The 54,617-nt window shown below is 71.6% G+C and carries 50 protein-coding genes (1 of these 50 running past the window's edge); 24 read left to right on the forward strand and 26 right to left on the reverse strand.

Annotation, left to right across the window (positions count from 1 at the left end; genetic code table 11):
* Window positions 1–45 precede the first annotated feature (45 nt).
* The 3 genes from E5N76_RS26470 to E5N76_RS26480 form a co-directional block, all read right to left on the reverse strand.
* On the reverse strand, window positions 46–1,020 hold the full coding sequence (locus tag E5N76_RS26470) for a Bug family tripartite tricarboxylate transporter substrate binding protein (protein WP_149540874.1): 975 nt from the start codon (window positions 1,018–1,020) through the stop codon (window positions 46–48).
* A 154-nt stretch (window positions 1,021–1,174) separates the two neighbouring features.
* Window positions 1,175–1,786 carry a thiamine pyrophosphate-dependent enzyme gene (locus E5N76_RS26475; RefSeq protein WP_149540889.1) on the reverse strand — a complete coding sequence of 204 codons (612 nt, stop codon included), beginning with the start codon at window positions 1,784–1,786 and terminating at the stop codon, window positions 1,175–1,177.
* Window positions 1,787–1,790: 4 nt separating this feature from the next.
* On the reverse strand, window positions 1,791–2,327 hold the full coding sequence (locus E5N76_RS26480; protein ID WP_149540891.1) for a phosphonopyruvate decarboxylase: 537 nt from the start codon (window positions 2,325–2,327) through the stop codon (window positions 1,791–1,793).
* Window positions 2,328–2,515: 188 nt separating this feature from the next.
* On the opposite strand from E5N76_RS26480, the gene E5N76_RS26485 reads away from it, so the two are divergent.
* The 3 genes from E5N76_RS26485 to arfB all read left to right on the forward strand — a co-directional run bounded on the left by E5N76_RS26485 (window position 2,516) and on the right by arfB (window position 5,191).
* Window positions 2,516–3,889, forward strand: coding sequence for an ethanolamine ammonia-lyase subunit EutB (locus tag E5N76_RS26485; RefSeq protein WP_149540893.1), 1,374 nt, complete (start codon window positions 2,516–2,518; stop codon window positions 3,887–3,889).
* Between the two features lie 130 nt (window positions 3,890–4,019).
* The gene (eutC, locus tag E5N76_RS26490; RefSeq protein WP_149541035.1) at window positions 4,020–4,772 is read left to right on the forward strand and encodes an ethanolamine ammonia-lyase subunit EutC; all 753 of its coding nucleotides are present in this window, start codon (window positions 4,020–4,022) and stop codon (window positions 4,770–4,772) included.
* Window positions 4,769–5,191, forward strand: a complete 423-nt coding sequence (gene arfB, locus E5N76_RS26495; protein WP_149540895.1) for an alternative ribosome rescue aminoacyl-tRNA hydrolase ArfB — start codon at window positions 4,769–4,771, stop codon at window positions 5,189–5,191. Before eutC ends, arfB begins: the two co-directional genes overlap by 4 nt.
* Before the next feature lie 365 nt (window positions 5,192–5,556).
* Here the strand turns inward: arfB and yghU are convergent, their stop codons facing one another.
* Window positions 5,557–6,429 (reverse strand): glutathione-dependent disulfide-bond oxidoreductase, encoded by an 873-nt coding sequence (gene yghU, locus E5N76_RS26500; RefSeq protein ID WP_149540897.1) that lies wholly within the window; start codon window positions 6,427–6,429, stop codon window positions 5,557–5,559.
* A 280-nt stretch (window positions 6,430–6,709) separates the two neighbouring features.
* On the reverse strand, window positions 6,710–7,453 hold the full coding sequence (locus E5N76_RS26505) for an SDR family NAD(P)-dependent oxidoreductase (RefSeq protein WP_149540899.1): 744 nt from the start codon (window positions 7,451–7,453) through the stop codon (window positions 6,710–6,712).
* Window positions 7,454–7,655: 202 nt separating this feature from the next.
* Here E5N76_RS26505 and E5N76_RS26510 point away from each other — a divergent pair, with 202 nt between their 5' ends.
* On the forward strand, window positions 7,656–8,462 hold the full coding sequence (locus E5N76_RS26510; protein ID WP_149540901.1) for a S49 family peptidase: 807 nt from the start codon (window positions 7,656–7,658) through the stop codon (window positions 8,460–8,462).
* Window positions 8,463–8,650: 188 nt separating this feature from the next.
* Here E5N76_RS26510 and E5N76_RS26515 read toward each other — a convergent pair whose 3' ends face one another.
* A complete protein-coding gene (locus E5N76_RS26515) occupies window positions 8,651–9,055 on the reverse strand; it encodes a ketosteroid isomerase-related protein (RefSeq protein WP_149540903.1) in 405 nt (134 codons plus the stop codon).
* 65 nt (window positions 9,056–9,120) lie between these two features.
* On the opposite strand from E5N76_RS26515, the gene E5N76_RS26520 reads away from it, so the two are divergent.
* The 5 genes from E5N76_RS26520 to ppdK all read left to right on the forward strand — a co-directional run bounded on the left by E5N76_RS26520 (window position 9,121) and on the right by ppdK (window position 15,598).
* The gene (locus tag E5N76_RS26520) at window positions 9,121–10,014 is read left to right on the forward strand and encodes a glycine--tRNA ligase subunit alpha (RefSeq protein WP_149540905.1); all 894 of its coding nucleotides are present in this window, start codon (window positions 9,121–9,123) and stop codon (window positions 10,012–10,014) included.
* A 39-nt stretch (window positions 10,015–10,053) separates the two neighbouring features.
* Window positions 10,054–10,314, forward strand: coding sequence for a type II toxin-antitoxin system VapB family antitoxin (locus tag E5N76_RS26525; protein WP_149540907.1), 261 nt, complete (start codon window positions 10,054–10,056; stop codon window positions 10,312–10,314).
* Window positions 10,311–10,712: a type II toxin-antitoxin system VapC family toxin gene (locus tag E5N76_RS26530; protein ID WP_149540909.1), complete on the forward strand. Its 402-nt coding sequence runs from the start codon at window positions 10,311–10,313 to the stop codon at window positions 10,710–10,712. Before E5N76_RS26525 ends, E5N76_RS26530 begins: the two co-directional genes overlap by 4 nt.
* On the forward strand, window positions 10,705–12,861 hold the full coding sequence (gene glyS, locus E5N76_RS26535) for a glycine--tRNA ligase subunit beta (protein WP_149540911.1): 2,157 nt from the start codon (window positions 10,705–10,707) through the stop codon (window positions 12,859–12,861). The genes E5N76_RS26530 and glyS overlap by 8 nt, the downstream gene beginning before the upstream one ends.
* Before the next feature lie 67 nt (window positions 12,862–12,928).
* Window positions 12,929–15,598, forward strand: coding sequence for a pyruvate, phosphate dikinase (gene ppdK / locus E5N76_RS26540; RefSeq protein WP_149540913.1), 2,670 nt, complete (start codon window positions 12,929–12,931; stop codon window positions 15,596–15,598).
* A gap of 185 nt (window positions 15,599–15,783) precedes the next feature.
* On the opposite strand, the gene E5N76_RS26545 is transcribed toward ppdK, so the two are convergent.
* Window positions 15,784–16,650: an alpha/beta fold hydrolase gene (locus E5N76_RS26545; protein WP_149540915.1), complete on the reverse strand. Its 867-nt coding sequence runs from the start codon at window positions 16,648–16,650 to the stop codon at window positions 15,784–15,786.
* Between the two features lie 159 nt (window positions 16,651–16,809).
* Between E5N76_RS26545 and E5N76_RS26550 the strand changes: the two genes are divergently transcribed.
* The 3 genes from E5N76_RS26550 (at window position 16,810) to E5N76_RS26560 (ending at window position 18,795) form a co-directional block, all read left to right on the forward strand.
* A complete protein-coding gene (locus E5N76_RS26550; RefSeq protein ID WP_149540917.1) occupies window positions 16,810–17,262 on the forward strand; it encodes a MarR family winged helix-turn-helix transcriptional regulator in 453 nt (150 codons plus the stop codon).
* 272 nt (window positions 17,263–17,534) lie between these two features.
* Entirely contained in the window at window positions 17,535–18,050 is a 516-nt protein-coding gene (locus tag E5N76_RS26555; RefSeq protein ID WP_187830426.1) for an SPOR domain-containing protein, read from the forward strand.
* Window positions 18,051–18,105: 55 nt separating this feature from the next.
* Window positions 18,106–18,795, forward strand: coding sequence for an isochorismatase family protein (locus E5N76_RS26560; protein WP_149540921.1), 690 nt, complete (start codon window positions 18,106–18,108; stop codon window positions 18,793–18,795).
* A gap of 387 nt (window positions 18,796–19,182) precedes the next feature.
* Here E5N76_RS26560 and E5N76_RS26565 read toward each other — a convergent pair whose 3' ends face one another.
* The 4 genes from E5N76_RS26565 to E5N76_RS26580 all read right to left on the reverse strand — a co-directional run bounded on the left by E5N76_RS26565 (window position 19,183) and on the right by E5N76_RS26580 (window position 22,740).
* On the reverse strand, window positions 19,183–19,563 hold the full coding sequence (locus E5N76_RS26565) for a Crp/Fnr family transcriptional regulator (protein WP_187830427.1): 381 nt from the start codon (window positions 19,561–19,563) through the stop codon (window positions 19,183–19,185).
* Between the two features lie 202 nt (window positions 19,564–19,765).
* Entirely contained in the window at window positions 19,766–21,169 is a 1,404-nt protein-coding gene (locus E5N76_RS26570) for an NAD(P)(+) transhydrogenase (Re/Si-specific) subunit beta (RefSeq protein ID WP_149540925.1), read from the reverse strand.
* Between the two features lie 4 nt (window positions 21,170–21,173).
* On the reverse strand, window positions 21,174–21,572 hold the full coding sequence (locus tag E5N76_RS26575) for an NAD(P) transhydrogenase subunit alpha part 2 (RefSeq protein WP_149540927.1): 399 nt from the start codon (window positions 21,570–21,572) through the stop codon (window positions 21,174–21,176).
* A 10-nt stretch (window positions 21,573–21,582) separates the two neighbouring features.
* Entirely contained in the window at window positions 21,583–22,740 is a 1,158-nt protein-coding gene (locus E5N76_RS26580; RefSeq protein ID WP_149540929.1) for a Re/Si-specific NAD(P)(+) transhydrogenase subunit alpha, read from the reverse strand.
* 176 nt (window positions 22,741–22,916) lie between these two features.
* Between E5N76_RS26580 and E5N76_RS26585 the strand changes: the two genes are divergently transcribed.
* Window positions 22,917–23,765, forward strand: a complete 849-nt coding sequence (locus E5N76_RS26585) for an endonuclease/exonuclease/phosphatase family protein (protein WP_149540931.1) — start codon at window positions 22,917–22,919, stop codon at window positions 23,763–23,765.
* A gap of 210 nt (window positions 23,766–23,975) precedes the next feature.
* Window positions 23,976–24,965 (forward strand): lytic transglycosylase domain-containing protein, encoded by a 990-nt coding sequence (locus E5N76_RS30810; protein ID WP_328593073.1) that lies wholly within the window; start codon window positions 23,976–23,978, stop codon window positions 24,963–24,965.
* A gap of 270 nt (window positions 24,966–25,235) precedes the next feature.
* Here E5N76_RS30810 and E5N76_RS26595 read toward each other — a convergent pair whose 3' ends face one another.
* Complete coding sequence (locus E5N76_RS26595) at window positions 25,236–25,766, reverse strand: YciE/YciF ferroxidase family protein (protein WP_149540935.1); 531 nt, start codon at window positions 25,764–25,766, stop codon at window positions 25,236–25,238.
* A 258-nt stretch (window positions 25,767–26,024) separates the two neighbouring features.
* Here E5N76_RS26595 and alaS point away from each other — a divergent pair, with 258 nt between their 5' ends.
* The gene (gene alaS / locus E5N76_RS26600) at window positions 26,025–28,679 is read left to right on the forward strand and encodes an alanine--tRNA ligase (protein ID WP_149540937.1); all 2,655 of its coding nucleotides are present in this window, start codon (window positions 26,025–26,027) and stop codon (window positions 28,677–28,679) included.
* A gap of 434 nt (window positions 28,680–29,113) precedes the next feature.
* On the opposite strand, the gene E5N76_RS26605 is transcribed toward alaS, so the two are convergent.
* From E5N76_RS26605 to E5N76_RS26615, 3 genes are read right to left on the reverse strand one after another with little or no spacing between them, the layout of a single operon-like run.
* Window positions 29,114–31,045, reverse strand: a complete 1,932-nt coding sequence (locus E5N76_RS26605) for an ABC transporter substrate-binding protein (RefSeq protein ID WP_149540939.1) — start codon at window positions 31,043–31,045, stop codon at window positions 29,114–29,116.
* A 10-nt stretch (window positions 31,046–31,055) separates the two neighbouring features.
* A complete protein-coding gene (locus E5N76_RS26610) occupies window positions 31,056–31,316 on the reverse strand; it encodes a hypothetical protein (RefSeq protein ID WP_149540941.1) in 261 nt (86 codons plus the stop codon).
* A 10-nt stretch (window positions 31,317–31,326) separates the two neighbouring features.
* Window positions 31,327–32,037, reverse strand: coding sequence for an orotate phosphoribosyltransferase (locus tag E5N76_RS26615; protein ID WP_149540943.1), 711 nt, complete (start codon window positions 32,035–32,037; stop codon window positions 31,327–31,329).
* A gap of 90 nt (window positions 32,038–32,127) precedes the next feature.
* On the opposite strand from E5N76_RS26615, the gene E5N76_RS26620 reads away from it, so the two are divergent.
* Window positions 32,128–33,060, forward strand: coding sequence for a mitochondrial fission ELM1 family protein (locus tag E5N76_RS26620; RefSeq protein WP_149540945.1), 933 nt, complete (start codon window positions 32,128–32,130; stop codon window positions 33,058–33,060).
* A 44-nt stretch (window positions 33,061–33,104) separates the two neighbouring features.
* Window positions 33,105–33,983 carry a protein-methionine-sulfoxide reductase heme-binding subunit MsrQ gene (locus E5N76_RS26625; RefSeq protein WP_235907897.1) on the forward strand — a complete coding sequence of 293 codons (879 nt, stop codon included), beginning with the start codon at window positions 33,105–33,107 and terminating at the stop codon, window positions 33,981–33,983.
* Window positions 33,984–34,217: 234 nt separating this feature from the next.
* Here E5N76_RS26625 and E5N76_RS26630 read toward each other — a convergent pair whose 3' ends face one another.
* Entirely contained in the window at window positions 34,218–35,432 is a 1,215-nt protein-coding gene (locus tag E5N76_RS26630; RefSeq protein WP_149540947.1) for a Bcr/CflA family efflux MFS transporter, read from the reverse strand.
* Window positions 35,433–35,844: 412 nt separating this feature from the next.
* On the opposite strand from E5N76_RS26630, the gene E5N76_RS26635 reads away from it, so the two are divergent.
* Window positions 35,845–36,648 (forward strand): FkbM family methyltransferase, encoded by an 804-nt coding sequence (locus E5N76_RS26635; protein ID WP_187830428.1) that lies wholly within the window; start codon window positions 35,845–35,847, stop codon window positions 36,646–36,648.
* Between the two features lie 432 nt (window positions 36,649–37,080).
* Here E5N76_RS26635 and E5N76_RS26640 read toward each other — a convergent pair whose 3' ends face one another.
* Entirely contained in the window at window positions 37,081–38,055 is a 975-nt protein-coding gene (locus E5N76_RS26640; RefSeq protein ID WP_149540951.1) for a phosphoribosylaminoimidazolesuccinocarboxamide synthase, read from the reverse strand.
* A 173-nt stretch (window positions 38,056–38,228) separates the two neighbouring features.
* On the opposite strand from E5N76_RS26640, the gene E5N76_RS26645 reads away from it, so the two are divergent.
* Window positions 38,229–39,302, forward strand: a complete 1,074-nt coding sequence (locus E5N76_RS26645; RefSeq protein ID WP_149540953.1) for a tartrate dehydrogenase — start codon at window positions 38,229–38,231, stop codon at window positions 39,300–39,302.
* 421 nt (window positions 39,303–39,723) lie between these two features.
* Here E5N76_RS26645 and E5N76_RS26650 read toward each other — a convergent pair whose 3' ends face one another.
* A complete protein-coding gene (locus E5N76_RS26650) occupies window positions 39,724–41,868 on the reverse strand; it encodes an HWE histidine kinase domain-containing protein (RefSeq protein ID WP_149540955.1) in 2,145 nt (714 codons plus the stop codon).
* A 178-nt stretch (window positions 41,869–42,046) separates the two neighbouring features.
* Here E5N76_RS26650 and E5N76_RS26655 point away from each other — a divergent pair, with 178 nt between their 5' ends.
* The 3 genes from E5N76_RS26655 to sigJ all read left to right on the forward strand — a co-directional run bounded on the left by E5N76_RS26655 (window position 42,047) and on the right by sigJ (window position 44,749).
* A complete protein-coding gene (locus E5N76_RS26655) occupies window positions 42,047–43,027 on the forward strand; it encodes a Bug family tripartite tricarboxylate transporter substrate binding protein (protein ID WP_149540959.1) in 981 nt (326 codons plus the stop codon).
* Window positions 43,028–43,250: 223 nt separating this feature from the next.
* Window positions 43,251–43,703 carry a carboxymuconolactone decarboxylase family protein gene (locus E5N76_RS26660; RefSeq protein ID WP_149540962.1) on the forward strand — a complete coding sequence of 151 codons (453 nt, stop codon included), beginning with the start codon at window positions 43,251–43,253 and terminating at the stop codon, window positions 43,701–43,703.
* A gap of 110 nt (window positions 43,704–43,813) precedes the next feature.
* Window positions 43,814–44,749: an RNA polymerase sigma factor SigJ gene (gene sigJ / locus E5N76_RS26665; protein ID WP_235907898.1), complete on the forward strand. Its 936-nt coding sequence runs from the start codon at window positions 43,814–43,816 to the stop codon at window positions 44,747–44,749.
* Window positions 44,750–44,936: 187 nt separating this feature from the next.
* Here sigJ and gltA read toward each other — a convergent pair whose 3' ends face one another.
* The 5 genes from gltA to E5N76_RS26690 all read right to left on the reverse strand — a co-directional run bounded on the left by gltA (window position 44,937) and on the right by E5N76_RS26690 (window position 50,030).
* Window positions 44,937–46,253, reverse strand: a complete 1,317-nt coding sequence (gene gltA, locus E5N76_RS26670; RefSeq protein ID WP_149540965.1) for a citrate synthase — start codon at window positions 46,251–46,253, stop codon at window positions 44,937–44,939.
* 143 nt (window positions 46,254–46,396) lie between these two features.
* Window positions 46,397–46,954: a thermonuclease family protein gene (locus E5N76_RS26675; protein ID WP_149540969.1), complete on the reverse strand. Its 558-nt coding sequence runs from the start codon at window positions 46,952–46,954 to the stop codon at window positions 46,397–46,399.
* Between the two features lie 77 nt (window positions 46,955–47,031).
* Complete coding sequence (locus E5N76_RS26680) at window positions 47,032–48,543, reverse strand: CYTH and CHAD domain-containing protein (protein ID WP_149540972.1); 1,512 nt, start codon at window positions 48,541–48,543, stop codon at window positions 47,032–47,034.
* 14 nt (window positions 48,544–48,557) lie between these two features.
* On the reverse strand, window positions 48,558–49,133 hold the full coding sequence (locus E5N76_RS26685; protein WP_149540975.1) for a SixA phosphatase family protein: 576 nt from the start codon (window positions 49,131–49,133) through the stop codon (window positions 48,558–48,560).
* A gap of 309 nt (window positions 49,134–49,442) precedes the next feature.
* Entirely contained in the window at window positions 49,443–50,030 is a 588-nt protein-coding gene (locus E5N76_RS26690; protein ID WP_187830429.1) for a fasciclin domain-containing protein, read from the reverse strand.
* 214 nt (window positions 50,031–50,244) lie between these two features.
* Between E5N76_RS26690 and E5N76_RS26695 the strand changes: the two genes are divergently transcribed.
* Entirely contained in the window at window positions 50,245–51,255 is a 1,011-nt protein-coding gene (locus tag E5N76_RS26695) for a metallophosphoesterase (RefSeq protein WP_235907899.1), read from the forward strand.
* Window positions 51,256–51,409: 154 nt separating this feature from the next.
* Here the strand turns inward: E5N76_RS26695 and E5N76_RS26700 are convergent, their stop codons facing one another.
* Entirely contained in the window at window positions 51,410–51,880 is a 471-nt protein-coding gene (locus tag E5N76_RS26700; RefSeq protein WP_149540980.1) for a GNAT family N-acetyltransferase, read from the reverse strand.
* Window positions 51,881–52,135: 255 nt separating this feature from the next.
* Between E5N76_RS26700 and E5N76_RS26705 the strand changes: the two genes are divergently transcribed.
* The gene (locus E5N76_RS26705; protein WP_149540982.1) at window positions 52,136–52,573 is read left to right on the forward strand and encodes a VOC family protein; all 438 of its coding nucleotides are present in this window, start codon (window positions 52,136–52,138) and stop codon (window positions 52,571–52,573) included.
* Window positions 52,574–52,796: 223 nt separating this feature from the next.
* On the opposite strand, the gene E5N76_RS26710 is transcribed toward E5N76_RS26705, so the two are convergent.
* Both E5N76_RS26710 and E5N76_RS26715 read right to left on the reverse strand, forming a co-directional pair.
* The gene (locus tag E5N76_RS26710; protein WP_149540984.1) at window positions 52,797–53,561 is read right to left on the reverse strand and encodes a creatininase family protein; all 765 of its coding nucleotides are present in this window, start codon (window positions 53,559–53,561) and stop codon (window positions 52,797–52,799) included.
* Between the two features lie 131 nt (window positions 53,562–53,692).
* Window positions 53,693–54,617: the 3' portion of a Bug family tripartite tricarboxylate transporter substrate binding protein gene (locus E5N76_RS26715; RefSeq protein WP_149540986.1), read on the reverse strand. It continues 65 nt past the right edge of the window; only the last 925 of its 990 coding nucleotides appear in the window; the start codon falls outside the window, past its right edge; its stop codon occupies window positions 53,693–53,695.

Consider the following 54,617-nt stretch of genomic DNA (forward strand, 5'->3'; position numbering starts at 1 on the left):
CCCCCACCCTAACCCTCCCCCGCAAGGCGGGGGAGGGAAGTTGGATCAATCCGCGCTGGCGCCGGAGATCTTCACGATCTCGGCCCAGCGCGGCAACTCGGCGCGGATGAAATCGGCGAATTGCTCCGGCGTGTTGGGGGCCGGCTCGCTGCCCTGCTCGGCCAGCTTCTGCCGCACCGTCTCGTCTCGCAGCGCCGCCAGCAGCTCGGCCGAGAGCCGCTGGATCGCCGCCTGCGGCGTGCCGGCGGGGGCGACGAGGCCGTTCCAGAGAGCGACCTCGAAGCCCGGCAGGGTCTCTGCCACCGTCGGCACCTCCGGCAGGGCCGGGCTGCGCTGCTTCGTCGTCACCGCGATGGGGCGGAGCTGCCCGGCCTTCACCGCGCCCAGCACCTCGATCATCGGCGAGGCGATCATCTGGATCTTGCCGGCGATGAGGTCGGTCGCCGCCGGCGCGCCGCCGCGATAGGGGATGTGCACCATCTCCACCCCCGCCCGCGCGGCGAAGAGCGAGGCGGCCATGTGCAGCGAGGTGCCGGCGCCGGCGCTGCCGAAATTCACTTGGCCCGGTCGCGCCCTGGCATAGGCGATCAGCTCCGCCGTGCTGCGCACCGGCACTTCCGGATTCACCACGATGAGGTTCGGGATGAACGCCACCTGGCCGATCGGCGCGAAATCCTTCAGCGGGTCGAAGGGCAGGCTGCGGTAGAGCGCCTTGTTCGCTGCCATGACGCCGCTGGTGACCAGGTGGATCGTCAGGCCATCCGGCGCGGCGCGGGCGGTCGCCTCGGCGGCGATGTTGCCGGCGGCGCCGGGGCGGTTCTCCACCACCACCGGCTGGCCCAGCCGCTCCCCGAGCGCCTGGGCGACCAGCCGGGCGGTGAGGTCGGTGCTGCCGCCGGCGGCGAAGCCGACGATGAGGCGGATGGGCTTGTCCGGCGCCCAGGCCTGCGCCCGCGCCGCCCCATGCACCGCGGCCAGCGGCAGGGCGGCGAGGCCGGCCAGAAGATGGCGTCTGTTCATGTTGTTGTTTCCTCCCCCTTGACCTTCCGACGGCGGCCGGCCCCAGCGCTGCCCGTTGCCCTGAAGCGGCTTTGCCGCCTCAGGCTGTGCGAGAATTGGGGAGCCCAGCGACTCCCGGGGCCCCCGCGGCGTCGCGTAGCGACGTCGTGGGGATCTATTGCAGGTGCGCGGCCTTGCCGAGGATGGCCTCGCGCATCCGGGCCTGCAGGATGCTCGCCTCGCGCGGCGGCAGGACCAGGGGCTCGGAGCTCTCGTCGATCTTCACCTGGGCAAACAGCGGCCCGGCGCCGGCGTGGATCGCGGCCCGCAGCGCCGCCACCTCCTCCGGCTGCGTCACCAGGCGGGTATCGGCGATGCCGGCGCCCTTCGCCATGGTGGCGAGATCGACGCCATGGCGCGTCGCCGTCTCCTGCATCCCGGTCTCGCCGTAATGCTCATTGTCCAGCACGATGATGGCGAGGTTGCGCGGCTGCTTCACCCCGATGGTGGCGAGGCTGCCGATGCCCATCAGCATCTCCCCATCGCCGGTGATGACGGCCACCGGCCGGTCCGGCTGCGCCAGGGCGAGGCCGAGGCCCATCATGGCGGCGCCGCCCATGCCGCCCCAGAGGGGCATGTTCTCCGGCACGTCGCCGGCGGCGGTGATGTCCCAGGCCGGGGCGCCGAGGCCGCCGATGGCCAGCAGCTTGCCGCGATCGGCGAGCAGCGCCTTCACCAGGTCGCGCCGCTTCATCCTGCCGCTGGCGCCGAGGGGGATATCGGTCATGGCGTTACTTCCCGAAGGTCTTGGCGCCGATGACGCGCTGGCCGATCAGCGTCGCGGTCGGGCGGTAGGTGTTGAAGGCGAGGCGAAGCGTGGCGTTGACGGTCGGGGCCACATCCTCCGGCGCATCGGCCCGCTTCACCAGCGTGCCCATGGCTTCCAGCACGGTCTGGGTGGCGTTGCCCATCGGCACCTGGAAGGGGTTGAACTCGCCGTAGTCGCCCCGCATGGTCACGATCATCGGGCAGGGGGTGCGGTGGGAGATCGGCACCGACAGCATGTTGATGCAATTGCCGACGCCCGAGCTCTGCATCAGCAGCACGCCCTTCTCGCCGCCCAGCCAGGCGCCGAAGAGCATGGCGATGCCCTCCTCCTCCGTGGTCAGGGTGGCCACCTTCATGTCGTTGTCGGCGAGGCAGCGCTTGATGAGGCGGGAATGCCCGGCATCCGGCACCAGGGCGACCTGGCGGATGTCGTGCTCCTTGAGCAGGGCGTAGATCTGGTCGGGCCAATCCCTGGCGGCGTCAGTGGCGGCGTCCGGCATGCGTTTCCTCTCGGTCGTGTCCCGCCCGCCCCCGGGCATGGGGCGGGCAGGCAGGCCATTGCGGGCAAGGCCAGCGGGCCGGGGCCGAAATCCGCAGGGCTTCGGGCGCAGGACGCTGGGCTGGGGCTACTCTCCCGCCATGGGGCGGCGCTGGCAAGACCGGCCCGGGGATTGCTACATCTGCCGCCATGGGCTTTGCCGCGAGCGTCGGCGGGACGCGCTACACCTTCCCGGAGCTGAAGACCCTGCTGGCGCGGGCCACGCCCCTGCGCTCGGGGGATGTGCTGGCCGGGGTGGCGGCGGCGAGCGCGGCGGAGCGGGTGGCGGCGCAGCGGGCGCTGGCGGACCTGCCCCTGCAGCATTTCCTGGACGAGGCGGTGATCCCCTACGAGGCGGACGAGGTCACCAGGCTGATCCTGGACCGGCATGATGCCGCCGCCTTCGCCCCGGTCCGGTCGCTGACCGTGGGCGGCTTCCGGGATTGGCTGCTGGGGGCGGCGGACAGCGCGGCGCTGGCGGCGCTGGCGCCGGGGCTGACGCCGGAGATGGCCGCCGCCGTCAGCAAGATCATGCGGCTGCAGGATCTGGTGGCGGTGGCGGCGAAGTGCCGCGTGGTGACGCGGTTCCGCAACACCATCGGGCTGCCGGGCACGCTCTCCATCCGGCTGCAGCCGAACGACCCGGTGGATGACCCGCGCGGGGTGGCGGCCGCGGTGCTGGACGGGTTGCTGCTGGGGGCGGGGGATGCCGTCATCGGCGTGAACCCGGCGACCGACAATGTGGAGACCACCATCCGCGTGCTGGAATTGCTGGACGCGGTGCGGCAGCGCTACGACATCCCGACCCAGAGCTGCGTGCTGGCGCATGTGACGACCAGCATGCTCGCGATGGAACGGGGGGCGCCGGTGGACCTGATGTTCCAGTCCATCGGCGGGACGGAGGGGGTGAATCGCAGCTTCGGCGTCTCGCTTGCGCTGCTGGCGGAGGCGCGGGCGGCGGCGCTCTCGCTGCGGCGCGGGACGCTCGGCGAGAACGTGATGTATTTCGAGACCGGGCAGGGCTCGGCGCTCTCGGCCGAGGCGCATCATGGCTGCGACCAGCAGACGCTGGAGGCACGGGCCTATGCGGTGGCGCGGGAATTCGCGCCGCTGCTGGTGAACTCCGTGGTCGGGTTCATCGGGCCGGAATATCTGTTCGACGGCAAGCAGATCACCCGCGCGGGGCTGGAGGATCATTTCTGCGGCAAGCTGCTCGGCCTGCCGATGGGGGTGGATGTCTGCTACACCAACCATGCCGAGGCCGATCAGGACGACATGGACGCGCTGCTGACGCTGCTGGGCGTCGCCGGCGTGACCTATGTGATGGGCGTGCCGGGCGCCGATGACGTGATGCTGGCCTATCAATCCACCTCCTTCCATGACGGCCGCTATGTGCGGGCGGCGCTGGGCAAGCGGCCGGCACCGGAATTCGCCGCCTGGATGGAGCGCATGGGGATCGAGGCGGCGAGCGGGCAGGGGGAGCTGCCGCGGCTGCTGGCGCCCGAACTGGTGGGGCTGGCGTGAGCGGGGCGGGGCTGCCAGGGCCGGCGGGGCTGGCGTGAGCGTGCCGGAGGACCGCGGCACCGGGCTGCACCCGGCCGCCTTGCCGCCTGGGGATGCCGCCGCGGGGCGTGACGGCCAGGCTGCGTCCGGCGTGGCACCGGCTGCCGCCCCCGCGCGCTGGGCGGAGCTGCGGCGTTTCACCGCCGCGCGCGTCGCGCTGGGGCGGGTAGGGGATGGGATGCCGACTGCGGCGCATCTGGCGTTTCAGGAGGCGCATGCGCGGGCGCGGGATGCGGTGCATTCGGCGCTGGATGCTGCCGGGGTGGCGGCGGTGGCGGCCTCGCTCGGCCTGCCGGTCCTCGAGGTGGCGAGCCAGGCGGCGGATCGCCGCGCCTTCCTGCTGCGGCCCGATCTCGGGCGGCGGCTGCGGGAGGCGGACCGGGCGAAGCTGCCGGCGGTGCCGGGCGCCTTCCTCTTCGTCGTGGCGGATGGGCTCTGCGCCAGCGGCGTGGCGGCGCAGGCGCCCGGTTTTCTCGCCGAGGCGGTGACGCTGCTGCGCGGGGCGGGGATGCAGGTGGCGCCCATCGTGGTCGCGGCGCAGGGGCGCGTCGCGCTGGGGGATGAGATCGGCGGGGCGATGGGCGCCGCCATGGTCGCCATGCTGATCGGCGAGCGGCCGGGGCTGACGGCGACGGAGAGCATGGGGCTGTACCTCACCCTGGGGCCGCGGCCGGGGCGCACGGATGCGGAGCGCAATTGCATCTCCAACATCCGGGAAGGCGGGATGTCGGCGCGGGCGGCGGCGGAGAAGCTGCTCTGGCTGGCCGGCGCCGCGCTGCTTCTGGGGGCGACGGGCGTGGCGCTGAAGGACGAGCAGCCATCCGCGCCGCTGCTGCCGCCATGATCCAGGTGACGCGGCGCATCGCCATCGACGAGGCGGAGCTGGTGGAGGATTTCCTCCGCGCCTCCGGCCCCGGCGGGCAGAATGTGAACAAGGTGGAGAGCGCGGTGCAGCTCCGCTTCGATGCCCGGCGCTCGCCGAACATCCCGGAGGATGTCAGGCCGCGGCTGGAGAAGCTGGCGGGGCACCGGCTGACGCAGGATGGCGTCATCGTCATCACCGCCCAGCGCTTCCGGATGCGCGAGCGGAACCGGGAGGATGCGCTGGAACGGCTGCTGGCGCTGATCCGCGAGGCGGCGGTGCCGCCCCCGCCGCCGCGACGCGCGACGAAGCCGACCAAGGCGAGCAAGGTCAGGCGGCTGGAGGGCAAGTCGCGACGGGCGGAGGTGAAGCGCGGGCGCGGCCGGCCGGTGACGGAGTAGAGCCTGATCGGTTGAGGTCGAATCGACCGAAACCGTGAATCACGCGACCGAACAATGAGCTAGAGCCGGGCGGGTGAGCGCAGCTCAACCGATCCCGCTCTAGCTAGGCCCCTCCGGGGCGTTCCGCCCGGCGCGACAATGCGCGCTCGGCTGCGTCGAGCGCACCCCAAGCCACAGCCATGGGGCAGTTTTCGCGTCAAGGATGCCGCGAAGCGGCACCGCGCTTCGCCCGGTTCTATCCTTGACACGAAAGCCGCCCCATGGCCCCCTTCGCCCGCGGGGGGGCGTCAGGCATTGGCGGGCAGGTTGCCCTGCGCTGCCGCGGCGAAGGCGCGCGTGGCAGCGCCCTCGCCACGCAAGCTTCGTCAGCCCTTCGCCGCCAGCTTGTCCTGCGTCTTCGTCTCGAAATCGCTGGCGTCGTGCCGCTCATGGAGCTGGCTGGAGGGCTCGCCCGAGACGCGGTTCACCATGCGGCCGCGCTGCACCGTGGGCCGCGCCAGGATCCGGTCCGCCCAGCGCTGCACATGGGTGTAGTCCTGCGCACTCAGGAAGGTCGCCGAATCCCCGTAGAGCCAGCCCTTCACCAGCCCGCCATACCAGGGGAAGATCGCCATGTCGGCGATCGTGTAGTCCGGGCCGGCGATGTACTCGCTCTCCGCCAGCCGGCGGTTCAGCACGTCGAGCTGCCGCTTGGTCTCCATGGCGAAGCGGTTGATCGGGTATTCCTGCTTGCTGGGGGCATAGGCGTAGAAGTGCCCGAAGCCGCCGCCGAGATAGGGTGCGCTGCCCATCTGCCAGAACAGCCAGGACATGGCCTCCGCCCGCGCCGGCTGGGCGGTGGGCAGGAAGGCGCCGAATTTCTCTGCCAGGTAGAACAGGATGGAGCCGGATTCGAAGACCCGCACCGGCGCCGGGCCGCTGCGGTCCAGTAGCGCCGGGATCTTGGAATTCGGATTCACCCCGACGAAGCCGCTGCCGAATTGGTCGCCCTCGCCGATGCGGATCAGCCAGGCGTCGTATTCCGCGCCCTTATGGCCGAGGGCCAGCAGCTCCTCCAGCATGATCGTCACCTTCACCCCGTTCGGCGTGCCGAGGGAGTAGAGCTGCAGCGGGTGACGGCCGACCGGCAGCTCCTTCTCATGCGTCGGGCCGGCGATGGGGCGGTTGATGTTGGCGAAGCGGCCACCGCTCTCCTTGTCCCAGGTCCAGACCTTGGGCGGGACGTATTCGGTGCTCATGGGCGATGCTCCCCTCTGATCCCCGGCATATGCGGTTGCCCTCGCGACCTCGCCAGGGTTCCCGCCGCGGGGAATTTTTTACCGATCGGCGTCAGGCACCCGGCCAATCCCCGATCCGCCATGCGCCTTTCCGGCCACCAAACCCGTCGGGCCCTCGGCGCCCCCGCACAACCGGACCGCCCGCTGCATGGCGCGGCTTCGCCGCGCCATGCTGTGCGAGGCGCTGCTCACCCAGCGCCCCGGGGTCCCATGGCGTTGCGCAGCAACGTCACGGGGAATGCTAAAGCATTTGGCCGCCATCGACGATGATGGTCTGGCCCGTCACCCAGCGCGCGGCGGGGCTGGCGAGGAACAGCACCACCTCCGCCACCTCCTCCGGCGTGCCGAGCCGGCCGAAGGGAATGCTGCCGAGGATGGCATTGTACAGCCTGGGGTCGGAGGTCCTGCGCGCCTCCCAGCTCCCGCCCGGGAATTCGATGCTGCCCGGCGCCACCGCATTGGCCCTGATGCCCTTCGGCGCATACATCGCCGCCTGGCTCTGGGTGTAGTTGATCAGCAGCGCCTTCACCGCGGCATAGGCGGGTGTGCGCATGCTGGGCCGGTAGCCGGAGATGGAGGAGACATTGACGATGCAGCCCTTCGCCGCCTCCAGGAAGGGCAGGGCGGCATGGGTCGCCCGCACCGTTGCCATGACATCCACGGAAAGCCCCTGGGCCCAATGCTCCTCCGTGTCCTGGGAGCCGAAGCCGGAGGCGTTGTTCACCAGCACGTCGATGCCGCCCAGCGCCTTCCCCGCCGCGGCGACGTAGGCCGTGACGGAGTCGCGGTCGCCCAGGTCGCAGGACGCCGCATGGGCGGTGACGCCGAGCGCGGCGATCTCCGCCCGCGCCGCCTCCAGCGGCCCGGCGCCGCGGGCGCAGATGGAAACCGCCGCGCCGCCGGCGGCGAAGCCCAGCGCGATGGAGCGCCCGATGCCGCGGCTGCCGCCGCAGACCACCACGCGCTTGCCGGTGAAATCCGCCATGTCCCTCTCCCTATCCAGAGCCCGCCGCACGCTGTGCCCGGCCCGGCCAGGACCAGCCCGGCGAGGACCGGACGGAGCCGAAATCCTCCCGCGGGCAATGCGGGCAGCAGGCTGGCCCGGCGGCGGCGGGCCGGCAAGCCCCGCGGGCCGGCCCGCCTTGCGGGGTTGAACCGGCAGCGGGGCGGGGCAAGCTCTGGGGCGCATGAACCTCCCCTTCCTCTCCCGCCATCCCCGGGTTGCGCTGCTGCGCCTGGCCGGCGTCATCTCCCCGCGTCCCGGCTTCTCCGGCGGCATCAGCGCCGCCGCCGCCCTGCCGCTGCTGGACCGCGCCTTCGCGGTGAAGCGGGCGGCGGCGGTGTTCCTGGTGCTGAACTCGCCCGGCGGCTCCGCCGTGCAGTCCAGCCTGGTGGCGGCGCATATCCGCCGGCTGGCGGCGGAGAAGAAGCTGCCGGTCATCTGCTGCGTGGAGGATGCGGCGGCCTCCGGCGGCTACTGGATCGCCTGCGCGGCGGATGAGGTGGTGGCCGACCCGGCTTCCATCCTCGGCTCCATCGGGGTGATCGCGGCGGGCTTCGGGTTCCCCGCTGCGCTGGAGAAGCTGGGGGTGGAGCGGCGGGTGCGGACGGCCGGGGAGGAGAAGAGCTTCTGGGACCCCTTCAGCCCGGAACGGCCGGGGGACCAGGCGCGGCTGGAAGCGCTGCTGACCGAGCTGCACGAGGAATTCCGCGCCTGGGTGCGCAGCCGGCGGGGGGCGAAGCTGAAGCTGCCGGAGGCGGAGGCCTTCAGCGGCCGCTTCTGGACCGGGCGGCGGGCGGTGGAGTTGGGCTTCGCCGACCGGCTGGGCGATGCGGTGGGGGAGGCGAAGCGGCGCTTCGGGGAGAAGGTGCGGATCGTGCCGGTGCATGGGCCGCGGCCCGGCCTGCTGCGCCGCCTGCTGCCGGGGCTGAGCGCCGAGGCGGTGCTGGCGGCGGCGGAGGAAAGGGCGATGTGGGGGCGGTTGGGGTTGTAGGCGGCCGGCGCGGCGGCGCGCGGCACACCCTCGCCGCCGCCCGCCCTTTGCGCCCGGCGCACCCCCCCCCGCCCTTCCCTGCAAGGCGGGGAGGGAGGCCGCCTTCCCTCTCCCGCTGGCGGGGGAGGGTCAGGGTGGAGGTGGCTGCGGGGCTTTGGGGGTGGAGCGGGGCCGCGTCGTGCCTGCGCCTACCCACCCACCTGCCGGATCCACGCCGGCAGGTTGTAGTACACCGTCACGCGCGCAATCTTGCCGTCCTTCACCGCGAAGAACGCCCCCGCCGGCAGGGCGTAACGCTGGCCCCTGGCCTCCGGCAGGCCGGCATCGGTTGCCAGGTACTCGCCCTCCACGATGAACTCCGCCGCGGCGCGGCTGCCGCTGGCATCCACCATCACCACCAGCTCCCGCAGCACCTCCCGGTAGCAGCGGTCCATATGCGCCAGGAAGGCGGCGAAGGCCGCTTTGCCTGTTTGGCGGGCACCCTGGTTCACGTCATGCGCCACATCCTCCGCCAGCAGCGCCAGCATCCTGGCGCGGTCCCCGGCGGCGAAGGCGGCGTAATAGGCGCGGATCAGGCGTTCGGTCTCGGTCATCGGGCAAATCCAAAGGGTTGCGCCGGCACTATGTTCCGCCGCGCACCCGGCGTAAAAGGCCCGGCATGAGCACCGACGCCGCCCCTTCACCCCCCAGCCCGCCCGCCCGCCCGCCCAGCTTCCAGGAGCTCATCCTGCGGCTGCATGCCTATTGGTCCGCCCAGGGCTGCCTCATCCTGCAGCCTTACGACATGGAGGTCGGCGCCGGCACCTTCCACCCGGCCACCACCCTGCGGGCGCTCGGCCGCAAACCCTGGAAGGCGGCCTATGTCCAGCCCTCCCGCCGGCCCTCCGACGGGCGCTATGGCGAGAACCCGAACCGGCTGCAGCACTATTACCAGTACCAGGTCATCATGAAGCCCTCGCCGGCGGATCCGCAGACCGCGCTGATCGGCAGCTACAGGGCGATCGGCCTCGACCCGCTGGTGCACGACATCCGCTTCGTCGAGGATGACTGGGAGAGCCCGACCATCGGCGCCTGGGGCCTCGGCTGGGAGGTCTGGTGCGACGGGATGGAGATCACCCAATTCACCTATTTCCAGCAGGTGGGCGGCATCCCCTGCGAGGTGCCGAGCTGCGAGCTGACCTACGGGCTGGAACGCCTGGCCATGTACATCCAGGGCGTGGACAATGTGTACGACCTGGATTTCAACGGCCAGGGCGTGCGCTATGGCGAGGTCTTCCTGCGCGCCGAGCGCGAATTCAGCGCCCATAACTTCGAATACGCGGATACGGAGAAGCTGTTCCGCCATTTCCGCGACGCGGAGGAGGAATGCGCCGCGCTGCTGCGGCACGGGCTCGCCCTGCCCGCCTATGACCAGTGCATCAAGGCCAGCCACCGCTTCAACCTGCTGGATGCCCGTGGCGCCATCAGCGTGACGGAACGGCAGGCCTATATCGCCCGGGTGCGGGAGCTGGCGAAGGGTTGCTGCGAGGCATGGCTGGCGGGCGGCGGGTAGGGTAGAATACTGCATCAGGTTCTACCGCCGGAGCCTCCCATGGGCCAGATGAACATCAAGGACGAGAAGCTGATCGCCGGGGCCCGGGCCTTGGCGGAACTGCTCGGCACCTCGGTGACCGAGGCGGTGCGCCAGGCGGTGGAGGAGAAGCTGGCCCGCGAACAGGCGGGGCGGGAGGCGGAGCGGCAGCGGCGCTATGAGGCGATCATGGCGATTGCCAAGGAGGCGTCCAAGCTCTTCCCCCCGGGGTCGAGCAGCGACCATTCCGACCTTTACGACGAGAACGGGCTGCCGAAGTGATCCTCGATACCTCGGTCATCATGGCCATCCTGCTGGATGAGCCGGAGGCTGCGGCCTTCACCGAAGCCATGACGACCGCCGAACAGGTCGGGGTTTCCGCGGCGACGATGGTCGAGATCGGGATGGTGGCCGAAGGTCGTGCCGGGCCGGCGGTGCGGGATCGGCTGGCCAGGCTGCTGGCTGAGGCCAGGGCGGACGTGATTCCCTTCACTGCAGACCAGGCCGCCCTGGCCCTGGAAGGCTGGCGCCGCTACGGCAGGGGACGGCATCCCGCCGGCCTCAATCTCGGCGATTGCTTCGCCTATGCCCTCGCCAGATCCCGTGGCGAGCCCCTGTTGTTCAAGGGCGGGGATTTCGCCCGCACCGATGTGAAGGCCGCGCTACCACCCCATGCCTGAGCTTCTGATCGAATTGTTTTCCGAGGAAATCCCGGCCCGCATGCAGGCGAGGGCGGCCGAGGACCTCTGCGCCGGGCTGCTGAAGGCGCTGGCGCCGCTGATGACGGTGGCGCCGAAGCCGCTCCATGGCCCGCGCCGCATCGCCGCGCTGGGGGAGATGGCGGCGCGGGCCGAGACGGCGGCGAAGGAGGAGCGCGGGCCGCGCATCGGCGCGCCGGAGGCGGCGCTGGAGGGGTTCCTGCGCAAGCATGGCGCGGCGCGCGAGGCGCTGGCGCAGGAAGGCCAATTCTGGGTGCTGCGGAAGCCGGGCGAGGCGATCGAGGCGCCGGCGCTGATCGCGGCGAAGCTGCCGGGGCTGCTGCGCAGCTTCCCCTGGCCGAAGAGCATGCGCTGGGGCGAGAGCGGCTTCACCTGGGTGCGGCCGCTGCAGCGCATCCTCTGCGTGTTCGACGGCGCGCCGGTGCGCTTCGCCTTGGCTGAGGGCGAGGATGCGGTGCATGGCCTGGCGTCCGACGCGCTGACCGAGGGGCACCGCATCCTGCATGGCACCGCGCCCTTCGCGGTGCGCGGCGCGGCGGAATATGCGGCGGGGCTGCGGGAGCGCTTCGTGGTGGCCGATCCGGCGGAGCGGGAGAGGCTGATCGAGACGGAGGTGACGCGGCTCGCCGCGGCCGAGGGGCTGGAGGTGGTGCCGGACCGCGGGCTGCTGGCGGAGGTGGCGGGGCTGGTGGAATGGCCGGTGCCGCTGCTCGGCCGCATCGACGACGCCTTCATGGATTTGCCGGCGGAGGTGATGCGCACCTCCATGCGGGTGAACCAGCGCTACTTCGCCCTGCGCTATCCGGACGGGCGGGCGGCGCCGCGCTTCGCGCTGGTGGCCAATATCACGCCGCAGGATGGCGGCGCGGCCATCGTCGCCGGGAATGAGAAGGTGCTGCGGGCGCGGCTGGCGGATGCGCGCTTCTTCTGGGACCTCGACCGCAGGCACCGGCTGGAGGAGTTCCTGCCGAAGCTGGAGAGCGTGGTGTTCCACGCCAAGCTCGGCACCCAGGGGGAGCGGGTGCGACGGCTGGAGAAGCTGGCGGAGGTGATCGCCACCGCCATCGGCGCCGATGTCGGCCATGCGACGCGGGCGGCGAAGCTCTGCAAGGCGGATCTGGCCAGCGGCATGGTGGGCGAGTTCCCTGAGCTGCAAGGCGTCATGGGGCGCTACTACGCGCTGCATCAGGGCGAGCCGGCGGAGGTGGCGGAGGCGATCGGGGCGCATTACCGGCCGCTGGGGCCGGGGGATGCGGTGCCGAGTGGGCCTGTGGCGGTGGCGCTGGCGCTGGCGGACAAGCTGGATCAGTTGGCCGGGTTCTTCGCGGTGGGCGAGAAGCCGACCGGGAGCGGCGATCCCTTCGCGCTGCGGCGGGCGGCGCTCGGGGTCATCCGGATTGTGCGGGAGAACGGTCTCAGGTTCCCTCTGGCGTCGATCCTCAATACCGCCCTTGATCTGGCGATTGGCGCAGTGGGGGGTGCGAAGCTCACCGGGGTCCGGCAGGCCCGCGAGCAATACGAGAACGCTACCGGTCGAGCCGTCGAAACGGGCGACTATGCGGTTGTCGGACTCGAGGAGAATACACTCCGAGAACTCCTCGACTTCCTCGCCGAACGCCTCCGCGTCCAGCTCCGCGCCGAAGGCGCCCGCCACGACCTCGTCGCCGCCATCTTCGGCGCCACCCCCGATGACGACCTCGTGCGCTTGCTCGCCCGGGCCGATGCGCTCGAAAAAATGCTCGCCACGCCGGATGGTGCTAACCTGCTCGCTGCGTATAAGCGGGCGGCCAACATCCTGCGGATCGAGAACCGCAAGGATGGGCCGCATGCCGGCGCGGTCGATCCCGGGCTGCTCACCCTGCCCGCGGAAATCGCCCTCGCCGCAGCGGTCGAACGCAAGGCAGGGGAGGTCGCGTCCGGGCTCGCGAAGGAGGAATTCCTGGCCGCCATGTTCGCGCTCGCCGAACTCCGCGCCCCGCTGGATGCCTTCTTCGACAGCGTGACGGTCAATGATCCGAAGCCGGAACTGCGGGCCAACCGCCTGCGTTTGCTGGCCCGCCTGACCGCCGCCATGGACCAGGTGGCGGAGTTCGCAAAGATCGAGGGTTGAACAACCCCAACATGCTACAACTGCGCGCCTGCCCTGCCGCATGGCGTCTGCCAGAGGAAAACCGCGCATGACCAAGTGGGTGTACAGCTTCGGCGCCGGCCAGAACGACGGCAAGGCGGAGATGCGGAACCTGTTGGGCGGCAAGGGCGCCAACCTGGCCGAAATGGCCAGCATCGGCCTGCCCGTCCCGCCCGGCTTCACCATCACCACCGAGGTCTGCACCTATTATTACGACCACGGCAAATCCTACCCGGACGATCTGGAAGCCCAGGTGGCGGAAGCCCTGGCCCGGGTGGAGAAGGCCGTCGGCAACCGCTTCGGGGACCACCACAAGCCGCTGCTCGTCTCGGTCCGCTCCGGCGCCCGCGTCTCCATGCCGGGCATGATGGACACGGTGCTGAATCTCGGCCTGAACGACCAGACGGTGGAAGGCCTCGCCGCCGCCTCGGGCGATGCGCGCTTCGCCTGGGACAGCTATCGCCGTTTCATCCAGATGTTCGGCAGCGTCGTCCTCGGCATCGACCACCACCGCTTCGAGGAGATCATCGAGCATGTGAAGCTCGATGCCGGGCTGATCGAGGACACCCAGCTCAGCGCCCAGGACTGGCACCGGGTGGTGGCGGGCTACAAGGACATGGTGGAGGAGGTGAAGGGCGAGCCCTTCCCGCAGGACCCGAAGGCGCAGCTCTGGGCCGCCATCGGCGCGGTGTTCGGAAGCTGGATGAACCCGCGCGCCAACACCTATCGCCGGCTGCACGACATCCCGGCCGATTGGGGCACGGCGGTGAACGTCCAGGCCATGGTCTTCGGCAATATGGGCGAGGATTGCGCCACCGGCGTCTGCTTCACCCGCGACCCGAGCACGGGCGAGAACATCTTCTACGGCGAATACCTCATCAACGCCCAGGGCGAGGATGTGGTGGCCGGCATCCGCACGCCGCAGCCCATGTCCGAAGCCCGCGCGAAGCCCGGCGAGCGCAGCATGGAAGCGGCGATGCCGAACGCCTACCGGGAGCTCGTCGAAGTCCGCGCCAAGCTGGAAAAGCATTATGCGGACATGCAGGACATCGAGTTCACGGTGCAGCAGAACAAGCTCTACATGCTGCAGACGCGGAACGGCAAGCGCACCGCCGCCGCCAGCCTGAAGATCGCGGTGGACATGGCACAGGAAGGGCTGATCTCGGAAACCGAGGCGGTGAAGCGGGTGAACCCCTCCGCCCTCGACCAGCTCCTGCACCCGACGCTGGACCCGAAGGCGCCGCGCAAGCTGCTGGCGAAGGGGTTGCCGGCCTCCCCGGGTGCCGCCTGCGGCACGGTGGTGTTCAGCGCGGATGAGGCGGAGGCGCGGGCGCAGAAGGGCGAGAGCGTCATCCTCGTCCGCATCGAGACCAGCCCCGAGGACATCCACGGCATGCATGCCGCGAAGGGCATCCTGACGACGCGCGGCGGCATGACGAGCCATGCGGCGGTGGTGGCGCGCGGCATGGGGCGGCCCTGCGTCGCCGGCGCCGGCGGCGTGACGGTGGACTACAACAGCCAGGTGCTGAGCGCCGGCGGCCAGCAGGTGCAGGCGGGCGAGACCATCACGCTGGACGGCGCCACGGGCGAGATCTTCATCGGCAGCGTGCCGATGGTGGAGCCGCAGCTTTCCGGCGATTTCGCCACGCTGATGGGCTGGGCCGACAAGGTCCGGCGGCTGCGCGTGCGGGCCAATGCGGAGACGCCGCTGGATGCCGACACGGCGCGCAAATTCGGCGCCGAGGGCATCGGCCTCTGCCGCACCGAGCATATGTTCTTCGACCCGGACCGCATCGGCGCCGTGCGCCAGATGATCATGAGCGAGACGGAGCGCGGCCGGCGCGAGGCGCTGGCGAAGCTGCTGCCCTTCCAGCGCCAGGATTTTTCCGAGCTGTTCCGCATCATGGCCGGCCTGCCGGTGACCATCCGGCTGCTGGACCCGCCGCTGCATGAATTCCTGCCGCATGGCGCGGCGGAAATCGCCGAGGTGGCCGCGGCGCTCGGCGCCGATCCGGAGGCGATGCGCCGCCGCGCCGAGGAGCTTTCCGAAGCCAACCCGATGCTCGGCCATCGCGGCTGCCGCCTGGGCATCTCCTTCCCGGAGATCTACGAAATGCAGGCGCGCGCCATCTTCGAAGCGGCGGTCGCGATCGGCCAGGAGACGGGCGACGCGCCGGTGCCGGAGATCATGATCCCGCTGGTCGCGACGCGGCGGGAGCTGGAGATCACCAAGGCGCAGGTGGACAAGGTGGCGCAGGAGGTTTTTTCCGAATCCGGCTACCATGTCGAATACTATGTCGGCACGATGATCGAGCTGCCGCGCGCCGCGCTGACCGCCGACCGGATCGCCGAGGTGGGCGACTTCTTCAGCTTCGGCACCAACGACCTGACGCAGACCACCTTCGGCCTCTCGCGCGACGATGCCGGCAAATTCCTGCCGCTCTATGTCGAGAAGGGGATCATGCCGAAGGACCCCTTCGTCTCCATCGACCCGGAGGGCGTCGGCGCGCTGGTGAAGATCGCGGCGGAGAAGGGGCGGTCGGTGAAGCCGGACCTCAAGCTCGGCATCTGCGGCGAGCATGGCGGCGACCCGGCCTCCATCATGTTCTGCGAGGAGGCGGGGCTGGATTACGTGTCCTGCTCGCCCTACCGCGTGCCCGTGGCGCGGCTGGCGGCGGCGCAGGCGGCGCTGACGGGGGGCGTGGACCGCACGGCTTGAGGAAGGGCTCAGCCCTCCTCTCACCTTGGGCGCAGCGCGTCCAACCCCGTGAGAACCCTGGGGTTTGGCGCGGCATCATTCCGGGCGGTGCCCGAAGTCCTTCCGCGGCTTTGCCGCGGAAGGCCGTGCGAGGCCCCGGGGCATGAAGCGATAGCCGGGGCCCCCATGAGGCTGCGCCAGCAGCTTCATGGGGATTTGACGAAGGCCAGCAGATCCGCGTTGATCTGATCCGCGTGGGTCGTCGCCATGCCATGCGGCAGCCCCGGATAGGTCTTCAGCGTGCCCTTCCGCAGCAGCGGCGCGGAGAGCCGGGCGGAGGCGCCGATCGGCACGATCTGGTCGTCCTCGCCATGCAGCACCAGCGTCGGCACCTCGATCTTCTTCAGGTCTTCCGTGAAGTCGGTCTCGGAGAAGGCCTTGATGCAGTCGTAATGCGCCTTGGCGCTGCCCATCATGCCCTGGCGCCACCAATTGTCGACGACGCCGGGGATGGTCTCCACGCCCGGCCGGTTGAAGCCGTAGAAGGGCCCCGCCGGCACGTCGCGGAAGAACTGCGCCCGGTTGGCCGCCAGCGTCTTGCGGAAGCCGTCGAACACCTCGATGGGCAGGCCGCCCGGATTCTTTTCCGACTTCACCATCACCGGCGGCACGGCGCCGATCAGCACCGCCTTCGCCACCCTGCCGCCGCCGCCATATTGCGCGACATAGCGCGCCACCTCGCCGCCGCCGGTGGAATGGCCGATATGGATGGCGTCCTTCAGGTTCAGCTTCAGCGCCAGCTCCGCCACATCCGCGGCGTAGGTATCCATCTCATTGCCCGTATAGGACTGGCTGGAGCGGCCATGGCCCCGCCGGTCATGCGCGATGACGCGGTAGCCCTGCGCCAGGAAGAACAGCATCTGGGCGTCCCAGTCATCGGCGGAGAGGGGCCAGCCATGGTGGAAGACGATCGGCTGCCCGCTGCCCCAATCCTTGTAGAAGATCTTCGTCCCGTCCCGGGTGACGACGTAGCCGTCGCCGGTGCGGTCGGCGGGGATGGAAGGCTCGCTCATGGGAGGCTCCTTTGATTTGCTCGATAAAGATTATCTCGCTAAATAACAGCTAACCCTGCCCGGATAGGCTGTCCAGCGAAAACTTATCGCGGTAAGGAAATTGCCATCTTGAAGGTTAGCGCCATTGCGCCCCGCGCCCTGGCGCCGCAGAGGACCCCCATGGACGATCCACCCCGCCTGCCGCTGGAACAGCAGCTCTGCTTCACCCTCTACCGGGCGGGCATGGCCATCAACCGCACCTACAAGCCGCTGCTGGACGAGCTCGGCATCACCTACCCGCAATACCTGGTGCTCTCGGTGCTGGAGGAGGCGGATGGCAGCACCATCGGCGGCATCGCCGCCCGGCTGGCGCTGGAGCCGAGCACGGTGACGCCGACGGTGAAGCGGATGGAGGCGGTGGGGCTGGTGCAGCGCCGCCGCGACAGGGTGGATGAACGCCAGGTGCAGGTCTGGCTGACGGCGCAGGGGCGGGGCGTGCTGGCGCGCTGCGGCTGCCTCGGCGCCGCGCTGCTGCAACGCTCCGGCCTCAGCCCGGAGGCCTATGCGGCGCTGAATGCGGAGATGCAGGCGCTGGATGCGGCGCTGAGCGCGGGGCTGCGGGCGGGGCGGTAGGGCCGGGGCGGGCAGGGGGCTGGAGCGGCGCCACGGCCCGGGCTGCGGCGCCGGCGCAGGCAGGGGCCAGGGATTAACCGGCGGGCTTGCCGGGCCCGCTCCCCGCCCGTCGGCCGCCGCGCTCCGGCGTGCCCGCACGGCCCGGGCGCCCTGCCGCGGCAGCGGCGCGGCCTGCTCACCGCCTTTAACCCTTAGGTGACCGCCGCAATGGGATGACTCCCTCCGACGCGCCGCACCGGCGCGCCGCCATGGCTGTCGAGACAGGATGTCCGATGCACCGCTCCTCCCTCTGGGCCGGGCCCGTCCCGGTGCCTGCGCCCGCCCTGCCGATCCGGTGGCTTGGGCTGGCCCTTCTTCTCCTGCTCGCCGGCTGCATGGTGGCCTGGCTGGCGCGGCCGCACCCGCCCGCGGCGGCGCTGCCGCCCGCCGAGGCGGAGGTGCGCCTGCCGCCCCCCTTCGCCCGGCTGCTGGGCCGCGGCGCGCCGGGCCCGGCCCTGCCCGCCGCCGCGGCGCCCGGGCTGCTGGCCCCCGCCACCGGCGGCTATGCGCTGGACCTCGGCGTCATCCTGGTGCCGGAGCAGGCGGAGGCGCTGGCGGCGCGGCTCGCGGCGCGCGGCCTGCCGGTGCAGATGCTGGCGGTGCCCGGGGCGGGCGGCGTGGTCTGGACGCATCTGCGCAGCGTCCCCTTCGCCGCCGATGCCGGGGCGCTGGCCGGGGCGGAGCAGGTGGCACGGGAATTCGGCCTGGCGGCCAGCCTGGTGCCGCAGGCCGCGGCGGCGCCGCGCTGACACGCCCCTGGCATGGGGCGTGCTTGGTACACGCAAGCCAAGCACGGAGCCCGCGATGCAGCGCAGCGTCACCATCCCCGCCCGCCCCCAGCCCCTCACCGTGGTGCCGGAGGAGACGGCGCTGATCGTGGTGGACATGCAGAACGCCTATCTGTCCAAGGGCGGCTATCTCGACCTCTGCGGCTTCGACGTCTCCGGCAGCGGGCCGGTCATCGAGGAGACGGCGCGGCTGATCGCCGATTGCCGCGGCGCGGGCATCCCGATCATCTACCTGCAGAACGGCTTCTCCGCCGATCTGCGCGAGGCGGGCGGGGAGGGGGCGCCGGTCTGGCACAAATCCAACGCCCTTGCCTTCATGCGCGCGAACGAGGCCTATGCCGGCAAGCTCATCACCCACGGCACCTGGGACCATGAGATCGTGCCGGAGGTGGCGCCGCTGCCGGGCGACATCGTGGTGGCGAAGTCGCGCTATTCCGGCTTTGCCGGGACGAATCTGGAGCAGATCCTGCACGCCAGGCGCATCCGCAACCTGCTGATCTGCGGCGTGGCGACGAATGTCTGCGTGGAGAGCACCTTGCGGGATGCCTATCACCGGGAGTTCTTTCCGGTGATGGTGACGGACGCCACCGGGCCGGCGGGCGGCCCGGCGCAGCAGGCGGCGACGGAGTTCAACGTGACGGCCTTCTTCGGCTGGCTGACGACGCGGGCGGAGCTGAAGGCGGCGCTGATGGGGAATGCGGAGTAGGCGGGGCGCCGCCCCGGGCCGCGGCAGGGGGCGCTGCCCCATGGGCGCGAAGCTCGGAGGATATGCGACGGGCAAGCAGGAAGATCGGGGCCTTGCCTGTCGGCGGCAGCGCCGCTGACCCCCCCCCCGCCGGGGACTGGACCGGTCCCCGGACCCCGGTGTGAGTCTGGTGTCCCGATCCCGAAGTCCTGCGGACTTCGTTCTCGGGCCACGAGTCTTAGTTTTCAGCGGCCTGCCTGTCCGCTGCGTTCGCTGGAAATCCAGCGAACGCAACGGACAGGACATTAGAGCGGTTTCACCTCGCCTGCGCTCGGCGAACCCGCTCCAGCCCTTTGTTTGATCGCATTTTCCGAGTCGTCCGGCGATTCCGCCGGACTTGAAAATGCTCTAGAGATGGGCGTTGGTCATGCGGAGGCGATGGGCCAGCTCTCCCATGACATACCAGCCGAAATGCGGCATCTCCTCGACCAGGGCGCGGAATTTCCGGGCGTCGATGGCGGCCAGCTCGCAATCCGTCGCCGCCTCGGCGGTGATGGTGCGGCGCTCCCCGTCCAGGATGGAGAGGATGCCCAGCGCCTGGCCGGGACCGATGGTTTCGATCCGCAGGTCGCGGCGGCGGACCTCCACCGTGCCGTCCAGCACCACATACATGCAGTGCGGGGCATCGCCCTCGCGGAACACCACATCTCCGGCACGGAAGCCCAGCACCGTGCCGACCGAACGGGCGATGGGACGCAGATCGAGCCGCTGCGCGCTGGTGCCGTCCATCGAGGTCATCCTCCTTCGATGACGCTTCAATGACAGTTCGGCGGCGGCGATGTCATCACGATATGGCGATGAACCTTTCGCGGAGGCGATGCGACCCTAGCCCCGCGAGACCTGGATCGCGGGGCCTGCCGGCCGGCCCTGGCAGGATGGAGCCGGAGGAAGGGTTGCGCCGCCAGCCGCCTGACGGCGCGACCCTTCCCGGCTACTTCTGCAGCGCCTGGACGATTTCCTGCGTCACCTTCTTCGCATCCCCGAACAGCATCATGGTGTTCGGCCGGAAGAACAGCTCGTTGTCCACCCCGGCATAGCCGCTGCTCATGCCGCGCTTCACGAAGAACACCGTCTTCGCCCGTTCCACATCGAGGATGGGCATGCCGTAGATCGGGCTGGATTTGTCGGTCTTCGCCGCCGGGTTGGTCACGTCATTGGCGCCGATCACATAGGCCACGTCGGCCTCGGCGAATTCCGGGTTGATCTCCTCCAGCTCCTTGACGTCCTCGTAGGGCACGTTGGCCTCGGCCAGCAGCACGTTCATGTGCCCGGGCATCCGGCCGGCGACGGGGTGGATGGCGTATTCCACCTCCGCCCCTTCCTTCTTCAGCAGGTCGCCCATTTCCCGCAGCACCTGCTGCGCCTGGGCCACCGCCATGCCGTAGCCGGGCACGACGATGATCTTCTGCGCGTTCTTCATGATGAAGGCGGCGTCCTCCGGGCTGCCGGCCTTCACCGGGGCGCGTTCTGCCGTTGCACCGCCCGCCGCCGCGCCGCCCGCCTCGGCGCCGAAGCCGCCCAGCAGCACGTTGATGATGCTGCGGTTCATCCCCTTGCACATGATGTAGGAGAGGATGGCGCCCGAGGCGCCGACCAGCGCGCCGGTCACGATCAGCAGCAGGTTGCCCACGGTGAAGCCGATGCCCGCCGCCGCCCAGCCGGAATAGCTGTTCAGCATGGAGACGACGACCGGCATGTCCGCCCCGCCGATCGGGATGATCAGCAGGAAGCCCAGCGCGAAGGAGAGCAGCGCGATCAGCCAGAACAGCACCGGGCTGCCGGTGGCGACGAAGGCGATGACCAGCACCAGCAGCAGCGCCCCCAGCGCCGCGTTCAGCAGGTGCTGGCCCTTGAAGATGATGGGCGCGCCGGACATCCGCCCATCCAGCTTGGCGAAGGCGATGACCGAGCCGGAGAAGGTGACCGCACCGATCGCGATGCCGAGCGACATCTCGATCAGGCTCTGGGTGTGGATATGCCCATGCGTGCCGATGCCGAAGCTTTCCGGGCTGTAGAAGGCGCCCGCGGCGACGAAGACCGCCGCCATGCCGACCAGCGAGTGGAAGGCGGCGACGAGCTGCGGCAGCGCCGTCATCTGGATGCGCTTCGCCACCACCGCGCCGACGCTGCCGCCGAGCGCCAGCCCGACCAGGATCAGCACGATGCCGCCGAGATCCATGCCGTGGTGGAACAGCGTCGCCACGATGGCGATCGCCATGCCGATCATGCCGTAGAGATTGCCCCGCCGGCTGGTCTCCGGATGCGACAGCCCGCGCAGCGCCAGGATGAAGAGGACGGCCGCGACGAGATAGGCGAGGGTCGAGATAGTCGCCATCGCCTCAGCCCTTCTTCTTCGACTGGAACATGGCGAGCATTCGCCGCGTGACGAGGAAGCCGCCGAAGATGTTCACCGCGGCGAGGGTCACGGCGATGAAGCCGAAGATGCGGGCCAGGGTGCTGTCCGCCGTGCCCGCCGCCAGGATGGCGCCGACCACGATGACGGAGGAGATGGCGTTGGTCACGCCCATCAGCGGCGAGTGCAGCGCCGGGGTGACGTTCCACACCACGTAGTAGCCGACGAAGCAGGCCATCAGGAAGATGGTCAGCAGGTAGAGGAAGGGCTCGGCGGCCTGGGCCACGGGCGCCACCGCCTCCGCCGCGCGGCGAGCCGCCTCGGCCAGCTCCAGCGCGCGGTTGGCCGTGGCCGTGGCCTGATTGGCCAGGTCGGTCGGGTTCATGGCGTTCTCCTCAGGCGGCCTTCGCGGGCACGAGGCTCGGGTGGATCACGGCGCCGCCACGGGTCAGCAGCACGCCCTTCACGATGTCGTCCTCGGCCGGCAGCTTCGGCGCCTTCGCCTCCTTGTCCCAGAAGGTCGTCAGGAAGGTCAGCAGGTTGCGGGCGAAGAGGGCGGAGGCGGCGGCGCCGATCCGGCCCGGCCAATTGTGGTAGCCGAGGATGGTCACGCCATTCGGCGTCGTCACCGCCTCCCCGGGCCTGGTCAGCGCGACATTGCCGCCGGCATCCGCGGCGATGTCCACGATGATGGAGCCGGGCTTCATGCTGGCGACCATCGCCTCGGTCACCAGGGTGGGGGCCTTGCGGCCCTGCACCAGCGCGGTGGTGATGACGATGTCCTGCTTGGCGATATGCGCCGCGATCACCTCGGCCTGCCTGGCGTAGAACTCGGCGGAAAGCTGCCTGGCATAGCCGCCCGCGGTCTGCGCCGCCTTGCTCTCCTCATCCTCGTAGCCGACGAAGCTGGCGCCGAGGGATTTGATCTCCTCCTTCGCCGCCGGCCGGACATCGGTGGCGGAGACGCGCCCGCCCAGCCGCCGCGCCGTGGCGATGGCCTGCAGACCCGCGACGCCGGCGCCCATGACGAAGACATTCGCCGCCGGGATCGTGCCGGCGGCCGTCATCAGCATCGGGAAGCCGCGCGTGAAGGCGCCGGCCGCCTCGATGACGGCGCGGTAGCCGGCGAGGTTGGCCTGGGAGGAGAGGATGTCCATGCTCTGCGCCCGGGTGATGCGGGGCAGCAGCTCCATCGCCCCCGCCTCGATGCCGAGCCTCGCATAGCTCTCCGCCATCTCCGGCGTCGCCTGCAACTGGCCGAGCAGCAGCGCGCCGCGGGGGATCAGCGAGAGCTCGTCCACCGCGCCCTCCCCGGTGCCGAGCGGGGCGCGGATCTTCAGCACGATGCCGGCGCCGGCCAGCGTCGCCGCGGCATCCGGCGCCACCTCCGCCCCGGCGGCGGCGTAGTCCGCATCCGGGATGCCGGCCGCAAGCCCGGCGCCGGATTCCACCGCGACGGTCAGGCCGAGGGCGATGAATTTCTTCACCGTCTCCGGCGTGGCGGCGACGCGGGTCTCGGCGGGCCGGCGCTCCTTCAGCACTGCCAGTCGCATACGGGGCTCCCCCTGTTCCCTGGGCCGGGGGCGGGCGCCACCGGACTCAGGGGCGCTTCTACAAACTGCACGGAAATTTGGCCATGGGGCCCCCGCGGACCATCGCGGGCCGTGCCCCACCCCATGCCGCGGGGCGGGACCTATCCGGCCGGGAGCTTCCCCGGCAAGCTCCGGCTATGCGCCGGGCGATTCTCCTGCTGCTGATGCTCTGCCTTGCCCGGCCGCTGGCGGCGGCCGAGCTGAAGCTGGCGAGCTGGAACATCGCCTGGCTGACGCTGCGCAGCGCCGAGCTGCCGCGCGACCAGCGCCCCCGCACGGCCGCGGATTTCGACCGCCTGGCGCAGTATGCGGCCCGGCTGGATGCCGACATCCTGGCGCTGCAGGAGGTGGATGGGCCGGAGGCGGCGGCGCGCGTGCTGGACCCGCGCGCCTACGCCTTCTTCTTCCCGGAAGAGGAGGATCTGCAGCGCGCCGGCTTCGCCGTGAAGCGGGGCTTGCGGGTGCGGCAGAACCCGGATCTGGCGGGGCTGGATCTGCGGCCGCGGGCGCGGTTTTCCCTGCGCCGCGGCACGGATATCACGGTGGAAACGCCGTCCGGCCCGCTGCGCCTGCTCTCCATCCACCTGATCGCGGGCTGCCGGGACGCGCCGCTCGGCGCCGGGGAGGCCTGCGAAAGCCTGGACCGGCAGGCGGAGATCCTGGCCGGCTGGGTGGCGGCGCGGCAGGCGGAGGGGGTGGCCTTCGCCATCCTCGGCGATTTCAACCGGGCCATGGCCGGGCCGCAGGATGCGCTGCTGCGCCGGCTGCACGCGGCGGGGCCGCTGACGCGGGTGACGGAAGGGGTCTCCGACCCCTGCTGGCGGGGCGGGCGGCGCTTCATCGACCAGATCCTGCTGGGCGGGAAGGCACGCGACTGGCTGGTGCCGGGAAGCCTCCGGGTGATGGTGTATGAGGAGCGGGATCCGCGGTTCCGTGACCGGCTTTCCGACCATTGCCCGCTGAGCGTGCGGTTGGGCGGGCGGTGATGGGGGCTTCGGCCGTTGGCGGCAGTGTCGCTCCCGCCCCCGGGGGCGCTGCCCCTGGACCTTGCCGGGGCGTGGACCACCCCCCGGACCCCGGTGGGCGTTTCCGAACCCTGGGTTCGAGCGGCTTTTCTTCCGCCAGGGGTTGCCGCCCGTTATGCTGCGGCCGGCGTCGGGGGGCGCTGGGGCATGCCAGGATGGGGAAGGGGCGCGGTGTGGGTCGCGGTGCTGCTGCTGGCGGGGTGCGCCGGCGGGCCGCGCCACGCCGCCTGGGATGGGCGGCGGGGCTATGACGGCAACGGCGATTACGGCTACGATCTGAATGCCTCGCGCAGCGCCGCGGCTTCCTACCAGGCGCAGGCGGCGCGGGCCTATCCGGTGCCGGGCACGCCGGAAGACCCCTGGGGACCCTATATCCGCAGCGCCGCCGCCCGCTTCCGCGTGCCGGAAGCCTGGATCCGCGAAGTGATGCGGCAGGAGAGCGGCGGGCGGGTCTATGATGGCTACGGCCAGCCCATCACCTCCCCGGCCGGGGCGATGGGGCTGATGCAGGTGATGCCCGGCACCTATGCCCGGCTGCGCCGCCAATACGGGCTGGGCGCGGACCCCTATGAGCCGCGCGACAATATCCTCGCCGGCACCGCCTATCTGCGGGAGATGCATGACCGCTTCGGCGCCCCGGCCTTCCTCGCCGCCTACAATGCCGGGCCGGAGCGGGTGGAGGGGGTACTGGCCGGGGCGCGGATCCTGCCGGAGGAGACGCTGCTCTACGTCGCCGCCATCGCGCCCCGCCTCGGCATGGCGCCGATGGCGGATGGCGCCCTGGCCGGGTCCCTCGCCATGGCGCCGCCCGCCGGGGCGGACCGCGCCTATGCCGGCGGCGGCATGCGCGGGGAGGACTACGCCGGCGGCTGGTCGGGCGACCCGGCTTCGCGCGCCTATGCCGGCGGCGGCATGCGTGGCGGGGATTACGCCGGCGGCTGGTCGGGCGACCCAGCCTCGCGCGCCTATGCCGGCGGCGGCATGCGTGGCGGGGATTACGCCGGCGGCTGGTCGGGCGACCCAGCCTCGCGCGCCTATGCCGGCGGCGGCATGCGTGGCGGGGACTACGCCGGCGGCTGGTCCGGCGACCCGTCCTTGCGCGCCTATGAGGGCGGCGGCCTGGTCACCCCCTACGCCCCGACCGGCATCATGCGCCGGTAGAACGGCCTCCGATGTGACGGATCGCGTCGTGATCTGTCAGATCGGAGATAAGCTGCTCAGGTGATTCCACCTGGGCGGATATTACTCCAGATCCTGCCTGCGAAGTTCGCTGGATTTTCGGCGAACGCAGCGGACAGGCAGGCCACTGAACACAAGCTGGTGGCCCGAGAACGAAGTCCGCAGCACTTCGGAACCGGGACACCAGGCCGCGCCGGGCCCATGGCGTCGGGAGGGCGGCGCGGCGCTGCCGCGACGCCCCCCGAGCCCTGGCTACGCCGCCCCGCGGCTCGCCGATTGCTCATTCGCCGGGGCTTCGCCGAGCGCCATCGGGTTCACCTCGCTCTCGGCGATTTCGCTCAGCGTCTCGTCCGTGTCCTTCTCCTCCTTCAGCGTCTGCGCCATCAGATCGGCGCAGCGGCTTTCGCCCATCGCCTTCAGCATGGCGGTGAGCGTCCCATAGGCGGCCATTTCGTAGTGCTCCACCTTCTGCGCCGCGCCGATCAGCGCCGCGTCGCGCACCGGGCCTTCCTCCAGCTCCTCGATGATTTCCTCGCCTTCCTCCACCAGCCCTTCCATGGCCTCGCAGGTGTCGCCCTCCGGCTCGATCCCGAGCTGCTGGCAGACCTGGTCCAGCCTTTCCACCTGGCGCTGGGTGACCTCGAGATGCTCCTGGAAGGCCTGCTTCAGCTTCGGGCTGCTGGCCGCTTCCTGCATCTTCGGCAGGGCGTCGAGGATCTGGGTTTCGGCGCTGTAGGTGTCCTGCAGCGACATTTCGAGCAGGTCGCGAATGCTGTCGGCCATGGTCGCCTCTCCCTGTTGGGCCGGCACGGGGCGTGCCGCGCGCCCGGGCAGAACGGGGCGCCCCGGGCGGCGGTTGCCGCGCCGCGCGGAACGTCACCTTGTTGCCCCCTGCCGCGCCCGGGGCCCGCCCGTCGTTTCCCGAGCGGCTTCCCGCCGGCCCGCGAGCGACTCGACGCCCCTTGCGGCGCGGGGTAGGACGCTGGAAAGCCTCGGAAGCGGGGCCGGGACACGGGACGCCCAAAGGGCTATTGGACGGCGATGACCAGCAGCAACGACATCCGCGCCACTTTCCTCGACTACTTCGCCCGCAACGGCCATGCCGTGGTCGAGAGCAGCCCGCTGGTGCCGCGCAACGACCCGACGCTGATGTTCGCCAACAGCGGCATGGTGCAGTTCAAGAACGTCTTTACCGGCCAGGAAAAGCGGCCCTATTCCCGCGCCACCACGGCGCAGAAGAGCGTCCGCGCCGGCGGCAAGCACAACGACCTGGACAATGTCGGCTACACCGCCCGGCACCACACCTTCTTCGAGATGCTGGGGAATTTCTCCTTCGGCGACTACTTCAAGGAGCAGGCGATCCCCTATGCGTGGGAGCTGCTGACCAGGGATTTCGCCATCCCGAAGCAGAAGCTGCTGGTCACCGTCTATTCCGAGGATGACGACGCGGCGGCGATCTGGAAGAAGGTGGCCGGCCTGCCGGAGAGCCGGATCATCCGCATCCCGACCAGCGACAATTTCTGGCGCATGGGGGATACCGGGCCCTGCGGCCCCTGCTCCGAGATCTTCTACGACCATGGGGAGAAGATCCCGGGCGGCCCGCCCGGCTCGCCGGACGAGGACGGCGACCGGTTCATCGAGATCTGGAACCTGGTCTTCATGCAGTATGAGGAAGGCCCGCCCGGCACCCGCGTGCCGCTGCCGCGCCCCTCGATCGACACCGGCATGGGGCTGGAGCGCTTCGCCGCCATCCTGCAGGGCAAGCACGACAACTACGACACGGACACGCTGCGGGCGCTGATCCTGGCGAGCGCCGAGGCCACCGGCCAGGACCCGGATGGGCCCTTCCGCATCAGCCATCGCGTGGTGGCGGACCATCTGCGCGCCGGCACCTTCCTCATCGCCGACGGCGTGCTGCCCTCCAACGAGGGCCGCGGCTATGTGCTGCGCCGCATCCTGCGCCGCGCCATGCGCCATGCGCACATGATGGGCTCGCGCGAGCCGCTGCTGCACCGGCTGGTGCCGGCGCTGATCCGCCAGATGGGCGCCGCCTATCCGGAGATCGTCCGCGCCGAGGCGCTGGTGACGGAGACGCTGAAGCTGGAGGAGACCCGCTTCCGCTCGCTGCTCGAGCGCGGCCTCGGCCTGCTGGCGGAGGAAAGCGGCAAGCTCGGCGAGCGCGGCACCCTGCCCGGCGAGGTCGCCTTCCGCCTCTACGACACCTATGGCTTCCCGCTGGACCTGACGCAGGACGCGCTGCGCAGCGAGGGCAAGTCCGTGGACGTCGCCGGCTTCGAGGCGGCGATGGCCGAGCAGCGCCAGCGCGCCCGCGCCGCCTGGGCCGGCAGCGGCGAGGCGGCGACGGAGACGCTCTGGTTCGACCTGAAGGAGAAGCTGGGGGCGACGGAATTCCTCGGCTACTCCACCGAGACGGCGGAGGGCGAGATCCTCGCCGTGGTGCGGGACGGCAAGGTGGTGGACAGCGCCCCGGTGGGCGCCGACGTCGCCATCATCCTGAACCAGACGCCCTTCTATGCGGAGAGCGGCGGCCAGGTGGGCGATACCGGGCTGATCTCGGCGGGCGAGGCCTGCCGGATCGTGGTGCGCGACACCCAGAAGAAGCTCGGCGACCTCTTCATCCATCTCGGCACGGTCGCGCATGGCGAGGCGAAGCCGGGCCTCGCCGTGCAGGCGGAGGTGGACCATGCGCGCCGCGGCAATATCCGCGCGCATCACAGCGCCACCCATCTTCTGCATGAGGCGCTGCGGCGCCGCCTCGGCACCCATGTGTCGCAGAAGGGCTCGCTGAACGCGCCGGACCGGCTGCGCTTCGACGTCTCCCAGCCCACGCCGATGACGGCCGAGGACCTCGCCTGGACGGAGGCAGAGGTGAATGCCCGCATCCGCGAGAATGCCGAGGTGGTGACGCGGCTGATGACGCCGGATGCCGCGGTCGAGCTCGGCGCCATGGCGCTGTTCGGCGAGAAATACGGCGACGAGGTGCGGGTGGTGGCGATGGGGTCCGACCCCGCGGCCACGGAGAAATCCGGCATCTATTCGCTGGAGCTGTGCGGCGGCACCCATGTGCGGCGGACCGGCGATATCGGGCTGTTCAAGATCGTCTCCGAGGGCGCCGTCGCGGCTGGCGTACGGCGGGTGGAGGCGGTCACCGGCGAGGCGGCGCTGAAGCTGATCGAGGAAAGCGACCGCCGGCTGGCGGAGGCCGCCGCGGCGCTGCGCGTGGCGCCGGCCGAGGTGCCGGCGCGCGTCGCCGCGCTGGTGGAGGAGCGGCGCAAGCTGGAACGCGATATCGCCGAGCTGCGCAAGCAGCTTGCCACCGGCGGCGGCGGCGGCGCGGCAGCGGTGGAGGAGATCGGCGGGCTGAAGGTGGCGCTGCGGAATCTGGGCGAGACGCCGGCGCGCGACCTGAAGGGCATCGCCGAGGCCATCCTGAAGGGCGGCACCGCCGATGTGGTGGCGCTGGTCTCCACCGCGGAAGGCAAGGCGAGCATCGTCGCCGGCCTCGGCGAGGCGGCGAAGGGCAAGGCCGATGCGGTGGCGCTGGTGCGCGCCGCGGCGGTGGCCGTGGGCGGCAAGGGCGGCGGCGGCAGGCCGGACATGGCGCAGGCCGGCGGGCCGGAAGGCGAGAAGGCCGAGGAGGCGCTGGCGGCGGTGCGGGCGGCGCTCGGCAGGTAGGCGCTGGCCGGCGGCGCGCATTGGGGGGATCTGCCGCGGCGGGAGGGGCTGGCGCAGCCGCGGCACCCCCGCCGGGCGCCGGCGGAGATGGCGCGCCCCGGCCGCCGCCCGGATCGGCGAGGAGGCTGGCCGCCTAGAGCAGATCGCCGGAGGGCGGCATCGCCTGGAGGCGTGAATCTGCTCTAGCCTCGCCGCCCCCTTTGCCACCCGCAGCGCAGCGGTGCGCCTTCACCTGCGTGCTGTCGACCAGCATCCCGCAAATGGCCCTCCGGTCGCAACGAGGGGCTCGAACACAGCCTGCCGGCGCCCTCTCGCTGCCTGACGGGCAAGCGGTCGTACAGCGTCTTGCGCGGCCCATGGACGGCCGGGGCATCGGCCCAGCGGTACCCCCCAAGCACAGCCCACACCCTTGGCTGCCGCGCAGCCCGGCACGGTTAAGGCGCCACGCGCCACTCCTCGACCCAGAGGGGAGCGGTGTTGAGATGGCCGGTCGGCCGCACCCCGGCCAGCCAACGCGGCCAGATATGGGCGTCTGAGCGGAACCAGAGGGGCAGGGCGGGCAACTCCTCCGCATAGAGGCGTTGCAGCCTGGCCCAGAGCGCGCGGCGCTTCTCCCGGTCCAGCTCCACCGGGATCGCCTCGATCAGCCGGTCCATCTCCGGGTTGCGGTAGCCGCCGAAATTCTGGCCGGACCAATTGCTCGCCTCGGTGGGGATCTCCTCCGAGTGCAGGGTGGTGCGCGGCACGCTCTCCGGCGCGCTGAGCCAGGCATAGAGCGCCAGGCCCTGGAAGCGGCGCTTGGACATGGTCTCGCCGAAGAAGACCCGGGGCGGTTCGTTCCTGATGCGGACCTCGATGCCGGCCTGGCGCCACATGCCCTGCAGCACTTGCTGGACCGCCTCCCGCGCCCGGTTGCCGGCGGTGGTCATCAGCTCCAGCACCAGCCGCTCCCCGGCGGCGTTGCGGCGGATGCCGTCATTGTTCCCCCCTGGGCCGCGCGTCCAGCCGGCTTCGTCCAACAGGGCGGCGGCGCGGGCGGGGTCGAAGGGGGCCGGGGTCAGGCTGGCATCATGCATCTGGTCCAGCGGGTTCACGCTGGTAGTCGCCAGGGTCTGCCGCCCCTCGAACAGCCGCGCCACGATCTGCGCCCGGTCGGCCGAGAGCAGCAGCGCCTGCCGCACCCGCGGATCGGCCAGCACGGGATTGTCCCGCTGCATGTCCAGATGCTCATAGACCAGGCCGGGCTTGTAGGTGATGCGGAAGCGGTCGCGGGTGCGGCGCTCCAGCGCCGCCGCCTGCTCGACCGGCAGGCCGAGCTCGCCGGCGATCATGTCCACCTGGCCGGCCAGAAGCTGGGCCTCCAGCGCCGCGGTGTTCTCCACGGTGCGGATCTGGAGGCGGCGGAAGGCGGGGGCGGGGCCCTGCCAGGCCGGGTTCAGCTCCAGCGTCACCCCCGCGCCGGGCTGCACGCCGGTGATGCGGTAGGGGCCGTTCCACAGGCCGGGGTTGGTGGTCTCCGTGTCGTAGGCGGTGCGGTTGCGGTAGGTACGCGGGTCGGATTGCCAGCGCGCGCGCTCGAGATGCGCGGGCAAGGGCTGGAAATCGCCCATCGAGGCGAAGTCGAAGGTGACCTTGTCGAGGTGCAGGGTGATGGTCCGCGCATCCACCACCTCCAGCGCATAGGCCGAGCGGTAGAATTCCGTGCCGCCGAACCCCGTCGCCGCCTCCCGCCCCGCCTCCCAGGCGAAGCGCAGATCCTCGGCGGAGACGGGCGTGCCGTCGCCCCAGCTTGCATCCTCGCGCAGGCGGTAGGTCAGGCGGAGGCCGGGCTTGCCCTCCGGCGTCGTCTCCCGCTCGGCGAGGCCGTTCTCCAGCGTCGGCAGCGTCTCGCAGAGCATGCAGATGAGCTGCCAATCGGGGTCATAGGCGGTCAGCGGCCGGCGGGCGAAGCCGAGGACATAGGTCTTCGCCAGCATGGCATCGATGTTGGGGTGGAAGGTGGAGGGGTATTGGGTGATGCCGATGGTCAGCGTCTCCCGCGCCGGCTGGGCGGCGGCGGGCGAGGCGAGGAGGAGGGCGGCGATCAGGATTCGTCGAAAGGCCATGCCCGTGCTCCATGCCAGATCATGAGGATGTCGAGCCTCGCCCCGCACCCGATAGATGAGGCGAAAGGGAGTGCGCGGCACCTGCCGGGCGCGCCGCCGCTGGCCGATCGCCTGGCCGGATTGCGGAAAGGCCAGCAGCTGCGCCGCTGCAGCTCCGATGGCGGCCACCAGCCGGTCGGCGGCGTCCGGATTGTCCTGGGCGATGAAACCCCGCGCCTCGCGGAGCTGCGCCCGGGCGAGCGGCGACCAGAGCAGCTCCATCCCGGCCGGATCAGCGCTGGCGCAGGCCGGCGGCCCAGCCCCGCAACTCCTCCATCACCTCCGCATGCGGCACGGCGCGCCCGGCGTCGATCTCCGCCTCGGCCTCGGCCAGCATCGTCTCCAGCGCGGCCCGCTCCGCCGCGGGGTCGGCCTGCACCAGCGCCGAGGCCGCCGCGCGCAGCAGCGCCTCGGGCGTCGAGCCGCGGCTCAGCGCCACGCGCTCCAGCGCCGCGGCCACATCCTCGGGCAGTTCGACCCGGTACAGCGTCATCCCGCCCTCCTTACTTCGGCTTGCCTTCCCCCACCGCGCCGATGCCGCCATGCGCCTTGGACCAGCCGGTCGGGTCCTCGAGGAATTTCCGCACTTCCTTCAGCGCTGCCTCGGAGAAATAGGGGCGCTCGCGGCACACCTCCAGCACGTCCCACCAGGTGCAGAGATGGTGCAGGTTCAGCCCCATCGCCGCCATCGCCTCGAAGCTGCCGGGGAAGACGCCGTAATAGAACACCACGAAGGTATGGTCGCAGATCGCGCCGGCATCGCGCAAAGCCTGGGCGAATTTGATCTTGCTGCCGCCATCCGTGGTCAGGTCCTCGACCAGCAGGGTGTTCTTGCCCTCCGGCACATCACCTTCGATCTGAGCACCGCGGCCGAAGCCCTTGGGCTGCTTGCGAACATAGGCCATGGGCGCCGCCAGGCGGTCGGCGATCCAGGCGGCGAAGGGGATGCCGGCGGTCTCGCCGCCCGCCACGGCGTCGATCGTCTCATAGCCCACATGCCGGCCGATCTTCTCGACGCCGAGGTCGATGATCTTGTTCCGGGCGCGGGGGAAGTAGATGATCTTGCGGCAGTCGATATAGACGGGGCTCTTCCAGCCGCTGGTGAAGGTGTAGGGCTCCTCCGGGCGGAAATTCACCGCCTTGATCTCCAGCAGGATGCGCGCGGTGGTCAGCGCGGCGTCGCGGTCCCAGTCGGAAGCATGTTGCATGGCCATGGCGCGTTTCCCTGCAGGCAGCCTGTCAGGCTCTCGTAACCTTGGCGCCCCATGGCGTCCATGCCAGGCGCGTCCATGCCAGGCGCGTCCATGACCGAGGGGGTCTGGGTGCTGGCCGATCCGCGTGCCGGCACGGCGGCGCAGGCGCTGGGGATTGCGGAGCGGCTGGGGGTGCCGTTCCGGACGGTGGCGCTGGAATGGGGCAGGGGGGCAGCGCTGCCATGGCCCTGGCCGACGCTGGCCGGCCTGACCGCCGCCGCCCGCGCCGGGTTCGCGCCACCCTGGCCACGGCTGGTCGTGGCCGCCGGCAGGCGTGCCGCCCCTGTGGCGCGCTGGCTGGGGCGGCGCGGGGCGCGGCTGGTGCATTGCATGCGGCCTGGCTTCGGCGCCGCCGGCTTCGACCTGCTGGTGATCGGCCGGCACGATTCCCCCGCCCCGGCGCCCAACCTGCTGGGCATCCTCGGCGCCTGCCATCGCCTCTCCCCGGCCCGGCTGGCGGCGGCACGGGAGGAATGGGCAGCGCTGGCCGAATTGCCCGCGCCGCGCGTGGCGCTGCTGCTGGGCGGCAAGCCGGGCGCGCAAGGGCCGATGGCGCCGGCGGTGGCGGTCGGCATCGCAGCGCAGCTTCGCGGCTTCGCCGGCAGCGTGCTGGCCACCACCAGCCGCCGCAGCGGCCCCGAAGCGGCCGAGGCCATCGCCGCCACCCTCTCCGGCCACCCCCACCGCCTGTACCGGCCGGGGGATCCCGGGCCCAACCCCTATGCCGGCTTCCTCGCCTGGGCCGATGCGGTGGTGGTGACGGGCGATTCCGTCTCGATGCTCTCGGAAGCCCTGGCGACCGCCGTTCCGGTCTTCATCGCCGATCCCGGCGGCCTCGGTCCCCGCCATCTGCGCCTGGCGGAGAGCCTGGTGGCGGCCGGCCAGGCCCGCCCCCTCGCCGCAGCCCCCGCCCCCTTCGCCCGGCAGCCCCTGGACGAGACCGGCCGCGTCGCCGCCGAGATCCGCGCGCGGGGCCTGCTGTGACGGAAGGGGGTTACCTCGGCCGCCGCGCCGACGAAGTAGGCGGCATGATGCAGGCCATGCTCCGCGCCGCCTTCCCGCCCGCCCTGCCGCCCGGCCGGGCGCGCCCCTTCCCCTTTCCCTGGCGGGACCGGGCCGGGCGCTTCTCCTGGCTGAAGGCCGCCACCTTCGCCCTGCTGCTGGCCCCTGGCGCCTGGGTCGCCTGGCTGGCCGCCGCCGATGGCCTCGGGCCGGAACCCTGGAAGGACGGGCTGCGGGAGATCGGCCTCTGGGCCATCCGCCTGCTGCTGCTGACGCTGGCCGTCACGCCCTTCGCCCGCCTCCTCGCCTGGCCGCGCCTGGCGACCCTGCGGCGGATGATCGGCCTCGGCGCGCTGGGCTATGCGCTGCTGCACCTTGCCATGTACGCGGCGAATGAGAATTTCCGCCTGCTGCACATCGCCGGCGAGATCGCGCTGCGCTTCTACCTGACCATCGGCTTCGTGGCGCTGCTGGCCATGGCGGCGCTGGGCTGGACCTCCACCGATGGCTGGGTGCGCGCGCTGGGACGGCGCTGGAAGCGGCTGCATCTGCTGATCTGGCCGATCGCGGCGCTCGGCGTGTTCCACTTCTTCCTGCAATCGCCGAAATCCGGGCTGTGGGAGGCGGTGCTGGCGGCCGGGCTGCTGCTCTGGCTGGCGTTCTGGCGGCTGCTGCCGGCGGGGTGGCGGGCGAACCCGCTGGCGCTGCTCGCCCTGGCGCCGGCGGCGGCGCTGGGTGCGGCGCTGGTGGAATACGCCTGGTACGCGCTGGGGACGAACCTGCCGGCGGCGATGATCCTGGCTGCCAATCTGGATGTCGGCTTCGAGTTGCGGCCGGCGGTGTGGGCGGGGCTGGTGGCGCTGGCGGTGCCGGCGGTGGCATGTCTAAGAAAAATAATGGATTAGAATCTATTTTTAAGTCCTGAGATGAAGATCGGCGCCGGCCCCCGCCAAGTGGTCCTCGCTTGTTGACGGCAGCCACCCCCCTCGCCGGGACCGGCCCTTGGCTTCCCGCGGGTATGCAGGTTGAACCTTCGGGTCTGAAACTCGGACCGGGGTCCGGGGCCAGGTCCTGGCCCCGGCGGGGGTGCAGGGGGCAGCGCCCCCTGCCGGGGGGCATGGGGGCAGAGCCCCCATCACCTACCGCCGCCCTCTCAGCGCCAGGCGGAAGCTGAGCTGTGCGATCACCCCCGCCGCCGTCAGCACCAGCGCCGCCGCCAGGGCCGGATCGCCCCCGATACCGGCCAGCGAGGTGGACAGCCCGCCGATCCCCATCTGCCCGAAGCCGTAGAGGCCGGAGGCGGAGCCGACCACCAGCGGGTTCACCCCCATCGCCTCGGCCAGCGAGGCCGGTGCCGCGACGCCGACCCCGAAGGAGAAGAGCGCCATGGTCAGCAGGGTGATCTTCACATCCACCACCCCGGTCAGCACCGCGGCCAGGAAGCCCAGCGCCCCGATCAGGCTGAGCAGATTGCCCCGCAGCAGCAGCCTTGGCGCCCCCATCCGGCTGGCCAGCCGGCTGGCCGCCAGAGTGCCGAACCACAGGCCGAGGAAATTCAGCGCCAGGTACACCCCGACCTCATGCCCCGGCCGGTGGAGCCGGTCGATGAAGATGAAGGGCGCGGCCGCCACATAGGCATACACGGCGGTGCTGGCGCAGCCGCCGCCCAGGGTGAAGCCCAGGAAGGCGCGCGACCCCAGCAGCCCGACGTAATTCCGCAGCACCGCCCTTGTGCCCTGGCCGGCGCCGCCGCCGCCGGTTTCCGGCAGCAGCTTCCAGGCCAGCAGCAGGTTGCAGACGCCGAGCCCGGCCAGCGCCAGCAGGATGGCGCGCCAGCCGGCGGTCTCGGCCAGCGCCGTGCCGATCAGCGGCGCCACGCCCGGGCCGGCGACCACCATCAGGTTCATCAGCGCCAGGCGCTGCGCCGCCTCGCCGGGGGTCGCGCCGTCCCGCACCATGGCCCGGCCCAGCACCAGGCCGGAGCAGCCGCCCAGCGCCTGCAGCAGCCGGGCGATGATGAGCGCATGGACATTCGGCGCCAGCAGCGCCGCGAAGCCGGCCAGGGCATAGATGCCGAGGCCGCAGATCAGCACCGGCCGCCGGCCGAAATGGTCGGAGACCGGGCCATAGACCAACTGCCCGAAGGCCAGGCCGAAGATGTAGAAGCTGACGGTGAGCTGCATCGCCCCCGGGCTGGCCTCCAGCGCCGCCGCTGCCTGGGGCAGGGCGGGCACGAAGACGTGCATCGCCATGGTGCCGCTGAAGGTGATGAGGGCGAGCAGCCAGAGCGGTGCCCTGACCGCCTGGCCGGGCCGTGCCGCCCGTGCCGCATCCTTCGAGGCCTTGCTACTCATGCGCCGGGATCCCCTGGCTGGTGGCTTGGCGCTGGCCTCCCTTGCTGCTGCCGCTGCCCGGCGGGGCGGGGCCCGGGCCGGCGGCGGCTTGGCCCGGCGCGATGGACCGGGCGAGGATCGGTCAAGCAGGAACCGGACCACTGGCGGCGGGGCCGGCCCGGCGCGCGGGCACGCGGCGGAAAGCCGGGGCCTGCCGGGCGGCAGGGCGAGGGGCGGGCGGGAAGGGCCGGGCGGCGCATCTGCCCAGAATTAGGGCGCTAGCTAACTAATAGCCATGCAACTTATGCAGCCGGCGAATGCGCCGGCCGCCGGTCAATCCCGTCCGTTGAAACATCTTCGGCAAAATGATACCGGTCCGCGCCGGCAATGGTGCGGCAGCGCCCCAGGGGATGCCGGCGATGCGGATGGACTCATGGACATGCTGGGCGAGCTGCGCGACCAAGCCAATTACCTGCGGATTCTGACGCGCTACATCGGCTTCCGAGGGGCGGTGGAATGGCGGCTGCGGCAGCAATTCCACGGCGTCGGCGAGGCCCCCCTGGTCCGGCTGCAGCCGGGCTGCCTGCGCCGCGCGGTCGCCGCCCGGGTCGGCACCAGCGACGCGATGACCTACCACCAGGTGCTGGTGGAGCGGCAATACGGGGTGCTCGCCGACCTGGACCCGGAGGTGATCGTCGATTGCGGCGCCAATGCCGGCTACACCAGCGCCTTCCTGCTGGAGATGTTCCCCCGCGCCCGGGTCATCGCCATCGAGCCCTCGCCGGGCAATGCGGCGCTCTGCCGGCGGAACCTCGCCCCCTATGGCGACCGGGTGACGCTGATCGAGGCCGGGGTCTGGAGCCGGAGCTGCCGGCTGGTGGTGGAGGCGCGTGCCGGCAATGAATGGGGCGTGCAGGTGCGGGAAGCGGCGCCGGGCGAGGCCGGGGACGTCGATGCCGTATGCCTCGCCGATCTCGGCCTGCCGCGGATCGACCTGCTGAAGGTGGATATCGAGGGCAGCGAGGCGGTGATCTTCCGCGACGGCGTGGAGGCCTGGCTGCCGCGCGTCGGGGCGCTGGCCATCGAGCTGCACGGGCCGGATTGCGAGGCGGCCTTCGAGGCGGCGCTCGCCGGCTACCACCAGCGGCGCCAGCTCTCCGGCGAGCTGGTGATCCTGCGCGACCTGCGGCCTGGGCCGGCCGGGGCCGCCGCGGTGGCGATGGGGCAGGCGGGGTAGGGCGCGATCGCCCCGCGGCAAGGGCGAAGGCATCCCTCAAGGCTGGCTGCCGATGAATGCCGGCCGGCAGTGCCGAGCGGGCGGCGCCGTCCCTCCCGGGTTGGACGCCATGCCGTCAACCCCCCGCTAGAGCGGGATCGGCTGAGCTGCGCTCACCCGCCCCGCTCTAACTCATTGTCCGGTCGCATGATTCACGGTTTCGGTCGATTCGACCTCAACCGATCACGCTCTAAAGGCCGAATGACCCCCGGAAACCGGGATTGGGCTTCTCGGGCCGAGAGCCCGTCTCGGAAGGATCGGCGGCGCGCCCGGCGGGCCTTTTCCGCCCTGGCGGCGTCCACCTCCTGGCCAGGACGCATATCGCCGGTCCATCCGCCGCCGGGACCTTGTCTTGAGGCAGGCTCTGAGCCTGCCGGGAAGGCCGGCCGCCTCTCAGAAGAACCGCGCCAGATTGGCCCGGATGCGGGGCAGCACGGGCTGCCCCGGCGGCGGCAGGGGGAAGGCCTGGCCGGTGATGCTCTCGAAGGCCTGGATGTAGCGGGCGGCGGCCTCCAGCCGGACCTCGTCCGGAATCGGCGGGATCGGGTCCTTGTAGGGGTCGCAGCGCGCCACCACCCAGCGGCGGATGAAATCCTTGTCGAAGCTCTCCGGCGCCTCGCCGGCGGCGAAGCGGGCCGGGTAGCTTGCGGCGAACCAGTAGCGGCTGGAATCCGGGGTGTGGATCTCGTCGGCCAGCAGGATGCGGCCCTGCTCGTCCACGCCGAATTCGTATTTGGTGTCCACCAGGATCAGGCCGCGTTCCGCCGCCATCTGCCGGCCGCGGGCGAACAGCGCCAGGGCCCTGGCCGAGACCTCCTCCCACTGCGCCGCCGTCAGCAGGCCCCTCGCCAGGATCTCGGCCGCCGAGAGCTCCTCGTCATGCCCGGCATCGAAGGCCTTGCTGGTGGGCGTGATGATGCTCTCCGGCAGCTTCTGGTTCGGCCGCAGCCCGTCGGGGAAGCGGTGGCCGTACATCTCCCGCCGCCCGCCCTGATACATGGTGAGGATGGCGGTGGAGGTGGTGCCGGCCAGGTAGTCCCGCACCACGACCTCGACCGGCAGGATGGTGAGCCGCCGGCACAGCAGCACGTTCGGGTCCGGGTATTCGAGGACGTGGTTGGGGCAGAGATCGGCCGTCGCGTCGAACCAGTGGCGGGCGAGCTGGGTCAGCACCTGGCCCTTCAGCGGCACGGTGGTCAGGATGATGTCGAAGGCCGAGAGCCGGTCGGTGGCGATCAGCAGCCGCCGGTCCCCGGGCAGGTCGTAATTCTCCCGCACCTTGCCGCTATAGTGGTTCGGCAGTTCCGGGATGGCGGCCTCGGCGAGGGCGAAGCCGGCATAGGGGGCGAGATCGGCGGCGCTGGGCATGGCGTGGTCTAGCCCCGTTGCCCAGGGAGGCGCCAGTGGCGAGGCGCCAGTGGGGTGGCGCCAGTGGGGTGGCGCCAGCGGGGCGGTGCCAGAGGCCGCGCAGCCGGGGGAGGGGCTTGCCCGCCCGGCCCCGCCGCTTCAGGCTGCGCGCCCTGGTTGGAGGATCGCGCCCCATGGCCACGCGCAAGCACCGTATCGCCGTCATTCCCGGCGACGGCATCGGCAAGGAAACCACGCCCGAGGGGCTTCGCGTGCTGGACGCCGCCGCCCGGCGCTTCGGCTTCGAGCTGGAACTCACCCATTACGACTGGTCCTGCGAGACCTATGCGCAGACCGGCAAGATGATGCCGGATGACGGGCTGGACCAGCTCCGGCGGTCGGACAGCGTCTTCCTCGGCGCCGTGGGCTGGCCGGGGGTGCCGGACCATGTCTCGCTCTGGGGGCTGCTGATCCCGATCCGCCGCGGCTTCGACCAGTATGTGTCGCTGCGCCCCTGCAAGCTGCTGCCCGGCTCGAAATCGCCGCTCGCCGATCGCGGCCCGGAGGACATCGATTTCTACGTGGTGCGGGAGAATACCGAGGGCGAGTACAGCTCCGTCGGCGGCCGCATGTTCCCGGGGACGGACCGCGAATTCGTCAGCCAGCAGAGCATCCTGACGCGCATCGGCACCGACCGGATCATCAAATACGCCTTCGAGCTGGCGATGACCCGCAAGCGCCGGAAGGTGACCAGCGCCACGAAGTCCAACGGCATCACCTTCACCATGCCCTATTGGGACGAGCGCTTCGCCGAGATGGCGAAGAACTACCCGGAGGTGACGACGGACCAATTCCACATCGACATCCTCTGCGCCCATTTCGTCCAGCATCCGGACTGGTTCGACGTGGTGGTCGGCTCCAACCTGTTCGGCGACATCCTGTCCGATCTGGGGCCGGCGGTGGCGGGCTCCATCGGCATCGCGGCCTCCGCCAACATCAACCCGGAAAAGGCGCATCCGAGCATGTTCGAGCCGGTGCATGGCTCGGCGCCCGACATTGCGGGCAAGTGGATCGCCAACCCGATCGGGCAGATCTGGTCCGGGGCGATGATGCTGGAGCATCTGGGGGAGAAGGCGGCGGCGGACTGCATCGTGCAGACCATCGAAAAGCTGCTGGCCGAGGGCGGGCCGCGGACGCGGGACATGGGCGGCCAGGCGGGCACGGTGGATGTGGGGAAGGCGATCGCCGAGGCGGTGGCGCGGGGGTGAAGCGCCAGAGCAAACTCCGATCAGGTGGACTCACCTGATCGGAGTAATTTGCTCGCTTGAACAATGCCCTAGAGCGGGATCGGTTGAGCTGCGCTCACCCGCCCCGCTCTAGCTCATTGTTCGATCGCGTGATTCACGGTTTCGGTCGATTCGACCTCAACCGATCACGCTCCAGGGGCTCCGCCCCATAGGCGCGAGGTTGCGCAATGAAGGGATGAAGTCGGCCCGGTGAGGATGGGGGCTTCGGCCCCAAAAGCCCCGGCAGAGGGCGCTGCCCTCTGCATTCTCGCCGGGGGGAAGTCGTGAGTCGGCAGGTTGAACCCGCGAGGCACAAAACTCCCGCCGGGGTCCGGGGAGGCGCGTTGTCGGCAGTGCCGGCAACCCCCGGCGGGGGTTCGGGGGCAAAGCCCCCGATCTTCCTTTACTCCCCCGCCACCCCCCGCAGCGGGATCACCATCTCGCAGCACAGCCCTTCCGGCCGCCATTCCCGGCTGATGCTGCCGCCCAACTGGCCGACCACCGTCGCCTCCACGACCCGCGTGCCGAAGCCGCGCCGCCCCGGCTCCCCTTCCAGCGCCGGCCCGCCCTGTTCCGCCCAGCGCAGCCGCAGCACGCCGGCTGCCTTCTCCTGCTGCCAGCTCAGCGCCACCTGCCCGTCCGGGACGGAGAGCGCGCCGTATTTCATGGCATTGGTCGCCAGCTCATGCAGCGCCATGGAGATCGGCTGGGCGGCCGCCGGCGGCAGGGCCACCTCCGGCCCCCGCAGCTCCACCCGCGGCGAAACGCCCTCGCCCCCGCCGGGCCCGCCGAGGAAGGGCACCAGCTCCGCCTCCAGCAGCCGGCGCAGATCCGCCCCCAGCCAGCGCGATTCCGCCAGCAGGTCATGCGCCCGGGCCAGGGCCCGCACGCGGCCCTCCACCGCCTTCGCATAGCTGGCGGCATCGCTCTTCGGGGTCAGGCGCAGCGCCGCCTGCACCACCGCCAGCGCGTTCTTCGCCCGGTGGTCCAGCTCCCGCGCCAGCAGCGCCTGGCGCTCCGCCGCGGCGCGGATGGCGGTGACGTCCTGCGCCACGCCGGCGATGCGCAGCACCTGGCCGTTGCCCGCCTCCCGCTCCACCACCGTCCCGTGGGAGACCACCCAGAGCCAGCCGCCGCCGGGCGCCGCGACGCGGAATTCCAGCGCGAATCCCTCCTGCGTCCCGGCCAGGGTCGCGCGGATCGCCTGCTCCGCCGCCGGACGGTCCGCGGGATGGATCGCCCCCAGCCAGGCCTCCAGCCCGACGCCGGTTTCCGGCAAATAGGGCAGGCGGGAGGTCAGCTCCCCCTGGCGGGAGCCGAGGCCGCGCCTGGTATCGTATTCCCAGGTGCTGAAGCGCGCCGCCTCGATCGCCAGGCGCAGCCGCTTCTCGCCGGCCTGCAGCGCGGCATGGGCGCGCACCAGCGCCTGGCGCAGCTCGGCGAATTCGCGGATGCCGCTCGGGCTGGCGGGGGCGGCGGTCAGCGCGTCCGGCCGGCCGGCGGCCACCGCATTCGCCTCCCGCCGCAGCGCCGCGATCGGGCGGAGGATGCCGATGCCGAGCCGCCAGGCGGCGATGGCGCCGAGCAGCATGGCGGCCAGGGCGCCGCTCGCCAGCCAGAGCAGCGGGCCCCGCCACAGCTCCCGCAGCGCCTCGGCCGGTTCCCCCGCCATCAGCACCCAGCCCGGCGCCTGCTGCAGGTGGCGGAAGCCGAACACCGTCTCCACCCCTGCCGAATTGATGCCGCGCAGCAGCCCCTCCGCCTGCCCCGCCGCGCCGGCGAAGAAGGCCGGCATCGGGCGGCCGACGAAGCGCTCCGCCCGCGCCGAGCGGGCAACCATCCGCCCGGTGGCATCGGCCAGGGCGGCGCCGCCGGGGGCGGCGGCCAGCCGGGCCAGCAGGGCGGAGAGCCGGTCCGGGGTGAGGATGATCAGGACGACGCGCACCACCCGCCCCTCCGCCCAGACCGGGGCGGCGATGGCGATGCGGTACTGCCCGCTGGCCCGGCCGGTGAAGAGGTTGGAGATACCCGTTTCCCCACGTTCCACCGCCCTGGCAATGAGCCTTCCGACCTCCTCGCCCGGGGTGGCGGGCAGGGGGGCGCCGGGCGGCAGGCGGGTGTTCAGCAATTGCTGCCGGCTGCCGGAGGTGTCGTGCAGCGAGACGTTCTCCGCCCCGGCATCGACGGCGAATTGCTTCGCCCAGCCATGCAGCGCGGTGAGCGTCGCCGCATCGCCCTCCCGCATCGCCGGCAGGGCGGCGAGGCCGCGGGCCACCACCATCAGCCTTTCGATGTCGCGGTCCAGGGCGAGGGCGAGGGCAGTCGTCGTCCCCTGCAGCCGGTTGGTGAATTCCTGCTGCGAGGCGCGGATGGACTGCCAGGCCGCGACGGCGCCGAGGCCGATGGCCGGCACCAGCAGCACCAGGGCGAAGCCCAGCAGGTAGCGGGCGAGGCTGCCGCCGGGTGCTGCCTGCCCCGCCGACCGGCCTGGCGCGCCGCCGGGCCTGTCCCTCGCATCCGTGCCGCGCAGCGTGGCGCCCGACTCCATTCCCCGCCCCGGCGGTACACATTCACCTTATGCCACGGCCCCGTACCGGCGGGGCAAGCCCGGGCGTGCGGCCGGCATTCCGGGACCGGACCGGGCGGGGCTGACGATACCGTCCCGGCCGGGCTTGCAGCCGTGCCCGCCTGTGCGATTCTGCCGGCAACCACCGGAGGATGCCAGGATGCAACGCCGAGCCCTGTTCGCCACGCCGCTGCTTGCCGCGCCGCTGCTGCGCGGCCGGCCTGCCCGGGGGCAAAGCTGGCCGGACCGGCCCATCACCATGGTGGTGCCCTTCGCCCCGGGCGGCAGCCCGGACATCGCCGCCCGCATCCTGGCGCCGCGCATGAGCGAGCTGCTCGGCCAGCCGGTGGCGGTGGAGAACCGCAGCGGGGCGGGGTCCACCATCGGCACCCGCAGCGTCATCCAGGCGCGGCCGGACGGCAACACGGTGCTGATGGGCAGCATCAGCATCATGATGGCGCCGCTGACCATGGACCCGGTGCCCTTCGACACCGCGGCCTCGCTCCGCGCCATCTCCCTGCTGGCGACGGTGCCCTACATCCTAGTGGTGCGGGCGGATGCGCCGCCGAAAAACCTGGCCGAATTCCATGCCTGGGCCAAGGCCAACGGGGCGAAGCTGAATTACGGCTCCTCCGGCAACGGCACGCCGCTGCATATGGGGGGTGCGCTCTACTCGCTGATGATGGGGGTGGAGCTGACGCATATCGCCTATCGCGGCACCGGCCCGGCCATGGCGGATCTGCTGGCCGGGCAGGTGCAGATGGTGTTCGGCGACCTGCCGGGGGTGATGCCGCATATCCGCTCCGGCGCGGTGCGGCCGCTCGCCTCCCTGGTGAAGCACGAGGTGCCGGAGCTGCCCGGGGTGCCGCCGATGGCGGGGAGCGATCCGAAGCTGGCGGCGTACGAGGTCTATACCTGGGTGCTGCTCTCCGGCCCCAAGGCGACGCCGGATGTGCCGGTGCAGAGGCTGCATGCGGCGATGGTGACGGCGGCGCGGGACCCGGCGCTGGCGCCGCGGCTGGCCGAGCTGGGCTTCGTGCCCTCGCTGAACAGCCCGCCGGAGGCGGATGCCTTCCTGGCCGCCGAGCAGGCGAAATGGAGCGACATCATCCGGCGGGCGGGGATCCGGGCGGAACTTTAATCCCCCGAAACCGCTGCGCGGCTTTGTGGGGGGCCGGATTCGCCCGATCCTCGAGGACTCGCGCAGCCTGCCGCGGCAAACCCGCGGAAGGGCAACGGGTGGCGTCCGTCCTGCCGGCCTTTGCCGGTGGGGCGAAAAAATGCGCGGGGGTGTCACGCCGGGCGGGGCTGCCTCGTCCTGGGGGCAAGCGGCGAGGATGCCGCCCAACCGAAGGACCAGTGCCATGCAACCCCGTCTCGACTATTTCAACGCCGCGCCGCAGCTCATGCAGGCCATGCTGAAGCTGGAGCAGGCGGTGGCCAATTCCGGCCTGGAGCGCAGCCTGATCGAGCTGGTGAAGACCCGCGCCTCGCAGATCAATGGCTGCGCCTTCTGCATCGACATGCATACGCGGGACGCCCGCAGGCATGGCGAGACCGAGGAACGCCTCTACCTGCTGAATGCCTGGCACGAGGCGCCGCACTACACCGACCGCGAGCGCGCCGCCCTGGGCTGGACCGAGGCGCTGACCCTGGTGGCGGAGACCCATGCCCCGGATGCGGCCTATGCGGCGCTGCTGCCGCATTTCTCGACGGAGGAGATCGTGAAGCTCTCCCTGCTCATCGCCACCATCAATGCCTGGAACCGGCTGGCGATCGGCTTCCGCGCCGCCCCGCCGGCGCCGAAGGCGGGCTGAGCGTGGCCGCCGGCGCTGACGGCAGGGACACGGCCGCCGGCGCTGACGGCAGGGGCATGGCCGCCGGCGTTGACGGCAGGGACATGGCCGCCGGCGTTGACGGCAGGGACATGGCCGCCGGCCTTGACGGTATGGACCTGACGGCCGGGCCCGACGCGCTGGAGGGCTTCCTGCCGGTGCGGCGGGAGCTGGTCGGGCTCGCCTACCGCATGACCGGCTCCTACGCCACGGCGGAGGATATCGCGCAGGAGGCCTTCCTGCGCTGGCAGGCGGCGGACCGGGCGGCGGTGGCGGTGCCGCGCGCCTGGCTGTTGAAGGCGACGGCGCGGCTGAGCCTGGACCATCTGAAATCCGCCCGTCACCGGCGGGAAGCCTATGTCGGCCCCTGGCTGCCGGAGCCGCTGCCGGATGACGCGGAGGCGCCGCAGCTTGCCGCGGCGAGCCGGGCGGAGGACCTCTCCGTGGCCTTCCTGCTGACCCTGCAGCGGCTTTCGCCGGCGGAGCGGGCGGTGTTCATCCTGCACGATCTGTTCGAGACGCCCTTCGCCGAGATCGCCGCGCTGCTGCACCGGACCGAAGCGGGGTGCCGCAAGCTGGCGGAGCGGGCGCGGGCGCATCTGGCGGCGGCCGCGCCGCGGCAGAGCGTGGGGGAGGCGGAGGCAGAGCGGATCACGAGGGCCTTCCTGGCGGCGGCGCGGGGCGGCGACGAGGCGGCGCTGGCAGCGCTGCTGGCGCAGGATGTGGTGCTGCATACGGATGGCGGCGGGGTGCGGCCGGCGGCGCGCAACCTGATCCTCGGCGCCGCGAAGGTGGGGCGGTTCTTCGCCGGGCTGGCGCGCAAGCATGTGCCGGGGGCGCTGCTGCATATGGGGCGGATCAACCGGCTGCCGGGCTTCGTCACGCTGGAAGCGGACGGGCTGCCGCAAAGCACGGCGCTGGAGATACGGGAGGGACGGATTACGGCGATCTATATCGTGCGGAATCCGGAGAAATTGGGAGCGGTTTCGGCTTTGATGCCGGGAGGGGGCGCTGCCTCTCCCCGGTAAGCCGCGCGCCGGGCCGATCGCCCCTTGCCGGCAAGCTGCTTACCATCCTCGGCGCCATCGCCGGGAGCGGCCAGACATGGCGCGATGCCGCAGCCTGACCCGCCAGCCAGCCTCGCAATGCCGGCGGAGCCGGGCCGCGTCATCCTGCAGGGCGGCGCCGATGCCGGGCACGGCGCCGCCCATGCCCTCAGCGGCCGGAAACCGGCACGTAGTCCCGCCTGGTCGCGCCGCTGTAGATCTGCCGCGGCCGGCCGATGCGCTGGGACGGGTCCTCGATCAGCTCCTTCCACTGGCTCACCCAGCCGACGGTGCGCGCCACGGCGAACAGCACGGTGAACATGCTGGTCGGGATGCCCATCGCCTTCAGGATGATGCCCGAGTAGAAATCGACGTTCGGATACAGCTTGCGCGAGACGAAGTAGTCGTCCTCCAGCGCGATCCGCTCCATCTCCATCGCCATGTCCAGCAGCGGCTCGTCCTTGATGCCGAGCTCGGCCAGCACCTCGTGGCAGGTCTCCTTCATGATCTTCGCCCGCGGGTCGAAATTCTTGTACACCCGGTGGCCGAAGCCCATGAGCTTGGTGTGGGAGTTCTTGTCCTTCACCTCGCGGATGAATTGCGGAATGTTCTCCGGCGTGCCGATCTCGCCGAGCATCTTCAGCACGGCCTCGTTGGCGCCGCCATGCGACGGGCCCCAGAGGGCGGCGATGCCGGCGGCGATGCAGGCGAAGGGGTTGGCGCCGGTCGAGCCCGCCAGGCGCACCGTGGAGGTGGAGGCGTTCTGCTCATGGTCGGCGTGCAGGACCAGGATGCGGTCCATGGCGCGCGACAGGATCGGGTTGTTCTTCCACGGCTCCGCCGGCACGGCGTTCAGCATGTAGAGGAAATTCTCCGCGTAATTCAGGTCGTTCCGCGGATACATGAAGGGCTGGCCGATCGAGTACTTGTAGGCCCAGGCGGCGATGGTCGGGATCTTGGCGATCAGGCGGAAGGCCGCCACCTCGCGCTGCCGCGCATCGTTGATGTCGAGGTTGTCGTGGTAGAAGGCCGCCAGCGCGCCGACCACGCCGCAGATGATCGCCATCGGGTGGGCATCGCGGCGGAAGCCGTCGAAGAACCGCCGGATCTGCTCATGCAGCATGGTGTGGTAGGTGACGTTCTTGCGGAAATCCTCGAGCTGCGCCGCATTCGGCAGCTCGCCTTCCAGCAGCAGATAGGCCACCTCGATGAAGTCGGATTTCTCGGCGAGCTGCTCGATCGGGTAGCCGCGATAGAGCAGGATGCCGGCATCGCCGTCGATATAGGTGATCTTGCTCTCGCAGCTCGCCGTCGCGCCGTAGCCGGGGTCGTAGGTGAAGATGCCGAGCTCGCCGTAGAGCTTCCTGATATCCACCGTCTGCGGCCCGATCGAGCCCGCGAGCAGCGGCAGGGTGGCGCTGCGGTTGGAGCCGTCCAGCGTAATGGTGACGGTCGGCTTCGCCCCGCCTTTTGCCGTGCTGCTCATGATCTGGTCCTCAGGGTGTTGCGGCACCGCGCGCGGCGCTGCCGGGATGGTGCAATGCAAGATAAGGACGCCCCTCGGCCCTTGGCAACGCGGCACGGACGAAGCGTGAACCCGCGCGCTCCCGCCGGAGCCGGCGCCCGGCCTCAGCGGCGGCCGCGCCAGCTCTCGGGCGGCGTCGCCTCCGGCGCCCAAAGGCCGCGCCGCGCCTGGCGCGCCATGGTCTCCACCGGGGTGAGGGCGGAGCCCGCCTCGGCCAGCGCCCAGCCGGCGGCGATCTGCGAGGCGTTCAACTCCACCCCGCCGGCGCGGCAGGTGCCGAAGCCGCGGCCCATGCGGTCCCGCCCCTGCACCCGGCATTCCACCCCGCGCTCGGCGATCAGCCGCGCCAGGCTTTCGGCGGCCAGGCCGGCGCAATCGGCCGGCTGGCCGGCGGTGTCCCGGCAGGTGGCGCGGCCGCGATCCGGCACGTTCAGCGCCGCCAGCCGCAGCACCCGGTCGCCGAGGCGCAGGGTATCGCCATCCAGCACCCGCACCTCGCCCGGGCCGGCGGCCCAGAGCTGGTCGCGCGGGGCGGAGCCGAACAGCTCCCCGGGGACCGCGACGGCGACCATCAGGGCGCCGAGGGCGGCCAGCAGGCCGACGGCAACGGTCCCCCAGCGGCGGGGGGAGGGGGCGGGGCGGAAGATGCGGCGTGGGCGCATGGTGAAACGCCTAACGCGGTCTCAGGGTCGGCGGCAACCCTTCTTCGCGACTGCGTGAGCCTTGATTTTATGGCACTTCATATGTCGGGCCAGAAAGCCGGCGCAAGCTTCAGATTCTCCCAGGACTCCAGCGCGCGCTTCCGCGCCGGCCTGGCGCGCGCCGCAGCCCAGCCTTCCACCACCCCCACGGCCCAGGCCGGCACCGCCCCGCCGAGGCTCGCCACCAGAGCGCGCGCCACCGCCGCGTCATTGGCGAGGCCGAGCGCGTCCTGCAGCACGGCCAGCCGGCGGAGGAAGCGCCGCGTCGCCTTGCCCTGCCAGAGCGGGGCAAACAATTCAGCGGCGTAGCGCAGCCTCTTCGCATCCAGCCGCATCTCGTGCAGCGCTTCCGGCCCGTGCTGCTCGATCTCCTCGCCGGCCGCGGCCAGCTTGGCCCAGCGGCGGTCGAGCAGCGGCGCGGCGAATTCCTCGAGCGGGGTCTCCGGCGGCAGGCGGGGCTTCTCCCCTTCCGGCTGCGCCGCCCGCCAGGGGCGGAGCAGCAGCAGGACAAGCCCGTCCAGCATCAGCAGGCGGAAGGCGGCGCCGTCCAGCGCCTGGCGCAGCGCCACATAGGCGGCGTGGCGGCGGGCCTCGGCGGATTTCAGCAGGGTGGCGAGGCGCTTCTCCTCCGGGAAGGCCTCCGCCACCGCGGCGCCCTGGCCGAGCAGGAAGACATCCCAGTCCCGCGCCGGGCCCAGCCTGTCGGCCAGCGCCTTCAGCCCGGCATCGAATTCCTCGGCCGGGCTGCCGCGCAGCGCCGGGCGCAGCACCTTCAGCACGGAGCGCAGCCGGCGCAGCGCGACGCGGAGCTGGTGCACCCCCTCCGGCCCCGCCTCCACCCGGCAGAGCGGGGCGAAATGCAGCATCACCTCCAGCAGGTGGCCGAGGGCGGCGAGGAAGGCCTCCTCCACCGTCTTCGCCTGGCCGAGATCGGGCGCGCCCAGCCTTCGGGGCCGCGGCGCCTCCCCCCGGGCCAGGGCCCGGCCGGCTTCCGGCAGGCTGGTGTCGGCGGGCAGCAGGGGCAGGTCGGCGGCGAGGCGCCTGGCCAGGGCCAGGACCGCCTCCGGCGGGCCGTCCAGGATCAGCCGGGCGACCGGCGCCTCATCCGCCACCGCCCGCAGCTTGCCGAGGCGGAGGGTGGCGGTGACCATCCCCTCCGGCAAGGCGAGCGGAAATTGGCTGCGCCGCCCGCTGAAGGCGGCGATCGGCACCAGCGTCACATCCGGCAGGCGGGAGTCCTCGACCTCCGCCGCCGGGCAGCCGGGCAGGGGGGGCAGGCCAGGGTCGGGCAGGCTGCGCAGCAGCCGGCGCGGGCCGCGCTGCGGCGCCTCCAGCGCCAGCCCCTCCTCCGCCAGGGCGCCCTTGGCGCTGTCCAGCCAGATCAGCTCCTCCGCCGCGCCGCGGCTGCGGCCGGTGCGGTGCGCGGCGATGGCGGGGTGGCGGGAGAGGCGCTGCGCCACCTCCGGCTCCAGGGTGAATTCCAGGGCAAGGCCGGGCTCGGCCGGTGCCTCGGCAGGCAGCGGCGCGGCGGCTTCGGCGAGGTCCGGCATGGGATCGAAGGCAGTCAGGCGGGTTGCTCCGCAGGCAAAAGGTCACGCGGGGCGAGGAAGCGGACCAGCCGTCCACCCCCCGGCTCCAGCTCGCTCCAGCCGGAGGCGATGGTGAATTCGGCGAGCGCGCCGGTCGGGTAGCCCTCCGCCAGGCGCTGCAGGTCGCCGCCGGGGTTGCCAGAGGGGCTGCCAGAGGGGTTGCCAGAGGGGTTCCCGGAGGCGGCCGGGCCGGCGAGGGCCAGGGCCAGCTCATGCAGGCCGGGATTATGGCCGATCAGCAGCAGGCTGCGGGCGGTGGGGGCGGCGGCGCGGATCGCCTCCAGCAATTGCGGCCAGGGGGCGAGGTAGAGGGATTCCATCGGCTCCACCAGCGCGCCGCCCTCGAAGGGGGTCAGCGCCTCCAGCGTCTGCAGGGTGCGGCGGGCAGAGGAGACGAGGACGATGTCGGGGGCGAGGCCGAGATCGCGCATCGCCTGCGCCATGGCGGCGGCCGCGCGGCGGCCGCGGGCGTTCAGCGGCCGGGCATGGTCCGGCAGGCCTGGATCATCCCAGGAGGATTTGGCGTGGCGAAGCAGCAGGAGCTGGCGCATCGGCCATATGGTGGCATGACCGGGGGGAATTGTCGTGTCCCTCGGGGTGAATTCCTTGCCGGGGCAGTGCTCCTCCGAGGGGTGCTGCCCTATGGGCGTCAGGTCGGGCGCAACTCAGGCATGCGGCGCTGCCCCCAGACCCCGCCGGGCGGGGTTGTCGGCACTGCCGGCAACGCTCCCCCGGCCTTGCTTTGACCTGCCGGTTCAGCCGTCAGGTCGGCAACGCGGAACGGGCTCCGGGGCCAGGTCCTGGCCCCGGGCAGGAGGGGTGGCGGCACTGCCGCCGCCAAAGGGCGAAACCCCCGCCCGTCAGGGCATCAGCACCTGGCTGATGCCGTGCACCACGCCATTGGTCGCCATGAGATCCGGCGCCACGATCGCCGCCGGCGGCACCACATTCACCCCGCCCGCGCCGAAGGTCGCGGCCTGCCGCTCCGGCGCCGGGTTGGCCACGGCGATCGTCCCGCCCTCCGAGGCGATGCGCAGCATGCCGCCCGCGACGGTGCGGTACTGGTGGTCGCCGGTGAGCTGCGCCGTGGTCAGCGCCATGCCGGAGATCACGTGGTAGCCGATGAGCGAGCGCAGCCGCACCATGTCCGGCGAGTTCTGGCCGACGCCCTCACCGCTGCCGCCCTGGCCCAGCAGGTCGTTCAGCGTCGCCACATTGGCGCGGTTGAAGGCCTCGTTGGTCGGCGCGAAGACCGTCACCGCGGCGGCGGAGCGGAACTGGTCCACCGTGCCGGCGCGGCTCGCCAGCTCGACGAAGCGGCCGAAGCGCGCATCGGCGGCCAGGGTGTCGATGACATTGCGCGCCTGGGCGCGCACCGCCGGCGCGGCCAGGCCGGCAAGGCCCAGGCCGGTGGCGGCCAGGGCGAAACGTCGGGTGAAGCGCTGCATGGGGGACCCTTTCATCGCAAGGCATTGGCGGGGCTGCAGGCCTCGCCCTCTGCCATTGCAACGCGAACGATGCGCGTCGGTTTGCAGCCGCGGCGGCTGGCCTCGCGCCCGGGGGCGGCTGCGCTACATGGAGGCCCATGGTTTCCCCTGCCGTTTCCCCTGCCGCGCCCCGCCGCCGCCCGCCCCGCCTTGCCGGCGCCACCGGTCCCAGGGCTTGCCGCGCCGCACCCTGCTGCTGCCGGACGCGCTGCCTTGCCGGCGCCGCCGGTCCCGCGGTGTCCCCCGCCGCGCCCTGCTGCTGCCGGACGCGCTGCCTTGCCGGCGCCGCCGGTCCCGCGGCGTCCCCCGCCGCGCCCTGCTGCTGCTGGACACGCTGCCTTGCCGGCGCCGCCGGTCCCGCGGTGTCCCCCGCCGCACCCTGCTGCTGCCGGACGCCCTGCCTTGCCGGCACCGCCCTCCGGCCTGCCGCGCGCGGGGCGGCGGCGTGACGCCCGACCCGGCGCTCGCCGATCTCCGCCGCCGCGGCTTCCGCGGCCTTCGGGTGGTGGGCGATGTGCATGGCGAGGCGGCCTCCTTCGCCCATGCCGTGGAAGCCGCGGCGGCGCTGGACCTGTTCCTGCTGCAGCTCGGCGACCTGACGGATCACGGGCCGGACAGCCCCGGGGTGCTGCGGCTGATGTTCGGGCTGCTGGATGCCGGAAGGGGCCGCTTCCTGCTCGGCAATCACGACCACAAGCTGCGCCGCGCCCTGCTCGGCCATAAGGTGAAGGTTCAGCCGGAGGGGCTGGGGCGGACCCTGGCGCAGTTGGAGGCGGTGCCGGACGGGGCGGCGCTGGCGGCGCGCGCCATCGCCGAGATCGCAGCGGCGCCGGCCTGGCTGCGCCTGGACCACTGGCTCTTCGTGCATGGCGGCTGGCATCCGGCGATGCTGCGGCAGCCTGCCCCGCCCGGGGCCGGGGCGGGGAAGCCGGACCCGCTGCTCTCCCGCGCCCTGTTCGGCCAGGTGACGGGGCGGATGCTGCCGGACGGCTTCCCGGAGCGGCTGCATGGCTGGGTGAACCAGATCCCGGCCGGCTTCACGCTGTATTGCGGGCATGACCGCCGCTCCGCCGATGGCCGGCCCTATGAGGTGGCAGGGGCGGCAGGGGGCAGGGCGGTGTTCCTGGATACGGGGGCCGGCAAGGGCGGGCATCTGAGCTGGGTGGATCTGGCCTTCCCGGGGTGATGCGAATTCTTGCGCTGGCGGGGTGGGGGTCCCTCTCCGCTGGCGGATGCCGGGCCAGGGTCCTGCGGCTACATCCCCACGCTCTTTGCCGACCGGCTCCCGAGTCGCTCCTCACCCCCCAAGCTCCCCGCAAGCGGGGAAGGATCATGCCTGCTCAATCCCGCCGGATGATGAATCCGTTCGCCACCCGCTCCATGCCGAGCTTCGGATACCAGCTCATCGGCTTCGGGGCGGAGAGCAGCAGCACCATGCTCTCCCGCCCGACGATGCGCTTCACCTCGGCGATCAGCGCCCGCCCCAGCCCCTTGCCCTGCGCCGCGGGATCGACGCAGAGATCCGACAGATAGGTGGCATAGGCGAAATCCGTCAGGCAGCGGGCGACGCCCGTCAGCCGCCCCGCACCGTCCCGCGCGGTCACCACCAGATTGGCATGGGCCAGCATGCGGGCCATGCGCGTCGCATCCTCCACCGGCCGGCCGAGGCCGGAGGCGCGCACCAGGGTGATGAACTCCGCCGCCGCCAGCCGCCCTTCCTCCCGCGCGAAGGCATAGCCCGGCGGGGGCACGGCCAGCGCTGCCCAGGCGGCATGGCCGGTGACGAGCGGCGGGTCTGCGGCGGGCGGCATGGGCGATTCCGTCTCTGGCGGGGTTGGATGGGTTGGAAGCTGCCGCGAATCCGCCGCGACAGGAACCCCGCGGCGGCCGAAGCGCCGCCATCGCCGGCCGCGGCCCTGGAGACCGGTTGAAGACGGGGTGGCGGTTCGAGGCGATCCTTGATCCAAGCTTCTGCTGTGGACAGCAGCCAATCGGGCCCGGGCCGCTGGCGTTGGGGGCACTCAAGCGGCCGTTGTCAGACCAGGCGACACCTTGGAGATGGGAATATGGCGCTCAAGCGGATGGACAACGTGGGAATCGTCGTCGAAGACCTCGGAGGAGCGATTGATTTCTTCCGCGAACTCGGCCTCGAGCTCGAAGGGCGGGCCACGATCGAAGGAGAATGGGCCGGACGTGTCACCGGATTGGGCGATCAGCGTGTCGAGATCGCCATGATGCGCACACCGGACGGCCATGGCCGGCTCGAGCTCTCCCGCTTCCTCACGCCGCCCGTCGTCGCAGATCACCGGAACGCCCCGGTCAACGCCCTGGGCTACCTCCGCGTGATGTTCGCCGTGGACGACATCGACGAGACGCTTGAAAGGCTCCGCGCGCGCGGCGCGCAGCTCGCAGGCGAAGTGGTCCAGTACAAAAGCGCGTATCGGCTCTGCTACATCCGTGGGCCCGAAGGGCTGCTCATCGGACTCGCCCAGGACCTCGGCTGAGCGCAGTACGAAGACGAAGGACGAAGAGCAGCCGATGTCGGCGAGCGCGTTCGACGCCGCCCCGCCTGTTCTGCGGCAGCGCCGGCCGCAGCAGGCGAGCGCCCGCGCCTCCCGGGCCAGGGCGGGGCCGAGCCAGGGCGGGGCCGAGCCAGGGCGGGGCCGAGCCAGGGCGGGGCCGGGCCGGGGCGGAAGACGGCGCCGTCCGCCAGGCCGGGCGCGGCCCTCAGGCCCAGAGCTTCGGGTTCAGCAGCACCTCGGCCATCTTTGCACTGATCGCCGCCAGCAGCTTCGCGCCCTTCTCGGCGCTCGCCACCCGCGCATCGCCCACCACGCCGCTGGGCGAGAGCGCCTTGAAGCTGCGGCGCATCGCGAGGCCCGGAGGCTGGCCCTCGACGCGGGTGGAGTTCGGGCCGTGGGCCTCCGCCAGCCGGTCCAGCCGCACGCTTTCGGGGCGGAGATGCATGATCATGCTGGTCTCCGCCTCGCAGGCATGCATCAGCCCGGCCTGGCGTTCCAGCAGCGGGCCGATCACCTCCGGCACCACATGCCAGTAGGTGCCGCCGGCGACCTTCACGCCGAATTCCACGGAGAATTCCGTGGCCGCCACCGCCACCGCCTCGGCATTGCCGCCATGGCCGTTCAGCAGCATCACCCGCTTGAAGCCGTGCCGCACGGCGGAGCGGGCGATGCCGCGCAGCACCCCGGCGAAGGCGGCGTAGTCCAGGGTGACCGTGCCGCCGAAGGCCATGTGATGCTCGGCGAGGCCGGTCCAGACGCAGGGGGTGACCACCACGGGCTGGCCGGCGGCGGCGATGCGCTCGGCCGTGGCATGCGCCACGCCGGTGCCAAGGATGATGTCCACCCCGGTCGCCAGATGCGGCCCGTGCTGCTCCAGCGAGGCGACGGGGATGATGACGAGGGCATCCTCCGCGGCGCGGGCGCGCAGCTCCTCGGCGGTCAGGCGCATCCATTCGTATTCGTAGGCCATGGGAACCCTCCTTCCTTGCCGCGCATTGCGGCAGGGGAAGGGGGCGCTGTCCAGCGTCGCTGTGGAGCAGATTCACGCCTCCAGGCGATGCCACCCGCTGGCGATCTGCTCCAGGGCCTGCCGGCGCCCGCCTACTCCGCCGTGGCGCCGCTTTCCGTCACCAGCGCCTGCCAGACCGGCATCTGCGATTTCCAGAAGGCGCCGAAGGCTTCCGGCGTCGTGTCCACCATCGGCTTGATGGTCAGGCCGAGCATGCGGCGCGCCACCTCCTCCTGCCCCACCACCTGGCGGAGGGCGTCGTTCACCGTGGCCAGCGCCGCCGCCGGCGTGCCGGCGGGGGCGGCGACGCACCACCAGTTCAGCGCGTCGATCCCCTGGCCCGGCAGCAGCTCCGCCATGCCCGGCACCTGGGCCAGCTCCGGCACGTAGTCCAGCCGCTCGGCGCTGCCGACGGCGAGCGGGCGGAAGCGGCCTTCCCGGATATGCGGCAGCAGGGCCGGCATCACGTCGAACATCAGGTCGATGGTGCCGGCGACCAGGTCCGAGATGGCCGGGCCGCCGCCGCGATAGGGGATGTGGGTGATGTCCACGCCGGCGGCGCGCTTCACCTTCTCCATGTAGAGATGGCTGATGGTGCCGGTGCCGCTGCTGCCCATGCTGACCCGGCCGGGATTGGCCTTCGCATAGGCGATCAGCTCGGCGAAATTCTTCCAGGGGCGCTGGGCGTTACAGACCATGAGGATGGTGCCGATGCCGACGCGGGTGACGGGCGCCAGGTCGCGCTCCGCCTCGAAGGGCATGCGGGTGCCATAGAGGTACTTGTTGGCCGTCAGCACATTGGCGCTGGTGAAGAGCAGGGTATGGCCGTCCTTCTCCGCCTGCACCACGGCGAGGGCGCCGATATTGCCGCCGGCGCCCGGCCGGTTGTCCACCACGCAGGGCTGACCGAGCACGGGCGGCAGGCGTTCGGTGATCATCCGGGCCAGGATGTCGTTGGCGCCGCCCGGGGCGATGGGCACCACGAAGCGCACCGGCCGGGTGGGAAACCCCCAGGCG

Source organism: Siccirubricoccus phaeus (genome assembly GCF_008360935.1).
Taxonomy (GTDB): Bacteria; Pseudomonadota; Alphaproteobacteria; order Acetobacterales; family Acetobacteraceae; genus Siccirubricoccus; species Siccirubricoccus phaeus.

Excerpts from the sequence above, each read along its gene's own strand:
- yghU (WP_149540897.1), bottom strand. The coding sequence starts at position 6,429 with ATGAGCACCGAATACGTCCCGCCCAAGGTCTGGACCTGGGACAAGGAG.
- E5N76_RS26555 (WP_187830426.1), top strand. The coding sequence starts at position 17,535 with ATGCACCGCTCCTCCCTCTGGGCCGGGCCCGTCCCGGTGCCTGCGCCC.
- E5N76_RS26620 (WP_149540945.1), top strand. The coding sequence starts at position 32,128 with ATGACCGAGGGGGTCTGGGTGCTGGCCGATCCGCGTGCCGGCACGGCG.
- E5N76_RS26640 (WP_149540951.1), bottom strand. The coding sequence starts at position 38,055 with ATGCCCAGCGCCGCCGATCTCGCCCCCTATGCCGGCTTCGCCCTCGCC.
- arfB (WP_149540895.1), top strand. The coding sequence starts at position 4,769 with ATGATCCAGGTGACGCGGCGCATCGCCATCGACGAGGCGGAGCTGGTG.
- E5N76_RS26575 (WP_149540927.1), bottom strand. The coding sequence starts at position 21,572 with ATGAACCCGACCGACCTGGCCAATCAGGCCACGGCCACGGCCAACCGC.
- E5N76_RS26675 (WP_149540969.1), bottom strand. The coding sequence starts at position 46,954 with ATGCGCCCACGCCGCATCTTCCGCCCCGCCCCCTCCCCCCGCCGCTGG.
- E5N76_RS26710 (WP_149540984.1), bottom strand. The coding sequence starts at position 53,561 with ATGGCCTACGAATACGAATGGATGCGCCTGACCGCCGAGGAGCTGCGC.
- E5N76_RS26510 (WP_149540901.1), top strand. The coding sequence starts at position 7,656 with ATGAACCTCCCCTTCCTCTCCCGCCATCCCCGGGTTGCGCTGCTGCGC.
- E5N76_RS26700 (WP_149540980.1), bottom strand. The coding sequence starts at position 51,880 with ATGCCGCCCGCCGCAGACCCGCCGCTCGTCACCGGCCATGCCGCCTGG.
- E5N76_RS26585 (WP_149540931.1), top strand. The coding sequence starts at position 22,917 with ATGCGCCGGGCGATTCTCCTGCTGCTGATGCTCTGCCTTGCCCGGCCG.
- E5N76_RS26615 (WP_149540943.1), bottom strand. The coding sequence starts at position 32,037 with ATGGCCATGCAACATGCTTCCGACTGGGACCGCGACGCCGCGCTGACC.
- E5N76_RS26610 (WP_149540941.1), bottom strand. The coding sequence starts at position 31,316 with ATGACGCTGTACCGGGTCGAACTGCCCGAGGATGTGGCCGCGGCGCTG.
- E5N76_RS26625 (WP_235907897.1), top strand. The coding sequence starts at position 33,105 with ATGATGCAGGCCATGCTCCGCGCCGCCTTCCCGCCCGCCCTGCCGCCC.
- sigJ (WP_235907898.1), top strand. The coding sequence starts at position 43,814 with ATGGCCGCCGGCCTTGACGGTATGGACCTGACGGCCGGGCCCGACGCG.
- E5N76_RS26545 (WP_149540915.1), bottom strand. The coding sequence starts at position 16,650 with ATGAGCGAGCCTTCCATCCCCGCCGACCGCACCGGCGACGGCTACGTC.
- E5N76_RS26505 (WP_149540899.1), bottom strand. The coding sequence starts at position 7,453 with ATGGCGGATTTCACCGGCAAGCGCGTGGTGGTCTGCGGCGGCAGCCGC.
- gltA (WP_149540965.1), bottom strand. The coding sequence starts at position 46,253 with ATGAGCAGCACGGCAAAAGGCGGGGCGAAGCCGACCGTCACCATTACG.
- E5N76_RS26645 (WP_149540953.1), top strand. The coding sequence starts at position 38,229 with ATGGCCACGCGCAAGCACCGTATCGCCGTCATTCCCGGCGACGGCATC.
- E5N76_RS26470 (WP_149540874.1), bottom strand. The coding sequence starts at position 1,020 with ATGAACAGACGCCATCTTCTGGCCGGCCTCGCCGCCCTGCCGCTGGCC.
- E5N76_RS26680 (WP_149540972.1), bottom strand. The coding sequence starts at position 48,543 with ATGCCGGACCTCGCCGAAGCCGCCGCGCCGCTGCCTGCCGAGGCACCG.
- glyS (WP_149540911.1), top strand. The coding sequence starts at position 10,705 with ATGCCTGAGCTTCTGATCGAATTGTTTTCCGAGGAAATCCCGGCCCGC.
- E5N76_RS26655 (WP_149540959.1), top strand. The coding sequence starts at position 42,047 with ATGCAACGCCGAGCCCTGTTCGCCACGCCGCTGCTTGCCGCGCCGCTG.
- E5N76_RS26705 (WP_149540982.1), top strand. The coding sequence starts at position 52,136 with ATGGCGCTCAAGCGGATGGACAACGTGGGAATCGTCGTCGAAGACCTC.
- E5N76_RS26475 (WP_149540889.1), bottom strand. The coding sequence starts at position 1,786 with ATGACCGATATCCCCCTCGGCGCCAGCGGCAGGATGAAGCGGCGCGAC.
- E5N76_RS26650 (WP_149540955.1), bottom strand. The coding sequence starts at position 41,868 with ATGGAGTCGGGCGCCACGCTGCGCGGCACGGATGCGAGGGACAGGCCC.
- E5N76_RS26570 (WP_149540925.1), bottom strand. The coding sequence starts at position 21,169 with ATGGCGACTATCTCGACCCTCGCCTATCTCGTCGCGGCCGTCCTCTTC.
- E5N76_RS26515 (WP_149540903.1), bottom strand. The coding sequence starts at position 9,055 with ATGACCGAGACCGAACGCCTGATCCGCGCCTATTACGCCGCCTTCGCC.
- E5N76_RS26605 (WP_149540939.1), bottom strand. The coding sequence starts at position 31,045 with ATGGAGCTGCTCTGGTCGCCGCTCGCCCGGGCGCAGCTCCGCGAGGCG.
- alaS (WP_149540937.1), top strand. The coding sequence starts at position 26,025 with ATGACCAGCAGCAACGACATCCGCGCCACTTTCCTCGACTACTTCGCC.
- E5N76_RS26520 (WP_149540905.1), top strand. The coding sequence starts at position 9,121 with ATGAGCACCGACGCCGCCCCTTCACCCCCCAGCCCGCCCGCCCGCCCG.
- E5N76_RS26565 (WP_187830427.1), bottom strand. The coding sequence starts at position 19,563 with ATGGACGGCACCAGCGCGCAGCGGCTCGATCTGCGTCCCATCGCCCGT.
- E5N76_RS26485 (WP_149540893.1), top strand. The coding sequence starts at position 2,516 with ATGGGCTTTGCCGCGAGCGTCGGCGGGACGCGCTACACCTTCCCGGAG.
- E5N76_RS26635 (WP_187830428.1), top strand. The coding sequence starts at position 35,845 with ATGGACATGCTGGGCGAGCTGCGCGACCAAGCCAATTACCTGCGGATT.
- E5N76_RS26690 (WP_187830429.1), bottom strand. The coding sequence starts at position 50,030 with ATGCAGCGCTTCACCCGACGTTTCGCCCTGGCCGCCACCGGCCTGGGC.
- E5N76_RS26595 (WP_149540935.1), bottom strand. The coding sequence starts at position 25,766 with ATGGCCGACAGCATTCGCGACCTGCTCGAAATGTCGCTGCAGGACACC.
- E5N76_RS26630 (WP_149540947.1), bottom strand. The coding sequence starts at position 35,432 with ATGAGTAGCAAGGCCTCGAAGGATGCGGCACGGGCGGCACGGCCCGGC.
- E5N76_RS26580 (WP_149540929.1), bottom strand. The coding sequence starts at position 22,740 with ATGCGACTGGCAGTGCTGAAGGAGCGCCGGCCCGCCGAGACCCGCGTC.
- E5N76_RS26660 (WP_149540962.1), top strand. The coding sequence starts at position 43,251 with ATGCAACCCCGTCTCGACTATTTCAACGCCGCGCCGCAGCTCATGCAG.
- E5N76_RS26480 (WP_149540891.1), bottom strand. The coding sequence starts at position 2,327 with ATGCCGGACGCCGCCACTGACGCCGCCAGGGATTGGCCCGACCAGATC.
- E5N76_RS26525 (WP_149540907.1), top strand. The coding sequence starts at position 10,054 with ATGGGCCAGATGAACATCAAGGACGAGAAGCTGATCGCCGGGGCCCGG.
- ppdK (WP_149540913.1), top strand. The coding sequence starts at position 12,929 with ATGACCAAGTGGGTGTACAGCTTCGGCGCCGGCCAGAACGACGGCAAG.
- E5N76_RS26685 (WP_149540975.1), bottom strand. The coding sequence starts at position 49,133 with ATGCGCCAGCTCCTGCTGCTTCGCCACGCCAAATCCTCCTGGGATGAT.
- E5N76_RS26560 (WP_149540921.1), top strand. The coding sequence starts at position 18,106 with ATGCAGCGCAGCGTCACCATCCCCGCCCGCCCCCAGCCCCTCACCGTG.
- E5N76_RS26550 (WP_149540917.1), top strand. The coding sequence starts at position 16,810 with ATGGACGATCCACCCCGCCTGCCGCTGGAACAGCAGCTCTGCTTCACC.